The sequence below is a fragment of the Bacillus sp. EB106-04-04-XG123 genome (assembly GCF_058791855.1).
Map to the genome: position 1 here is coordinate 341,840 of NZ_JBYTDZ010000003.1, position 54,550 is coordinate 396,389.

General features: G+C 41.1%; 68 protein-coding genes, 1 tRNA gene and 2 riboswitches (1 of these 71 only partly in view). Of the genes, 18 read left to right on the forward strand and 51 right to left on the reverse strand.

The features are described 5' to 3' along the window. Positions 1-68: 68 nt before the first annotated feature. The 4 genes from efp to AC3WTB_RS12275 form a co-directional block, all read right to left on the reverse strand. The gene (gene efp / locus AC3WTB_RS12260) at positions 69-626 is read right to left on the reverse strand and encodes an elongation factor P (RefSeq protein ID WP_492333771.1); all 558 of its coding nucleotides are present in this window, start codon (positions 624-626) and stop codon (positions 69-71) included. A 25-nt stretch (positions 627-651) separates the two neighbouring features. After that, positions 652-1,713 (reverse strand): M24 family metallopeptidase, encoded by a 1,062-nt coding sequence (locus AC3WTB_RS12265; protein ID WP_039179897.1) that lies wholly within the window; start codon positions 1,711-1,713, stop codon positions 652-654. After that, a complete protein-coding gene (gene aroQ / locus AC3WTB_RS12270; RefSeq protein WP_034280247.1) occupies positions 1,710-2,153 on the reverse strand; it encodes a type II 3-dehydroquinate dehydratase in 444 nt (147 codons plus the stop codon). The genes AC3WTB_RS12265 and aroQ overlap by 4 nt, the downstream gene beginning before the upstream one ends. 108 nt (positions 2,154-2,261) lie before the next feature. After that, positions 2,262-2,789, reverse strand: a complete 528-nt coding sequence (locus tag AC3WTB_RS12275; RefSeq protein ID WP_047202279.1) for a YqhR family membrane protein — start codon at positions 2,787-2,789, stop codon at positions 2,262-2,264. A 223-nt stretch (positions 2,790-3,012) separates the two neighbouring features. Between AC3WTB_RS12275 and AC3WTB_RS12280 the strand changes: the two genes are divergently transcribed. Together AC3WTB_RS12280 and AC3WTB_RS12285 are read left to right on the forward strand one after the other, a co-directional pair. Beyond that, on the forward strand, positions 3,013-3,969 hold the full coding sequence (locus AC3WTB_RS12280; RefSeq protein ID WP_039179902.1) for a DUF1385 domain-containing protein: 957 nt from the start codon (positions 3,013-3,015) through the stop codon (positions 3,967-3,969). 38 nt (positions 3,970-4,007) lie between these two features. Then, positions 4,008-4,403 carry an SA1362 family protein gene (locus tag AC3WTB_RS12285; protein WP_039179905.1) on the forward strand — a complete coding sequence of 132 codons (396 nt, stop codon included), beginning with the start codon at positions 4,008-4,010 and terminating at the stop codon, positions 4,401-4,403. Here AC3WTB_RS12285 and AC3WTB_RS12290 read toward each other — a convergent pair. The 3 genes from AC3WTB_RS12290 to AC3WTB_RS12300 all read right to left on the reverse strand — a co-directional run bounded on the left by AC3WTB_RS12290 (position 4,400) and on the right by AC3WTB_RS12300 (position 6,736). Beyond that, the gene (locus AC3WTB_RS12290) at positions 4,400-5,275 is read right to left on the reverse strand and encodes a patatin-like phospholipase family protein (RefSeq protein WP_047202281.1); all 876 of its coding nucleotides are present in this window, start codon (positions 5,273-5,275) and stop codon (positions 4,400-4,402) included. The two genes, AC3WTB_RS12285 and AC3WTB_RS12290, sit on opposite strands and share 4 nt — an antisense overlap. 104 nt (positions 5,276-5,379) lie before the next feature. Next, positions 5,380-5,814, reverse strand: a complete 435-nt coding sequence (gene mntR / locus AC3WTB_RS12295) for a transcriptional regulator MntR (protein ID WP_003215946.1) — start codon at positions 5,812-5,814, stop codon at positions 5,380-5,382. An 85-nt stretch (positions 5,815-5,899) separates the two neighbouring features. Further along, positions 5,900-6,736: a lipoate--protein ligase family protein gene (locus tag AC3WTB_RS12300; protein WP_144490306.1), complete on the reverse strand. Its 837-nt coding sequence runs from the start codon at positions 6,734-6,736 to the stop codon at positions 5,900-5,902. Positions 6,737-6,955: 219 nt separating this feature from the next. Here AC3WTB_RS12300 and AC3WTB_RS12305 point away from each other — a divergent pair, with 219 nt between their 5' ends. Next, positions 6,956-7,336, forward strand: a complete 381-nt coding sequence (locus tag AC3WTB_RS12305; protein WP_039183198.1) for a rhodanese-like domain-containing protein — start codon at positions 6,956-6,958, stop codon at positions 7,334-7,336. A gap of 44 nt (positions 7,337-7,380) precedes the next feature. Here the strand turns inward: AC3WTB_RS12305 and gcvPB are convergent, their stop codons facing one another. From gcvPB to gcvT, 3 genes are read right to left on the reverse strand one after another with little or no spacing between them, the layout of a single operon-like run. Then, on the reverse strand, positions 7,381-8,841 hold the full coding sequence (gene gcvPB / locus AC3WTB_RS12310) for an aminomethyl-transferring glycine dehydrogenase subunit GcvPB (protein ID WP_039179914.1): 1,461 nt from the start codon (positions 8,839-8,841) through the stop codon (positions 7,381-7,383). Continuing rightward, entirely contained in the window at positions 8,834-10,180 is a 1,347-nt protein-coding gene (gene gcvPA / locus AC3WTB_RS12315; RefSeq protein WP_041086157.1) for an aminomethyl-transferring glycine dehydrogenase subunit GcvPA, read from the reverse strand. Before gcvPA ends, gcvPB begins: the two co-directional genes overlap by 8 nt. A gap of 16 nt (positions 10,181-10,196) precedes the next feature. Continuing rightward, positions 10,197-11,294, reverse strand: coding sequence for a glycine cleavage system aminomethyltransferase GcvT (gene gcvT, locus AC3WTB_RS12320; RefSeq protein WP_338591686.1), 1,098 nt, complete (start codon positions 11,292-11,294; stop codon positions 10,197-10,199). 99 nt (positions 11,295-11,393) lie between these two features. Continuing rightward, positions 11,394-11,487, reverse strand: a riboswitch (glycine riboswitch). Between the two features lie 3 nt (positions 11,488-11,490). Next, positions 11,491-11,597: riboswitch (glycine riboswitch) on the reverse strand. Between the two features lie 248 nt (positions 11,598-11,845). Between gcvT and AC3WTB_RS12325 the strand changes: the two genes are divergently transcribed. The 4 genes from AC3WTB_RS12325 to sinR all read left to right on the forward strand — a co-directional run bounded on the left by AC3WTB_RS12325 (position 11,846) and on the right by sinR (position 15,044). Beyond that, a complete protein-coding gene (locus tag AC3WTB_RS12325) occupies positions 11,846-13,516 on the forward strand; it encodes a DEAD/DEAH box helicase (RefSeq protein WP_058839090.1) in 1,671 nt (556 codons plus the stop codon). A gap of 14 nt (positions 13,517-13,530) precedes the next feature. Beyond that, positions 13,531-14,328, forward strand: coding sequence for a YqhG family protein (locus tag AC3WTB_RS12330; protein ID WP_039179926.1), 798 nt, complete (start codon positions 13,531-13,533; stop codon positions 14,326-14,328). Between the two features lie 182 nt (positions 14,329-14,510). After that, complete coding sequence (locus AC3WTB_RS12335) at positions 14,511-14,675, forward strand: anti-repressor SinI family protein (protein ID WP_073206269.1); 165 nt, start codon at positions 14,511-14,513, stop codon at positions 14,673-14,675. 33 nt (positions 14,676-14,708) lie between these two features. Then, positions 14,709-15,044: a transcriptional regulator SinR gene (gene sinR / locus AC3WTB_RS12340; RefSeq protein WP_024422969.1), complete on the forward strand. Its 336-nt coding sequence runs from the start codon at positions 14,709-14,711 to the stop codon at positions 15,042-15,044. Positions 15,045-15,111: 67 nt separating this feature from the next. On the opposite strand, the gene tasA is transcribed toward sinR, so the two are convergent. The 3 genes from tasA to tapA are packed head-to-tail and all read right to left on the reverse strand — an operon-like array spanning position 15,112 to position 17,121. After that, entirely contained in the window at positions 15,112-15,912 is an 801-nt protein-coding gene (tasA, locus tag AC3WTB_RS12345; RefSeq protein WP_039179929.1) for a biofilm matrix protein TasA, read from the reverse strand. 57 nt (positions 15,913-15,969) lie between these two features. Further along, the gene (sipW, locus tag AC3WTB_RS12350; protein WP_047202287.1) at positions 15,970-16,542 is read right to left on the reverse strand and encodes a signal peptidase I SipW; all 573 of its coding nucleotides are present in this window, start codon (positions 16,540-16,542) and stop codon (positions 15,970-15,972) included. Between the two features lie 51 nt (positions 16,543-16,593). After that, complete coding sequence (tapA, locus tag AC3WTB_RS12355; RefSeq protein ID WP_151284417.1) at positions 16,594-17,121, reverse strand: amyloid fiber anchoring/assembly protein TapA; 528 nt, start codon at positions 17,119-17,121, stop codon at positions 16,594-16,596. Between the two features lie 299 nt (positions 17,122-17,420). Here tapA and AC3WTB_RS12360 point away from each other — a divergent pair, with 299 nt between their 5' ends. Continuing rightward, a complete protein-coding gene (locus AC3WTB_RS12360; RefSeq protein ID WP_064497648.1) occupies positions 17,421-17,699 on the forward strand; it encodes a DUF3889 domain-containing protein in 279 nt (92 codons plus the stop codon). 33 nt (positions 17,700-17,732) lie between these two features. Here AC3WTB_RS12360 and AC3WTB_RS12365 read toward each other — a convergent pair whose 3' ends face one another. From AC3WTB_RS12365 to AC3WTB_RS12405, 9 genes are all read right to left on the reverse strand, one after another. Next, complete coding sequence (locus tag AC3WTB_RS12365; protein ID WP_330545301.1) at positions 17,733-17,927, reverse strand: YqzE family protein; 195 nt, start codon at positions 17,925-17,927, stop codon at positions 17,733-17,735. A gap of 59 nt (positions 17,928-17,986) precedes the next feature. Beyond that, positions 17,987-18,370 (reverse strand): hypothetical protein, encoded by a 384-nt coding sequence (locus AC3WTB_RS12370; protein WP_492333772.1) that lies wholly within the window; start codon positions 18,368-18,370, stop codon positions 17,987-17,989. Then, the gene (gene comGF / locus AC3WTB_RS12375; protein ID WP_492333773.1) at positions 18,367-18,819 is read right to left on the reverse strand and encodes a competence type IV pilus minor pilin ComGF; all 453 of its coding nucleotides are present in this window, start codon (positions 18,817-18,819) and stop codon (positions 18,367-18,369) included. The genes AC3WTB_RS12370 and comGF overlap by 4 nt, the downstream gene beginning before the upstream one ends. Next, entirely contained in the window at positions 18,806-19,114 is a 309-nt protein-coding gene (gene comGE / locus AC3WTB_RS12380; RefSeq protein WP_126681598.1) for a competence type IV pilus minor pilin ComGE, read from the reverse strand. Before comGE ends, comGF begins: the two co-directional genes overlap by 14 nt. Continuing rightward, positions 19,098-19,544, reverse strand: a complete 447-nt coding sequence (gene comGD / locus AC3WTB_RS12385; RefSeq protein ID WP_126681597.1) for a competence type IV pilus minor pilin ComGD — start codon at positions 19,542-19,544, stop codon at positions 19,098-19,100. The genes comGE and comGD overlap by 17 nt, the downstream gene beginning before the upstream one ends. Then, positions 19,537-19,830, reverse strand: a complete 294-nt coding sequence (gene comGC, locus AC3WTB_RS12390) for a competence type IV pilus major pilin ComGC (protein ID WP_024422977.1) — start codon at positions 19,828-19,830, stop codon at positions 19,537-19,539. Before comGC ends, comGD begins: the two co-directional genes overlap by 8 nt. A 16-nt stretch (positions 19,831-19,846) precedes the next feature. After that, positions 19,847-20,887, reverse strand: a complete 1,041-nt coding sequence (gene comGB, locus AC3WTB_RS12395; RefSeq protein WP_492333774.1) for a competence type IV pilus assembly protein ComGB — start codon at positions 20,885-20,887, stop codon at positions 19,847-19,849. Next, on the reverse strand, positions 20,868-21,938 hold the full coding sequence (gene comGA, locus AC3WTB_RS12400) for a competence type IV pilus ATPase ComGA (protein ID WP_492333775.1): 1,071 nt from the start codon (positions 21,936-21,938) through the stop codon (positions 20,868-20,870). The genes comGB and comGA overlap by 20 nt, the downstream gene beginning before the upstream one ends. A 177-nt stretch (positions 21,939-22,115) precedes the next feature. After that, a complete protein-coding gene (locus tag AC3WTB_RS12405; protein ID WP_492333776.1) occupies positions 22,116-22,991 on the reverse strand; it encodes an STAS domain-containing protein in 876 nt (291 codons plus the stop codon). Between the two features lie 98 nt (positions 22,992-23,089). Here AC3WTB_RS12405 and AC3WTB_RS12410 point away from each other — a divergent pair. Further along, positions 23,090-23,160, forward strand: a tRNA-Gln gene (locus AC3WTB_RS12410). Between the two features lie 55 nt (positions 23,161-23,215). On the opposite strand, the gene AC3WTB_RS12415 is transcribed toward AC3WTB_RS12410, so the two are convergent. Continuing rightward, positions 23,216-23,596 (reverse strand): Spx/MgsR family RNA polymerase-binding regulatory protein, encoded by a 381-nt coding sequence (locus AC3WTB_RS12415; RefSeq protein ID WP_007501232.1) that lies wholly within the window; start codon positions 23,594-23,596, stop codon positions 23,216-23,218. Positions 23,597-23,809: 213 nt separating this feature from the next. Here AC3WTB_RS12415 and AC3WTB_RS12420 point away from each other — a divergent pair, with 213 nt between their 5' ends. Then, entirely contained in the window at positions 23,810-24,052 is a 243-nt protein-coding gene (locus AC3WTB_RS12420) for a DUF2626 domain-containing protein (protein WP_003217440.1), read from the forward strand. A 47-nt stretch (positions 24,053-24,099) separates the two neighbouring features. Here AC3WTB_RS12420 and AC3WTB_RS12425 read toward each other — a convergent pair whose 3' ends face one another. Next, positions 24,100-24,738, reverse strand: a complete 639-nt coding sequence (locus AC3WTB_RS12425; RefSeq protein WP_492333777.1) for an MBL fold metallo-hydrolase — start codon at positions 24,736-24,738, stop codon at positions 24,100-24,102. A gap of 157 nt (positions 24,739-24,895) precedes the next feature. On the opposite strand from AC3WTB_RS12425, the gene AC3WTB_RS12430 reads away from it, so the two are divergent. Further along, the gene (locus tag AC3WTB_RS12430; protein ID WP_003217333.1) at positions 24,896-25,069 is read left to right on the forward strand and encodes a DUF2759 domain-containing protein; all 174 of its coding nucleotides are present in this window, start codon (positions 24,896-24,898) and stop codon (positions 25,067-25,069) included. A gap of 220 nt (positions 25,070-25,289) precedes the next feature. Here AC3WTB_RS12430 and AC3WTB_RS12435 read toward each other — a convergent pair whose 3' ends face one another. The 11 genes from AC3WTB_RS12435 to rpmG all read right to left on the reverse strand — a co-directional run bounded on the left by AC3WTB_RS12435 (position 25,290) and on the right by rpmG (position 34,912). Next, entirely contained in the window at positions 25,290-25,604 is a 315-nt protein-coding gene (locus AC3WTB_RS12435) for an MTH1187 family thiamine-binding protein (protein ID WP_034319597.1), read from the reverse strand. A gap of 76 nt (positions 25,605-25,680) precedes the next feature. Beyond that, on the reverse strand, positions 25,681-26,934 hold the full coding sequence (locus AC3WTB_RS12440; RefSeq protein ID WP_047202298.1) for an MFS transporter: 1,254 nt from the start codon (positions 26,932-26,934) through the stop codon (positions 25,681-25,683). Between the two features lie 155 nt (positions 26,935-27,089). Continuing rightward, positions 27,090-28,214: a M14 family metallopeptidase gene (locus tag AC3WTB_RS12445; RefSeq protein WP_268474006.1), complete on the reverse strand. Its 1,125-nt coding sequence runs from the start codon at positions 28,212-28,214 to the stop codon at positions 27,090-27,092. An 86-nt stretch (positions 28,215-28,300) separates the two neighbouring features. Next, positions 28,301-30,220 (reverse strand): LTA synthase family protein, encoded by a 1,920-nt coding sequence (locus AC3WTB_RS12450; protein WP_492333778.1) that lies wholly within the window; start codon positions 30,218-30,220, stop codon positions 28,301-28,303. Positions 30,221-30,433: 213 nt separating this feature from the next. After that, positions 30,434-31,387: an ROK family glucokinase gene (locus AC3WTB_RS12455; protein ID WP_492333779.1), complete on the reverse strand. Its 954-nt coding sequence runs from the start codon at positions 31,385-31,387 to the stop codon at positions 30,434-30,436. A gap of 13 nt (positions 31,388-31,400) precedes the next feature. After that, entirely contained in the window at positions 31,401-31,604 is a 204-nt protein-coding gene (locus AC3WTB_RS12460; protein ID WP_008342322.1) for a YqgQ family protein, read from the reverse strand. Positions 31,605-31,674: 70 nt separating this feature from the next. After that, positions 31,675-33,213: a rhomboid family intramembrane serine protease gene (locus tag AC3WTB_RS12465; RefSeq protein ID WP_492333780.1), complete on the reverse strand. Its 1,539-nt coding sequence runs from the start codon at positions 33,211-33,213 to the stop codon at positions 31,675-31,677. An 86-nt stretch (positions 33,214-33,299) separates the two neighbouring features. Continuing rightward, positions 33,300-33,473, reverse strand: coding sequence for a protein YqgO (yqgO, locus tag AC3WTB_RS12470; RefSeq protein ID WP_162473402.1), 174 nt, complete (start codon positions 33,471-33,473; stop codon positions 33,300-33,302). Positions 33,474-33,558: 85 nt separating this feature from the next. Continuing rightward, positions 33,559-34,023 carry a hypothetical protein gene (locus AC3WTB_RS12475; RefSeq protein WP_047202302.1) on the reverse strand — a complete coding sequence of 155 codons (465 nt, stop codon included), beginning with the start codon at positions 34,021-34,023 and terminating at the stop codon, positions 33,559-33,561. Positions 34,024-34,153: 130 nt separating this feature from the next. Beyond that, positions 34,154-34,714 carry a 5-formyltetrahydrofolate cyclo-ligase gene (locus tag AC3WTB_RS12480; protein WP_492333781.1) on the reverse strand — a complete coding sequence of 187 codons (561 nt, stop codon included), beginning with the start codon at positions 34,712-34,714 and terminating at the stop codon, positions 34,154-34,156. A gap of 48 nt (positions 34,715-34,762) precedes the next feature. Continuing rightward, positions 34,763-34,912, reverse strand: a complete 150-nt coding sequence (gene rpmG, locus AC3WTB_RS12485; RefSeq protein WP_008360061.1) for a 50S ribosomal protein L33 — start codon at positions 34,910-34,912, stop codon at positions 34,763-34,765. Positions 34,913-35,325: 413 nt separating this feature from the next. Between rpmG and AC3WTB_RS12490 the strand changes: the two genes are divergently transcribed. After that, entirely contained in the window at positions 35,326-35,673 is a 348-nt protein-coding gene (locus AC3WTB_RS12490) for a hypothetical protein (protein WP_024422989.1), read from the forward strand. Beyond that, complete coding sequence (locus AC3WTB_RS12495) at positions 35,670-36,170, forward strand: endolytic transglycosylase MltG (protein WP_064497607.1); 501 nt, start codon at positions 35,670-35,672, stop codon at positions 36,168-36,170. Before AC3WTB_RS12490 ends, AC3WTB_RS12495 begins: the two co-directional genes overlap by 4 nt. A 43-nt stretch (positions 36,171-36,213) precedes the next feature. On the opposite strand, the gene pstB (AC3WTB_RS12500) is transcribed toward AC3WTB_RS12495, so the two are convergent. From pstB (AC3WTB_RS12500) to AC3WTB_RS12540, 9 genes are all read right to left on the reverse strand, one after another. Then, positions 36,214-36,996, reverse strand: coding sequence for a phosphate ABC transporter ATP-binding protein PstB (pstB, locus tag AC3WTB_RS12500; RefSeq protein WP_039179987.1), 783 nt, complete (start codon positions 36,994-36,996; stop codon positions 36,214-36,216). Between the two features lie 15 nt (positions 36,997-37,011). Continuing rightward, a complete protein-coding gene (pstB, locus tag AC3WTB_RS12505; RefSeq protein ID WP_024422992.1) occupies positions 37,012-37,824 on the reverse strand; it encodes a phosphate ABC transporter ATP-binding protein PstB in 813 nt (270 codons plus the stop codon). A gap of 23 nt (positions 37,825-37,847) precedes the next feature. Next, positions 37,848-38,732 carry a phosphate ABC transporter permease PstA gene (gene pstA, locus AC3WTB_RS12510; protein WP_039179988.1) on the reverse strand — a complete coding sequence of 295 codons (885 nt, stop codon included), beginning with the start codon at positions 38,730-38,732 and terminating at the stop codon, positions 37,848-37,850. Continuing rightward, positions 38,732-39,658 carry a phosphate ABC transporter permease subunit PstC gene (gene pstC / locus AC3WTB_RS12515; RefSeq protein ID WP_492333782.1) on the reverse strand — a complete coding sequence of 309 codons (927 nt, stop codon included), beginning with the start codon at positions 39,656-39,658 and terminating at the stop codon, positions 38,732-38,734. Before pstC ends, pstA begins: the two co-directional genes overlap by 1 nt. 79 nt (positions 39,659-39,737) lie before the next feature. Next, the gene (locus AC3WTB_RS12520) at positions 39,738-40,655 is read right to left on the reverse strand and encodes a phosphate ABC transporter substrate-binding protein (protein ID WP_075623509.1); all 918 of its coding nucleotides are present in this window, start codon (positions 40,653-40,655) and stop codon (positions 39,738-39,740) included. A 214-nt stretch (positions 40,656-40,869) separates the two neighbouring features. After that, positions 40,870-43,005 carry a peptidoglycan D,D-transpeptidase FtsI family protein gene (locus AC3WTB_RS12525; protein ID WP_058839077.1) on the reverse strand — a complete coding sequence of 712 codons (2,136 nt, stop codon included), beginning with the start codon at positions 43,003-43,005 and terminating at the stop codon, positions 40,870-40,872. Between the two features lie 122 nt (positions 43,006-43,127). After that, positions 43,128-44,414, reverse strand: a complete 1,287-nt coding sequence (locus tag AC3WTB_RS12530) for an MFS transporter (protein ID WP_039179998.1) — start codon at positions 44,412-44,414, stop codon at positions 43,128-43,130. Positions 44,415-44,536: 122 nt separating this feature from the next. Beyond that, entirely contained in the window at positions 44,537-45,145 is a 609-nt protein-coding gene (sodA, locus tag AC3WTB_RS12535; protein ID WP_007501264.1) for a superoxide dismutase SodA, read from the reverse strand. Between the two features lie 182 nt (positions 45,146-45,327). Next, positions 45,328-45,813 carry a DUF456 domain-containing protein gene (locus AC3WTB_RS12540; RefSeq protein WP_039180001.1) on the reverse strand — a complete coding sequence of 162 codons (486 nt, stop codon included), beginning with the start codon at positions 45,811-45,813 and terminating at the stop codon, positions 45,328-45,330. 145 nt (positions 45,814-45,958) lie between these two features. Here AC3WTB_RS12540 and AC3WTB_RS12545 point away from each other — a divergent pair, with 145 nt between their 5' ends. Beyond that, positions 45,959-46,717 (forward strand): DUF1189 domain-containing protein, encoded by a 759-nt coding sequence (locus AC3WTB_RS12545; protein ID WP_492333783.1) that lies wholly within the window; start codon positions 45,959-45,961, stop codon positions 46,715-46,717. 74 nt (positions 46,718-46,791) lie between these two features. On the opposite strand, the gene AC3WTB_RS12550 is transcribed toward AC3WTB_RS12545, so the two are convergent. Continuing rightward, positions 46,792-47,337 carry a GNAT family N-acetyltransferase gene (locus AC3WTB_RS12550; protein WP_492333784.1) on the reverse strand — a complete coding sequence of 182 codons (546 nt, stop codon included), beginning with the start codon at positions 47,335-47,337 and terminating at the stop codon, positions 46,792-46,794. Positions 47,338-47,535: 198 nt separating this feature from the next. On the opposite strand from AC3WTB_RS12550, the gene AC3WTB_RS12555 reads away from it, so the two are divergent. Continuing rightward, the gene (locus AC3WTB_RS12555; RefSeq protein ID WP_492333785.1) at positions 47,536-47,838 is read left to right on the forward strand and encodes a hypothetical protein; all 303 of its coding nucleotides are present in this window, start codon (positions 47,536-47,538) and stop codon (positions 47,836-47,838) included. Between the two features lie 105 nt (positions 47,839-47,943). Next, a complete protein-coding gene (gene ispG, locus AC3WTB_RS12560) occupies positions 47,944-49,059 on the forward strand; it encodes a flavodoxin-dependent (E)-4-hydroxy-3-methylbut-2-enyl-diphosphate synthase (protein WP_024423001.1) in 1,116 nt (371 codons plus the stop codon). Positions 49,060-49,102: 43 nt separating this feature from the next. Here the strand turns inward: ispG and AC3WTB_RS12565 are convergent, their stop codons facing one another. Beyond that, positions 49,103-49,465: a DUF308 domain-containing protein gene (locus AC3WTB_RS12565; protein ID WP_024423002.1), complete on the reverse strand. Its 363-nt coding sequence runs from the start codon at positions 49,463-49,465 to the stop codon at positions 49,103-49,105. Positions 49,466-49,604: 139 nt separating this feature from the next. Here AC3WTB_RS12565 and AC3WTB_RS12570 point away from each other — a divergent pair, with 139 nt between their 5' ends. After that, entirely contained in the window at positions 49,605-50,183 is a 579-nt protein-coding gene (locus AC3WTB_RS12570; RefSeq protein WP_247544517.1) for a 5' nucleotidase, NT5C type, read from the forward strand. A gap of 19 nt (positions 50,184-50,202) precedes the next feature. Here the strand turns inward: AC3WTB_RS12570 and AC3WTB_RS12575 are convergent, their stop codons facing one another. The 5 genes from AC3WTB_RS12575 to AC3WTB_RS12595 all read right to left on the reverse strand — a co-directional run bounded on the left by AC3WTB_RS12575 (position 50,203) and on the right by AC3WTB_RS12595 (position 54,318). Beyond that, the gene (locus AC3WTB_RS12575) at positions 50,203-51,120 is read right to left on the reverse strand and encodes an ROK family protein (protein ID WP_492333786.1); all 918 of its coding nucleotides are present in this window, start codon (positions 51,118-51,120) and stop codon (positions 50,203-50,205) included. Positions 51,121-51,258: 138 nt separating this feature from the next. After that, positions 51,259-51,687: a zinc uptake transcriptional repressor Zur gene (gene zur, locus AC3WTB_RS12580; protein WP_003217433.1), complete on the reverse strand. Its 429-nt coding sequence runs from the start codon at positions 51,685-51,687 to the stop codon at positions 51,259-51,261. After that, positions 51,665-52,525 carry a metal ABC transporter permease gene (locus tag AC3WTB_RS12585; protein WP_024423005.1) on the reverse strand — a complete coding sequence of 287 codons (861 nt, stop codon included), beginning with the start codon at positions 52,523-52,525 and terminating at the stop codon, positions 51,665-51,667. The genes zur and AC3WTB_RS12585 overlap by 23 nt, the downstream gene beginning before the upstream one ends. Next, entirely contained in the window at positions 52,525-53,301 is a 777-nt protein-coding gene (locus AC3WTB_RS12590) for a metal ABC transporter ATP-binding protein (protein ID WP_024423006.1), read from the reverse strand. The genes AC3WTB_RS12585 and AC3WTB_RS12590 overlap by 1 nt, the downstream gene beginning before the upstream one ends. A 135-nt stretch (positions 53,302-53,436) precedes the next feature. Continuing rightward, positions 53,437-54,318, reverse strand: a complete 882-nt coding sequence (locus AC3WTB_RS12595; protein WP_039180016.1) for a YitT family protein — start codon at positions 54,316-54,318, stop codon at positions 53,437-53,439. A gap of 140 nt (positions 54,319-54,458) precedes the next feature. Here AC3WTB_RS12595 and AC3WTB_RS12600 point away from each other — a divergent pair, with 140 nt between their 5' ends. Then, positions 54,459-54,550, forward strand: partial view of a DUF2624 domain-containing protein gene (locus tag AC3WTB_RS12600; protein ID WP_024423008.1) — the 5' end (the start) only. The gene runs 163 nt beyond the window's last position; only the first 92 of its 255 coding nucleotides appear in the window; the start codon lies at positions 54,459-54,461; its stop codon lies beyond the right edge, outside the window.

The window sequence follows — 54,550 nt, forward strand, 5'->3', positions numbered from 1 at the left end:
AGGTTTTCTATCACACTGAAAAGAAGACAAAGGCTGTAAACACGAGGTTTACAGCCTTTTTTCGTTCATTACGCTCTTGAAACGTATGAGCCGTCTGATGTATTAATCACTAGTTTATCTCCTTGGTTCACAAAGAAAGGAACGTTGACGATTAAACCAGTTTCAGTTTTTGCAGGTTTTGAACCGCCTGATGTTGTGTCACCTTTAATACCAGGCTCTGTTTCTATTACTTCTAGTTCTACTGTGTTTGGAAGTTCTACTCCAAGTGTTTCAGCACCGTACATCACGATTTGAACAGACATATTTTCAAGCAAATATTTCAGCTCATCTTTAATTTGTGCTTCACTTAGTTCAAGCTGCTCATAAGAACTTGTATCCATGAAGACATGCTGATCGCCATTAGCATACAAGTATTGCATTGTTTTTGTTTCGATTTGAGCTTTCGCTACTTTTTCGCCTGCGCGGAATGTTTTTTCTTGAATGGCACCAGTACGCAGGTTACGCAGTTTCGAACGAACAAACGCTGCGCCTTTCCCTGGTTTTACGTGCTGGAAATCCACTACTCGCCAAATACCGCCGTCCACTTCAATTGTCAGGCCAGTACGAAAATCGTTTACTGAAATCATTTTGTCATCCTCCTACATTTCACCATCATAATATGATAAGTTCTTTCGGTGAGTGGGTCAATCGTTTATTGCCGTCAGCTGTCAGGACAATATCATCCTCAATTCTCACGCCGCCGACATCTGGCAAGTAAATCCCCGGCTCAACTGTGACGACCATTCCCTCTTCTAAAACGACCTCTGATCGTGAGGAAAGGCCTGGCGCTTCATGTACTTCCATACCTAGGCCGTGCCCGGTTGAATGCCCGAAGTATTGACCATAGCCGTACTTTTCAATGATGTCTCGTGTGATGCGATCAGCTTCTTTTCCTGTTAAGCCTGGCTTGATTCTATCCACACCAGCGTTTTCTGCTTCTAATACGATATGATAAATTTCCTTTAGCTTGTCGCTTGGTGTTCCGACAGCAATCGTTCTTGTCATATCAGAACAATAGCCTTTATAGTAAGCACCGAAATCGAGTGTCACTAAATCACCAGATTCAATTACCTTTTCACTCGCTCTTCCGTGCGGCAGGCTTGAACGAACACCAGAAGCAACAATCATATCGAATGAAGATCCTTCAGCACCTTCTTTTCTCATGAAAAATTCAAGCTCGTTCATGACAGCAATTTCCGTCAGGCCCGGCTTGATGTAAGTGAGAATATGATCAAAGGCGTGATCTGCAATCTTCGCAGCTTCCTCTAATATCTTAATCTCTTCACTAGACTTAATCAAGCGCAACTTTTCAACTGATTCAGAGACTGGAACAAGCTCTATCTCACCTGCTTTGGCTGCGTACTGCTGATACGTGGCAAATGTCATATGGTTTTGTTCAAACCCAAGGCGTTTTACTCCAAATTCCTTCGCCGTTTGGGCAGCCGTTTCCACAATGTTTCCTTTGTGTTCAATGATGTCATAACCTTTGACTTGGTCCTTCGCTTGCTCTGTATAGCGGAAGTCCGTGATAAAAGCTGCCCGGTCCTTTGAAACAACTGCAAGGCCGGCAGATCCGGTAAAGCTGGTCATGTACTGTAAATTAAAGCTGCTCGTAATGACAAGGCCATCGATCTCTAATTCACTTAAAAGTGTTCTTAGTTTTTCAAGTTTCATGATACTGCTCCCCCTTCACTGACTAAATAACGAATCGCCAATTTGTACCCTTCTAAGCCAAGTCCAACGATTTGCCCTTGGCATACTGGAGCAAGTACAGAATGATGGCGGAATTCCTCTCTCTTATGAACATTTGAGATATGTACTTCAATGACAGATAAAGAAATACTTGCAATGGCATCTCTCAGCGCATAGCTGTAGTGGGTAAATGCACCCGGGTTAAACACGACTCCATCGTACTGATCTTCTGCTTCGTGGAGCGCATCAATCAAATCTCCTTCGTGATTCGATTGAAAGAACGTTAATTGAATGTTTGCTCGTTCTGCAAACTGGAACAAATCTGTCTCTAAATCTGTCAGCGTCTTACTTCCATAAACAGCAGGCTCTCTTTTGCCAAGCCTATTTAAATTGGGTCCATTCAGTACAAGAAAATGAGGCATATGACCACTCCTTCACCCTAATTCAATCTATATTGAGATCTGTTTCTTTTTCCTTAGAAACCTTTCGTTTCCAAAAATATTTTATCATATGAATAGGTGATTTACACTTTATTCTGTCTTTTTCCCGAGTGCCCTCGCAAGCTTTTGACTCGTCAATTCATTATATTCAAAAGAAATGCTGTACCCAACAAACATGCCATATAAAATATATAGGCAAAATGTCGTAACAATGGTGCTTTGCTGCAAGTCTTGTACTTGCTTTACATCTGGGAAAATGGGATTAAATACGTAAAAAACGAGCAGCCATAAAAGCCCGCCATAAACCAGACCCATCCAAAAGCCTTTGATCCTTTTTAAAAGCCCATAATAAATAAAGGCGGCTCCAATCGATAAAATTCCTAACAGCATAATACTTATAAAAGTACCAAGTCCTCCCTTTTTCCACTCTCCAAGCACAAATGGCTGAAGCAGCATGTTAGGACTCACCTCTGAAAAATGGAACACATGGGTCAGAAACCCGATAAAGCCCCAAAAAACACCGCCTACAAAGCCTGTAGCAGCTGCTCTTGCCACAAGTGATGTCGTTTGCACGGACTGATTTTTTTCTTCTTGGTTTTTCTTTTCATCACGTTTCATTTGTGAACACCTCCAGCAAGTAGTATGTCCAAAATGTCATGAAAAAAAAGGATTTCCATGCGTGAGTGTAAAATTTTTAAAACAGGGTATACTGGCTAAAAAGAGGTAGATAGAATTCTAGTAGATAATCGACCTGTGCGCTAGTGATTTCCCCTCAAATCCTGTACAATAAAGGTATAAGGAAATGCATGTAAATTACAGGAAACAGGCAGGTTGATGAAATATGTCCAATCAAACAAAACCTCCAGCTTATGGAGGGCAGGCAGTTGTCGAAGGTGTCATGTTCGGAGGTAAGAAGAACTATGTGACAGCGATTCGGCGAAAGGACCAGTCCATTGAGTTTTTGAAGCTTCCCCGGACCTCCAATAAACGAACCGCCTTTCTCAAGAAAATCCCCTTTGTCAGGGGTGTTGCTGCACTTGTTGAAGCAAGCGCAAACGGCAGTAAGCACTTAAACTTCTCCAGTGAGCGATATGACTTAGATCCTTCTGAAGATCATACTCTTGAAAAAGAACAAAAAGGCTCAAAATTATCCATGATTTTCGGCATTGCTGTGATCGGAGTTCTCTCTCTTCTCTTTAGTAAATTTGTCTTTACCCTGGTACCTGTCTTTTTAGCAGAGCTTGTGCGTCCCATCTTTTCAGGGAATTTCGCACAAATCGCAGTGGAAACATTCTTTAAATTGGTCCTTTTATTAGGCTATATTTACTTTATTTCCATGACCCCTTTAATTAAAAGAGTATTTCAATATCATGGGGCAGAACATAAAGTCATAAACTGCTATGAACAGAACCTTGACATCACAGTGGAAAATGTCCAAAAGCAATCCCGTCTGCATTATCGATGCGGCAGCAGCTTTATTTTATTCACTGTCATTGTTGGAATGTTCGTCTATTTACTCGTACCGACAGATCCTTTATGGGTGAGAGTTCTGAACCGCTTGGCGCTCATTCCGGTTGTTCTGGGCATTTCATTTGAAGTGCTTCAGCTCACGAACAAACTCCGAGAAGTGCCTGTACTTAAAGTGCTTGGCTATCCTGGCCTTTGGCTGCAATTGCTTACAACAAAAGAACCTTCTGACGATCAAGTCGAGGTAGCCATTGCAAGTTTTAATGAACTTCTTCGTTTAGAGGAAGCATCTCTAAAACAAGCGTCAGATTCTGCTCATCAAGTGATCTAACTTATAAATCCGGTAAATTCCTTCGGAGGTGGACAGTTATGAATCGCCGAGTACATCCTGCTTTTACCATTATTTTCGCTTTAGGTGTTTTGGGATTTGTGTACTTACTCACAACGAACCCAGGCAGACTTTTTACAATGCTGCTGTCTGTTGTGATCATTGGAGCGGCCCTATTTTTCCTATTTAGATGGCTGATGAATCGAAGAACTGGAACAGAAGGCAATCTTTATCGCAAAGCAGTAAAACAATCAAAACGTCGCTACCAGCAGCCTAAACCAAAAACGAAAAGCCAGATGAAAAACCGGGTCACTCATTTGCGAAGCGTGCCGACTGACCACAAGTCTAAGCCCGTCCTTCTCAAAAAGAAAAGCCAAACACATTTGACTGTGATTGAAGGCAAGAAAAACAAAAAGAAGAATCGCGCCTTATTTTAAAATGTCCAGCTTTTTAAAAATTGCTCGGCCTTCTGTCTACCTAGATCGACGAGCGCCTTTTTCTTTTCTGTCATGAGTTGAAAATCAGTGGCAATGACGTGTTCTACAGGAATAAAAATAATATGACGTTCGTGTTTTGTGGCGATATGTCTTTCGTCATGAGCACCACGCATCGTTTCAAAAAGAGCGCCAAACAGTTCAAACGCATTGCGGATGGAGTGTTGTGGGCGTTCTTTTTCGTTTGGCGTTAATGTGACACCGACGAACGGTCTTTTTTTCTCTTCAGCAAACAGCCAAATTGGAAAATTGCTAAGCACTCCTCCATCTACAATGGTACAAATGCCTTTTGAAGACTTCAGTTTGACAGGTTCGAAAAAATACGGCAGGCTGCAGCTCATTCGAATGGCCCTCGCCACGGAAAACCGCTCTGGATTCAAGCCATATGAAGGAAGGTCGTCTGGCAGTACGAGGATTTTTCCATTCGTTAAATCGGACGCAACAATTTTCAGCGAATCTTTTTTGAGGTCTCCAAACACGGTGACCCCTTTTCGTTTTAGCACATCAGTCAGCCATTTTTCCAGCCGGTCTCCTTTATAAAGACCAAGACGCCAGTAAATGGATACCCACCTAAGCATTTTGAACGGGATGAATTGACATCTTCTATCAAGCAATTGATGCTCATCCATTTCATCTAAAAGCTCCCGAATTTCCTGGCTTGTAAAACCTGCTGCGATGAGTGAAGCAATGATTGCTCCAGCACTTGTACCAGCAAGACGGACAAATTGAAATCCTCTCGCTTCAAGCGCTTCATAGGCACCAGCAAGCGCTGCCCCCTTAATGCCTCCACCTGAGAACACACCATCTATCTTCATCAAGGAGCCCCCTTTGATTTCACGCTAATAATAGTGTAGGAGCATTTGCTTTCAATTAGAACTTTAATCAAAAAGGACACCCATGCTAAGGGTGTCCTTTTTGATTAAGATTCTTGATTTGTTTGTTCGTTTTTCTTTTGAATCGCTTTCAGCTGAACAGATCGCTCATCGTTTTCTTCAAAAAATTGAACGAGATCGCCGATGCGGTCAATGCTGTTCCAGCTGAGATGATGTTCAATGCCTTCTACATCATCATAAATTTTCTCTTCATCTACACCAATGATTCTTAAAAATTGCTCCAGCAGTTCATGTCTGTATACGAGACGTTTTCCAATTTTTTTGCCTTTCGGGGTTAAAATTAGACCACGATACTTCTCATAAATGAGGTATTCATCTTTATCTAGCTTCTGAACCATTTTTGTTACAGAGGAGGGATGGACAGCGAGTGCTTCTGCAATATCAGAGACTCTGGCATATCCTTTTTCTTCTATCAGCATATAAATTTGTTCAATGTAATCTTCCATACTAGGTGTAGTCATAAAACCCCTCCATAATGCACCTTTACTTAATAATCAACCCAATTCTACACCATCGTTCATTAAAAAACAAGGAGTGTCCATCGTCTTAACGCTTGTAATTCCAATCATCTGAGGCATATTTCGTTTTGGCGAGATGATGGACAAACGCTAATTCTTCATCTGTCAGCTCATAAGATTCAAGCTCAATATTTAATCCTTTTTCAAATCCTCTTTTAAACGCAACACGCGCATCGTCTATCGTACAAGTTCGGTCTGAGATTTCATTGATGGCAACCGCTTTGTTTTTAAAGCTTCGCTGCATCCGCTCTCTTACCCGGTCGTTAGGATAAAGGAACAAATCGAATAATTTATCCTCATCAAGGTCAATTAAAATAGATCCATGCTGGAGGATGACACCTTTTTGTCTCGTCTGAGCACTGCCCGCTACCTTTCTGCCTTCTACAACAAGCTCGTACCAAGAAGGGGCATCAAAGCATACAGAAGATCTTGGATTCTTTAAGCTTTCCTTTTCTTTATCTGTACGAGGAATGGCAAAATACGCATCGAGTCCCAGCTCTTTAAATCCTTCTAAAATGCCTTCTGAAATGACGCGGTACGCCTCTGTCACCGTTGCTGGCATTTCTGGATGTTCCTCTGACACAATCACGCTGTAGGTCAGCTCCTGGTCATGTAGTACTCCTCGTCCTCCGGTTGGTCTGCGGACAAATCCAAGACCATAGCGCTTGACAGCTTCTAGGTTGATTTCTTTTTCAACGTTCTGAAAATACCCAACAGATAATGTCGCCGGATCCCATCCATAAAAGCGGATAACAGGCGGAATGAGCTTCTCACTATGCCAATAAAGCAAGGCTTCGTCCATTGCCATGTTAAAGGCAGGGTCTTGGTTTCCTGAATCAATGAAACACCATTTCTCTTTTTGCATATAAAATCCCTTCTCTTTTACGTAGTCAATGTTAGATGATGGTGGTGACCACCGGTTTTCTCTCTTCATCAGTCTATCAAATAGGAACGGAATTGAAAATAATTCTTACCATTTATGATGACAAGTTTCTTATGCTTTACTATAATAGTATTTGTCTAAAACGTACCATCAGACAGGCTACTGTGCTGATGCTCAAGAAGGAGTCGAGTTGTATTGTCAATGTTCAACTATATCGTCCTCTCACTTTGTGGACTTTTTGTTCTTTATTCCATCGGCAGCTACATTTATCAGCAGCGCATTATGAAAACGCTGACGGAAGCAGAATTTATTAAAGGTTACCGCAAAGCCCAGCTCATTGATGTGAGAGAGCCAAATGAGTTTGAAGGCGGACATATTTTAGGGGCAAGAAATATCCCTCTTTCCCAACTAAAGCAGCGCAAAAATGAAATACGTCCTGACAAGCCTGTTTACCTCTATTGCCAAAATAACTTTAGAAGCGGAAAAGCAGCCCAAACTTTACGTAAAAATGGCTGCCGTGAGATTTATAATTTAAAAGGCGGCTTTAAAAAATGGGGCGGCCGCATTAAAACGAAGAACTAACAAAAAAGACTCTGGGAGCATGATTCCCCCTGAGTCTTTTTTCTTTATTTTCTTTCAAAAACGAGAACGGGATTCCGAGCGGCCTTTGTTTCGTCCATACGTTTCACGACGGTTGTATGCGGCGCTTCCTGCACCACTTCAGGATTCTCTTCTGCTTCTTTCGCAATTTGAATCATTGCTTCGATGAATGCATCAAGTGTTTCTTTTGATTCTGTTTCGGTCGGTTCAATCATGATACATTCCTCTACATTGAGCGGGAAGTAGATCGTTGGCGGATGGTAGCCGAAATCAAGTAATCGTTTGGCAATATCCAGTGTCCGCACACCTAATTTTTTCTGACGTTTACCTGAAAGGACAAATTCATGCTTACAGTGACGATCAAACGGCAAATCATAATGAGCACTTAAGCGGCGCATCATATAGTTCGCATTTAACACGGCATTATCGGTTACAGCCTTTAAGCCGTCTGGCCCCATAGAGCGGATGTACGCATAGGCTCTGACGTTAATGCCAAAGTTGCCATAGAATGGCTTCACGCGCCCGATTGATTCCGGACGGTCATATTCAAAGTAAAAACGACCTTCCTTCTTTACAAGCACCGGCTTTGGCAAATACGGAATTAAATCTTTTTTAACGCCAACTGGACCTGAACCAGGACCTCCGCCTCCGTGTGGGCCTGTAAAGGTTTTATGAAGATTTAAGTGGACAACATCAAATCCCATATCTCCTGGTCTTGCTCTACTTAAAACCGCATTCAAGTTGGCTCCGTCATAATAAAGTTTACCGCCAGCTCCATGAACGATTTCAGCCATTTCTAAAATGTTTTCTTCAAAGAGGCCAAGTGTATTCGGGTTTGTAAGCATTAAAGCAGCTGTTTCTTCATTAACAACGCGGCGTAAATCTTCTAAATCAACAAGCCCGTTTTCATCAGATGCGACAGTAATGGTTTCAAATCCAGCGACTGTCGCAGATGCCGGGTTCGTTCCATGAGCAGAATCAGGCACAATGACTTTTGTACGCTGATGATCTCCTCTTGCTTCATGGTACGCACGGATCATCATGAGTCCCGTCCACTCGCCATGTGCTCCTGCCGCAGGCTGTAATGTCACAGCGTCCATCCCCGTAATTTCTTCAAGATGTTCACCTAGATCGTATAGTAATTCCAATGCACCTTGTACAGTGTCTGCCTCTTGTAGTGGATGGACCTGCGAGAAACCTGCAAGGCGTGCAACCTTTTCATTAATCTTTGGATTATATTTCATCGTACAAGAGCCAAGAGGATAAAATCCAGAATCGACCCCATGATTGCGTCTTGATAATGCTGTATAATGACGCATAATATCAAGCTCAGATACTTCAGGAAGCTCAGCATCCTCATCACGGATGTACGTCTTATCAAATAAAGACGGGATCTCCTGTTCAGGTACATCTAAATCAGGCAGGCTGTACCCAATTCTTCCTTCTTTAGATAATTCAAAAATAAGCGGCTGATCTTGTTTATTCATGGCGATCCCCCAATTCCTTGATAAACGTATCAATTTCTTCTTTTGTTCTCAGCTCTGTCACGGCTACAAGCATGTGCTGCTCAAGCTCTGGGTAGTCTAGCCCTAAGTCGTAGCCGCCGATGATTCCTTTTTCAAGCAATCGTTTATTGGCTTCTTTCACAGGCTCCTGTAACTTGATCACAAATTCATTAAAATGAGCCCCTTCTACATCCGCCTGCAGTCCATATTTTTCTGCCTGCGTCTTGGCATAATGGGCTTTTTGCACGTTTTGATAGGCGATGTCTTTTATGCCTGTTTTCCCTAGTGCCGTCATGGCAACAGAAGCAGCTAGCGCATTTAATGCTTGGTTCGAGCAAATATTTGACGTCGCTTTATCTCTTCGAATGTGCTGCTCACGCGCTTGAAGAGTCAGGACAAATCCACGAACACCATTTTCATCTTCTGTCTGCCCGACTAAACGACCTGGCACTTTTCTCATCAACTTTTTCGTCACAGCAAAATATCCGCAGTGAGGTCCGCCAAATGCCGCCGGGATACCGAACGGCTGCGCATCACCAACGACAATGTCTGCCCCAAGTTTACCAGGCGGCGTCAATAGCCCGAGTGCGAGGGGATTGCTAGAGACAATGAACAGGCTTTTTCCTTTATGTGCAATGGGTTCAATGTCTTTTAACGGCTCGACGACACCAAAAAAGTTTGGATATTGCACGAGAACTGCTGCTGTATCATCGCAGACGGCCTTTTCCAGTGCAGCTAAATCTGTCTGCCCTTTTTTCGCAGGCACTTCAACAACTTCAATGTTTTGTCCTTTGGCGTATGTTTTCAGCACCGCTCTTGATTCAGGGTGAACCGTTTCAGAAACCACCACTTTTTTCTTCTTTGTGTGTCCCGCAGCAAGCATTGCCGCTTCTGCTAGTGCCGTCCCGCCATCATACATTGAGGAATTGGCTAGATCCATACCAGTCAGCTCAGCAATCATTGTTTGAAATTCAAAGATCGCTTGCAATTCACCTTGCGAAATCTCCGGCTGATAAGGTGTATACGCTGTATAAAATTCAGAGCGTGAGATAACATGATCGACAATGACAGGCTGGTAATGATCATATACACCAGCACCAAGAAACGATGCATAGGAAACTGTATCCTTATTCTTTGCAGCTAGCCGGGATAATTCCCTGACAAGCGCTGTTTCAGATGCGGCTTCTTTGATGTTGTATGCTCCTTTGAATCTCACCTTCTCTGGGATATCTGAAAAAAGCTCATCAATCGACTGAACGCCGATGACATCCAGCATTTCTTTCTGATCTTGCTCTGTTTGCGGCAAATATCTGTGCTTCATCCTCTATTCCCCCTCGTTATTTGGTTCTTTTATAAAATGGTGTTGTGACGATTTTGGCTTTTAGACGTTTTTTGCGAACTTGTACTTCCACCTCTGCCCCAAGCTCCGCTTCTGAGGTTTCGATCAAAGCAAGCCCGACATTTTTCTTTAATGTTGGGGATTGAGTGCCCGTTGTGACAAACCCAACCTGCTTTTCTCCTGAAAAGACTGGATAATCTGTACGCGGAATCCCTTTTTCAATCATTTCAATGCCGACAAGCTTTCGCTTCAGTCCCTCTTCTTTTTGTTTTTTAAGTGCTGCTTTTCCGATAAAATCAGCTTCTTTATCCGTTTTGACAGCAAAACCAATTCCGCCTTCTAATGGAGAAATATCCTTTGTCAGCTCCTGGCCATAAAGCGGAAGCCTTGCTTCAAATCTCAAGGTATCACGTGCACCGAGTCCGCACGGTATTAATCCTTTTGGCTGCCCCGCTTCTAATAAAGCGGACCAAAGGTCGACCGCATCTTCTGACTGGCAGTAGATTTCAAAGCCATCTTCCCCTGTGTAACCTGTTCTAGAAACGAGCACTTCTTTATTTGCGACCTCAGCTTTTGATAAAAACGTAAAAGGTTTAAGCGATGTCACCTCTTCATCCGCCACCTCTTTGATGATGTCAGCAGCAAGAGGTCCTTGAAGCGCTAGCAAGGCGGTTTGATCAGATATATTTTTGATCAATACGTCATCCTTCTCTTGGTGCTTCAAAAGCCAATCCACGTCTTTATCGATATTTGATGCGTTGATGACAAGTAAATAGTGGTTCTTTTCTTTTTGGTAGACGAGCAGGTCATCTACCGTTCCGCCATCTTCATAACACATGGCTGTATATAGTGCCTTACCGTCTGTCAGCTTAGACACATCATTGGTTAATAACCTTTGTAAAAAAGGAAGGGCATCTTGACCTTTGACGTCCACCTCACCCATGTGAGACACATCAAAAAGCCCTGCTTTTGTTCGAACAGCTTCATGTTCTTCTTTAATGGAAGAAAATTGGACAGGTAATTCCCAGCCCCCGAAGTCAATGGTTTTTGCGCCAAACGTTTCATACGCATGAAAAAGCGGTGTTCGTTTCAACATCAATCGTTTCCCCCTTTTTTTAGTGCAAATGCAAGCTGAATTTTCAGAAAAAAATCACAGCAAAAAAGGACAGAGCGCTCCCTTTTATCAAAAAGAGGTCTCTGTCCTTGCACCTGAAAGTTTACAGCACAACATCATTGTGCGTTTTCCCCTTTGGTGGTTTGCTAAAACGATCAGCAAACACTCTCCAGAGTTGCGTCCGGTAAGAGTACTTTTGCCTGAGAGATTCACTGAATCATTCAGCTTGCTCCTTCGGCGCCTGCCAGTGCAAAATAACCGCCAAGTCTCTCCCCATACCATCATCCGCTCATATTTTTCACATTTATTGGACATACTATCAAAATGGGTGGCTTATTTTCTAGATCACTTATCAACATCCTACCATTAGAAATGGATGGAGAGCAACAGAAAAATCATTAACATTTTTAAAATAACCTTTCGATATCGTTCGCTTTTATTCATATATCTAGTCTTTTAGAGACCTCTTAAAAAATGAAGCGTTTAAAAACAGAACAATTTATCAGACCCTACTAGAAAGGCAGGCGACCACATTGAATATTCAAACGATTTTTGATCAGGAATGGGCAAATGAATTTCAGCAGCGGCTTTCATCAGACGGCCCCTGGGCGAACTGGGATATGTATCGATTAGCGACGCAGGTTCAAAAAGTCACAGCCATTGATTCATTCGAGGGGCTGCAAGCTCCTGCGCACCTGCCTGCATTCACACCTTTACAGCACCAGCTCGAAGTAGCCAGAAGAGTCGTAGAAGAAATGAATGGGAAAGCCATTCTAGCAGATGAAGTGGGACTGGGAAAAACCGTGGAAGCAGGACTCATTATCAAAGAATACATGATTCGTGGACTTGCCAAAAAAATTCTTATTCTCGTCCCCGCCTCCCTTGTATCTCAGTGGGTACAGGAGCTGCGGACGAAATTTTATATTGATGCTGTTGAACAAAAAAAGAGCTATGTGTGGGAGCAGTGCGACGTAGTCGTTTCTTCCATTGACACAGCCAAAAGACAGCCGCATCGAGACACGATTTTATCGATTGCCTACGATATGGTCATTATCGATGAAGCACACAAACTGAAAAACAATAAAACGAAAAACTATGAATTTGTGAGAAACCTGAATAAGAAGTTCTGTCTGCTGCTGACAGCGACACCTATTCAAAACCGGATCGGAGAAATATTTAATCTCGTTTCCCTTCTGAAGCCGGGCCACCTAGGAAATGAACATCAATTTAAAGATATCTTTGCCAAAAAGGACTTGCAGCTTGAAGACCATGACCGATTAAAACAGCTCGTCAATAAAGTGATGATTCGAAACCGAAGACAAGACACAGGCATCGAGTGGACAAAACGGCATGTCAAAACGATTTCCATTGATTTTTCTCCGACAGAACAAGCATTGTATGATGAAATCTGCAAGCTGAAAGAGAATCCGTCTTATACAAAGCATATGTTTTCCATTATGACCTTGGAACGAGAATGCTGTTCAAGCCGTGAGGCAGTTTATATGACGATTAAAAAAATGCAGGAAGAAGAAAAGCATATTCTCGGCTCTTCTGCTATAGCGCAAATCATGGAGAAAATCAATCAAGTGGAGCAAAACTCAAAGGCGCTTGAAGTGGTCAAACTCATTCAACAGTTAAATGAAAAAGTCATTATTTTCACCGAATACCGCGCAACACAAATTTATTTACAATGGTTTCTACAGCAAAATGGCATTAGCTCCGTGCCATTTCGTGGCGGCTTTAAGCGGGGTAAAAAAGATTGGATGAAAGATTTATTTAGAGAACGGGCGCAAGTGTTAATTGCTACAGAAGCTGGCGGCGAAGGGATCAACCTTCAGTTTTGTAATCAAATCATTAACTACGACCTCCCGTGGAACCCGATGCGTTTAGAACAGAGAATCGGACGTATCCACCGCCTTGGCCAAGAACGAGATGTCCACATTTACAATATGGCAACAAACGGAACAGTTGAAGAGCATATTTTAAAGCTTTTATATGAAAAAATTCAGCTGTTCGAAAACGTCATAGGCGATTTAGATGATATTTTAACGAGAATTGATATTGAAGAAGTCGAAACAGAGTTGCATCAAATTCTCTTCCAGCATGAATCTGATGGAGACATGAAAAAGAAATTAACCCAATTTGCTTCTTATTTAACTGAAGCACAAACACCACTTTTAGAAAAGAGACAGCAGGGCTCATAAAGGAGAGTTGATCAATGGAGCAGCATGACATTCACACCTTTCTTCTCCGTTTTTTCAAGGCGAATCAATGCAGCATATTAGAAGAAAGTGCAGGACATATGACCGTACAGCTGACAATCGAAATGGATAAATTGATTATGAACCGTCCTTTTTATTGGCACTGGCTTGAAAAAACTGGCGGTGTACCTGAACCGCGGCAATTGACTTTCATCACAGATCAAAAAAAAGCGGGTGATACGGTCAGTGGTGAATTCATCCATTTCGGCTCCCCCCGGTTATTTCAAATATTTGAGGCGGTCAAACAACAGGGCCGTTTTATCCGGCTTTATGAACGAGTCAGCCCGCTCACGAACAATCAGATCGCACTTGAGCCATGGCTTGGTCTCAATGTAAAAATTTCTTACCTTGCAGACCGGAAGAAGGATAAGCTTTTATCATTAGGACTCCATCTTATACGCGGAGAAGTCATTGAACAATTTCAAGAAAAGCTGGAAGCTCGCGAGCTGTCATCTCAAATTCCCGATTATTGTTTTACGATGAGTACAATGATTAAGCCAGAAAGCGGAATCAAACGGCTCTACAGCCTTATGGAACGTTATGCCCATGAGGAGCCCGACGACTGGGCAGTGCGAGCCGTTCAAAAATGGAAAGAAGACTCCGAACTTTTAAACCAATTTTATGAAGGGACTTCAGACACATCTGTAGAATATGAAATAGAAAGGCAAGCACTCAAAACTTTATACGAACCAAAAATCAGTCTTACGATTGAAAATGGCGGACTTTTTTACTTACAGCAAAAAAGAGGAGGTTGACCCATAGTCCCCTCCCCTTTTATGTGACTTACAATTTTCGATCAGTCTAAAGCTAAGTTTGTCTGTTTGTATTGGGCGGAAACATGACGCAAGCAAACTATGAGGTCTTACCACCTATGTCTTTCCATTTCATGCGTTAAGTGCCTGAAATACATGATTCAGTATTTTAGGAGGGTATTTGTATGGAAAAGAAAACGAACAAATTAGACAGTGAATGGGTTCAATTATTACGTGAAGCTCGCAAGGCAGGACTAACAGTTGAAGAAGTCCGTCATTTCCTCAAATCAAATGAAAAGTCCTCTGAGTCTCCCCCTCTGGTAAGAAGTCATTCTATCAAACCTTTCTGAATGTGCTATAATATCGAAAGGAAGGTGATGACATTGATTGGCCAGCGTATTAAACAATACCGCAATGAAAAAGGCTACTCACTATCAGAACTGGCCGAAAAGGCTGGGGTAGCGAAGTCTTATTTAAGCTCAATAGAAAGAAACTTGCAAACAAACCCCTCCATTCAATTTCTTGAAAAAGTCTCCGCTGTTCTGGACGTCTCGGTTCATACACTTTTAAACGAAAAAGATGAAACCGAATACGATGGTCAATTAGATAGTGAATGGGAAAAACTAGTTCGAGATGCAATGACATCAGGGGTTTCGAAAAAGCAATTTCGTGAATTTTTAGATTATCAAATCTGGAGAAAAAAGCAAGAAGAGGAGTAAAGCGCACGTTTTAGCGCATACTCCTCCAATTGCTATGCAGATCTTGATATCAGCCTAAAGACTGGCTTTATTTTTTATCTTCGCTGTGTGCTTTTTCGTTTTCTTTCACGTAGCCTTTTTCATCCGTATGCTTTTTTGGATTGATCGTTAAACCATTCCACTGAGTCGCTTCGAAGGAAAGATCAATTTGAATCGCATCGCCTTGGTATTTATTTTGGATATAGTGACCAGCTTTATCCTTCGTCTGGTCATTGATAAATTCAATGGTCATTTCCACTTTATCGTAATCAAACGGATTCTTTGGAATGCCGTCATACTCTGGAGCCACTGTTCCATCAACAGTTGCTACATTAATTTTCCCACTTTCATGTAAAAACTTCTCATCGACGGCATGACGAAGCTTTTCAAATGCGGTCTGATCCTGTTTTGACGTTAATTGATGCAAGTCAAGCAGGTTTGCATGGTCTAAAATAATGTTTTTCGGATAACCATTTCCACCTTCGGCTCCAACCGTCAGAACACTCACCTGAAACTGACTGAGAAATTCTTCAGCTGTATTCTTACCGCCATTCTTCGCGGAAGATCCATCTGTAAACTGGCTATAATCAAGACTCATCAGCACTTGGTTTATCGCTAGTGATCCCTTATTATCAAAATGAAATTCTTTCTTGATCCGATCACCAGGTTTTAAGTTCGAAAGGTTGATGGCGCCGGAGTTCTCTTTAGCAGATAAATCCAGCTCTCCTGTCGAGTAGACCGCATTTGCCTTTTCAAAATCATTAAACGCCGCCCATGTTCCCCCGCCGATTAATGCAAGACCTAAAGCCCCTGATAATACACCTAAACGAATTGATTTCTTCATTGCCATGAATAATAAACCCCCTAATATTTTGTTTTATTGAAACCTGATTAGGTTACAAACGATTTAAGCTTGTTCCTCTGACATATGTACATCAGCCGTGTGTCTACGGTGTTTCGCTGCGCCCACAAAATGAATGGTTGAATAAACAAGCAGCATGACACCCGGTATAATAAGGAGCAAAGCAGTTCCAGCTGATGTCCCTGCATACGAAAGAAGCTTTCCTGCATAAGGAATGTTCACTCCCATATACTGCGCAGTCACCTGATCCGCTTTTACCAGCGTGCCGTCCTGATACATATTATTGTCACCCTTCGTCTCAAACGCTTTATTTGCATCCTTTCCCTTCACCCCAACAATTCGGTGGGTCACAAAGGACTGATCCTGCTTTGTTTGGAACGTAATAATATCTCCTTTTTTGAGCGTCTCAGGTGAGGCGACCTGCTTTACAACAATCAGTGACCCAGCTGAAAATTCTGGTTCCATCGAACCTGATAATACTTGCTTCAATTGATAACCGAAAATCTGAGGTTCTCCTCCTGTTGTTCTTGATGACAACACGACAATAATTGAGGCTATCATCACCGTGAACACCACCACATAAAGAATACTCCCAGACATCTTCATCCATTTTTTCATGATCCCTTCTCCCCTTCGCCTATCATTTCTCGATTTAAAAGACAGCTCCATTTAGGACGCCTTTTCTTGACACTTTGAGAGCACCATCTGTTTAGACCAAAAGTACGCCTGATCAGATGCGCCAAATCCTTTAGGATAAAAGATTTTAAATGCATAGATTCCATTTGTTTTTGCTTTATCTGTCGTGACAGTCGCTGTTTCTTGCGACAATAGGGACTTTATGGAGCCCTTTTCAAGAATATGACCATCTTGTAATGGCTCCTGACCATTTCCCACTTTATGTAATTCCCACTTCCATTCAGAGTACGCAATAGGCTGTCCACTATTTTTTAGTGTCATGCTCAGCCTTTGAGGTGCGCAGACTGTTCCTTCGATCATCGTTTGATCCACAAGCTCCAATTGACTTTGATCCCATTTTTTAGGCTGACAATGCTGATCTGTCTGTTCAAAGTTTTCACATGTTTTCATAACAAAATTTTTGTGCTCGACATCGTTAAAAGAGGCATTCGTTGGTGTCATGAGGAAAGATGTCAACATCAAACAAATGGCACAAAAAAGGACAAAGAGCGACTGTTTCATTAATCCCTTCAACTCCTTGAACGGTTGTTCTTTAAAAAGAACGATTATATACAGTATAAGGAAATACCTATAAAACCCAAAACGTCAAATTAGTTCATTTTGTTCTTAAACAAGAACAATTGCGAGAAAATTCTTCCATTTTCTCATTCTTTCGCCATATTCAATATTTTTTTGTGTGACATTTGTACTTCTTAAAACTTACATAAAAATGTAGGATTTGGTCAGGATATGAAGAGGTGAGGTGATGTTAAGTGAAATATGGAAAAATCATAATCATGCTCAGTTTACTGCTGAGTCCTATGATGCTAGACGTCAAACCTGTGGATGCGAGAGGTTTGACTGCCGCCACAGACCAATGGGAAATGCGAGCAGTCAAAGAAGCTAAAAAAAGATACCCGCTAACGCAAGTCTTATTTAAACAAAAAGTATGGGACCGCCACCGCGATAAGGAATCTGTAAAACAGTATCATATTACGTTAAAAGACCATACAAAGGAATTTGGGGTGTTTGTCACCATTTCCTATAATCCTTACTCAAATAAGGTGAATAAAGTGATTGTTGTGGAGGAATACAACTAAAATGGCATAAAAAAACCGCCTGCTGGCGGCTTTTTACTTTCGTCGTTGTCGCTGACGTTTTTTAAGCATCATGGAGAAGCCAAACGGCAGAACCCCAAATAATCGCTGTGAAAACGGCGGTTTTGTTTCCATTTTTTCTTGTTTGTGTTCCTTCCGTTCGTCTCGTGGTGTATTCATATATTTAATGATTTCCTGCGTCATATATTTTACATAGTCATTTGTTTTCAAGCAAATTCACCTCTTCTTCCTTCAAGTGTTACCAGAAAGAGGATGATTTTATACACTGGCTAATCAGGGTTTGCCCATCTCATGATTTCACCGGTCTTCCAATCCAGCATCAGCTCCCGCTCATCGGATAAGCCATCCTTTGTTTTCACCCTCACCAAAGCGAGGACACGTTTTTTCTGTTGATCGCATTTCATCTGCTTCAGTGTCACATGCCCTTCTTCTGTATCAATATAGATCTTCTGCTTTTCACAAATGCGTTTTACTGAGCTGGCAGCTTCACTCACACCCACCCTAAAAAGCTGCTGTTTTTTATAAAAAGAAATCGTGAGCTCTGCACTTCTCAGCTCTTTTTGAAAGCCCATCGTTATCGCTCCTAGGATCAAGAGAAAAAATAGGATCACAGCAAGCACATGCGGATAGATAAACCCTTCCTCTCTTTTCACGATTTAAGAACCACCCCTTTATATGTGAAAAAAACGGCTTCATGAACCTTACCAGATCCATCTGTGACTTTCAGGATGGCTCTATGCTGACTCGTTCTCACCTGAAATTGTTTCACCTTGTGCAATAAAGGAAGATGTCCAGCTTGATCCGTACGTTTTCGAAGCATCTCTTGATATGGCTCAATCGTTACCACTCGCCCTTGATCAGATACATACTCTAACGCATTACCTCCTTGCACCGATCGAACTGCCGTTGCACGGCTTAATTCCTCATCTAATTGCAGGACAGTTTGTTTCCACTCCATTTGTGAAAATCGGTTAATCTCTTCAAAAGGAAGGGCTTTCTCAGCTGTTGAAAAGATCAGTACACAGCCAAAAGAGAGGAACAAAAATAGCTGCAATTGCCACAAAGCCTGGACAAGGGTAAAACCTTGTTCACCGTTCCGCAAAGCATATCGTCTGCTTTTTTTGCAATTTGTATGATACACATCCCTTCTCTTTACTCCAATTGAATACATATGTGTTGTCGCCTCGCTTCTTTTTGACAGAAGATTTTTTACCTTCTATGAACGCTTCATTCATCTGTTCATGCAAGATTTGGTAAGCATCGAGTTTGGCTCTTACTTCCTTTTTCCCCATCATGATTTTTTCATAGGCCGGCATAATCACAACGGATGCAAATAGGAAGATATGACAAGCAAACAGCGTTTCAATCGTACTAAACCCTCTATTGCTTTTGAACATGGATTCGCCCGCTTCCTAAATAAATCGTGAGTTTATACGTTTGACTGCCAAATTCGACAATGAGAGATCCACCGCTGCTTGGATGTCCGTTTTCATTAAAATAGATACCTTGCGAGAATGTAGAAGTCTTGATGCTGCCCTTTTTATGCTGATAAGAAGCAATGACTTCGTTACTCTTTTGATCTATTACCTGATAAGATACATGCGGCGGTTGGATCTCAACATGCACACGTGTTTTTTTGATAAATGCAGTATATGATGCCAATTGAAGATCTTGTTTCATGAGGTTTACTTGTCTTTTGGCTTCAGCGCTTACTATTAAATTTGGGATTTTCATTCCTATGATCGACAATAGAATCGATAGAACTAGTAAGATCATTAGCTGCTCTATGAGGGTAAAACCCTTCTCATGTAAAAGTAATTTATTCATGCTTCACGTTGCCGTTTTGAATGACAATCGCCTTTCCATTAGGACAGGTTAATCCCTTTTTAACATAACCTTCTTTTTCTAACTCAGCTAAAGATGGCGTCTTCCCATCATGCTCCAATTCATACGCCATCACTTGTGTGCTGACCATTGATTTGAGCCCTTCACAGCCCTTTGCTTGAATTGCTTGGTGATGACGTGTGATATTCGGTATGGTAATGAGTAAAAGAATGGATATCACGAGCATGACAATTAACATTTCTAACAGGGTAAACCCTTTATCATTCATGTCTTTGTCCTCCTTCTTACACTTGCTCCATTAGTTGATACATTGGTAAAAGAATAGATAAATATACGATGAGTATAAGAAGTGCCGTCACACCATAGATCACCGGCTGCAGCCAAGACATCCATTTTTCAATTTTCAGCTCTGCATTCTCTAATAGAAATTGGCTGTACGTGTACATTTCTCTTGCTAGCATCCCGCTTGCTTCACCATGTTTGATGATGGCTGCAAAATGTTTTTCGAAAAAAGGACTCTCACTTACTTGATGTGCCATGCTTTCTCCTTTTCTTAACTCATCCATCATTTGTTCACCTATTTCTTGAAGAAAAGGTAAGTAGCTTTGCTGTTTAAAAGCTTGCAAACCCTCGTACATCGATAATCCAGCCTGAAGCAGTCCGCTTAGCTGAAGAGAAAAAAGGTATGTATGCATCAGCTGCATCCCTTTATATAAAAAAGGCAGCTTACTCATCACCCTCAATTTCTCAAGCGTCGACTTTTTCCTAAAAAACAAAGCATAATAGCCGGTAAGACAAATACACAGACAACTGGTGATGAGCAGAAAAGCATGAAGGAATTGAAACATTCCAAACATTCCTTGAATCAGCCAAGACATGCGGGTATCCATCGATGAGTACAAAACAGAAAATTGAGGAATGATCATATTCTGAACGAGTATCAGCACGACCAAAACCGTGAAGATGAGGAAGAGCGGGTAACGCAACATGCGTTTAAACGTGTCTAACTGCTTGACTTTTTTCTCTAAAAAACGGGCGCTTTGTTCTAAAGCACGGGCTAGACTGCCATGCTTCTCAGAAAAACATAGTATGGCGATGACTTCCCGCTGAAAATGGAGTCGCTCGAGCACCACATAAAAAGGCTCGCCTTCGTGCAGCCACTGAATACCTAGTTTTAATTGCTGCCGCTGTTGTTTTGATAACTGGATATTCACCATCACTAATGCCTCAATCAATGTATATCCAGCCTGAATTAATTGAGACAGTTTTGATAGGCATTCAGCTTGGTCCTTTTTAGACCATACTTTAGAGGCTCGCTTCTTCATAAACCCAGCGATGGTAAGTGTTTTTTGATAAATAGCCGAGTGCCACTCCTTTACGAATTAATCTTTGCAGTGTTTCATATGACGAGTGAGCATATTCTCCTTTAGCCTCCTTGATACACTCACCAAGCTCTTTTCCGAATAGCAGTTCAAATACATTTGTTCGTCTGATCGGTCGATTTAATTTACAGTAAAGCTGACATGTTTCTCCGCAAAAAGGACAGGTGAGCTCGATTAATCGCTGGGCAGCAATCGCAACCATCGTTTGCTCAAGTTCATTCATCGTGACACCAAATTCAAGCATACGATAAAGGGCTCCTTTTGCATTTTTTGCATGGAGCGTACTCAATACTAAATGGCCTGTCAGTGCTGCTCTAATCGCCGTTCTGGCCGTTTCAGCATCTCTTATTTCTCCTAGCACAATCATATCTGGATCATGTCTTAAAATAGCGCGTAATCCTGCGGCATATGTGATGCCGGCTTTTTCATTTACTTGAACCTGTAACACTTCTTCATTTCTTGTTTCCACAGGATCTTCAAGCGTAATAATATTTCGGTTGAAATTCTTTTTTGCAAACTGGATCAGTGAATAGAGGGTTGTTGTTTTCCCCGAATTGGTTGGACCGGTAAATAAAATAAGCCCATGCGAATGCTTCAAAAATGACAATAACCTGGCTGAAGCTTTCGGAAATAGTGACAGGTGTTTTATTTTCGGAACATGATCCTGCGGCAATATTCTAATCACTAAACTCTCATCATTTACAGTTGGTAAGGTAGACATTCGAATAAACACCTGGCCGCTTCTTAGCACCACAGCTAATGACCCATTTTGCGGTCTCCTTTTTTCCCCGATATCCATAGAAGATAAAAATTTAAAATGAGCAATGAGCCGCTCACCGGTTTTTTTATCAATGGTTCGCTGCTGGATTAAATCTGAGTCTACGCGGAAAGATACCATCGCTTCCTTTTCTTTTGGGACAATGTGCAGATCAGATGCTCTCATGCGGCATGCTTCTTCTAGCAGCTCTTGCCTTAAATATTCAATCCCATACAAGTGGATCACTCCTTTCATTGATCACATTCTAGAATGGAGGAACCTGAATGACAAAAGAGCATTTTATGATTTTCATGACTAATAAAGCATGAAAACCCTCAACTCAAGATGCATCACATCATTTTTTAGAAAAGAGCATATAAAAAAACCTGACTTTTACAAGTGCAGGTTTCTTCGTCATGATGTGGCTTCTTGCTGCTGCTCTTCAAAAATGCGAAATCCTCTTTTTTCTAAAGCTTTTGCAAGGCTGTGTTCTGTATTTACTTTTGAGAAATCAATGCCGAGTTTCACTACAGTTTGAGCGATCTCTGGGCGAATGCCTGATATAATCGTCTCAATTCCTAATAGCTTCGCACTATCGACCACTTTAAACAGCTGATAAGCAACCATCGTATCAACAACAGGAACGCCAGATATATCAATAAATAAGTGCGTTAGACGCAGTCTTGAAGCCTGTTCTAGCACGGATTCCAAAATGATTTTAGCCCGGTACGTATCGATTTCTCCGATCAATGGCAAAATCCCGATTTCCTTTGATACTGGAATAACAGGGGCACTCAGTTCTTGAATCATCTCTCTTTGTGCATTGAGCTGACTGAGTGTGACGCGGTCATATTCTTCTGATAAACGCTCAATCATATCATCAAATGTGGCGTGAAAATGCTGATTCCACTGACACACGTCTTGCAGCGTCACTTCAAGCTCTGTTTCTTGGGTGAATGTCTCAATTCTCGAACAGAAAATGTGGCGGAAGATCTTAAATTGTCCAATGATTTCATATAACGGCACCTCGTGCACTGCTCGATCACGAGCAATATCAACAGACCACTTTTTCAAATGGTTTTCTACTTTGTCTGACAGTGTCACCAGTGTTGCTGCAATGGTTTGAATAAACGCTGTGTTCTGTTCCTTCAGCTTCTTTTCCGTTTCCTCTGAAGCATGTGTAGAATATAATGAGCCTTCTTCTGTTCTTGTCTTTAGCCATTCTTCGGTCATGACAGGGGCTTCTTTTAGGATAAATTCGTATAATTGCTTTGATTTTTCATTTCTCATTTACTTCTTTCGCTCCTTTTGCACTTAAAACTCGTGACATACAATTTTTATGTATAAATGACCGTAGATGGTGAACAATATCATTACACGTTTGATATTGGGCTATAGCCAAGTGGTAAGGCAATGGACTTTGACTCCGTGATCGTTGGTTCGAACCCAGCTAGCCCAGTTCAGCACAAAAACGAAGACGGCTGAAGCATGTTTCAGCTGATCTTCGTTTTTTATTAGGAAACTGATTGATGAATCGCTTTCTTTTTTGATATTTTCATGAGTTCTCCTGGATTATAACCAACTACTAATTTATTTCCATCAATGATGATTGGTCTTCGGAGCAGTTTTGGTTTTTCAATGAGAAGCTGCAAAACCTCGTTTACTTTTAAGTCATTAATATTTAAATTTAAGCTTTTAAAAGCTTGACTTCGTGTGGCTAAAATTTCATCCATTCCTTCTGTTGTTAAAGAAAGAATCTTTTTTAATTCATCTAGAGTTGGCGTTTCTCTGAAAAGGTGACGCTCTTTAAAATCAATTTGATTCGCCTTTAACCAATGTTTTGTTTTGCGGCAAGACGTGCAGCTCGGGTATGAATAAAAAGTAATGTCACTCATTAGTCTTCCTCCTTAGGTCGTTAACCTTTTCTCTTATGGAGTAAGTACCCTCATGTTTTTCGACATAAACACTTTTTCATCATTTTTTCAAAAAAATTTTTTCTACATTCAAAATAAATTGTTCACACGTTGTCAAAAATGTAAATGTTTACATAACAAGTGGTGATCAGCTATAATATGAATCAAAGGGGTTTTTTAAGGGGAGGGAAAGAAATGAATCGCATGTTCCGCGTGCTTGGCTTTTGGACGGGTATTTTTGCTGTCATGTTCTATTTAGGACATATGAAAGATGCATCGCTGCTGTTCTTCGGTCAAACCGTTCTTTTTGTATTTTTATCCTACTTGAATTTATCCGAAAGAATGTATATTTACATTTTCGGAGCGTACTTGACGATTTTCTTTGCCGGATTTACATATTATTCGATTTTCATCATGGTTCCCGGTACCGGACATTAATTGAAAAAAGCATCTCTTCTAAAGAGATGCTTTTTTCATGCCTGCAATTAAAGAGAAAAACCATTAATAAACGGATTTTGCTCCTGCTCTGTCAGCACAGTGGTTTCCCCGCCATGCCCGCTTAAAACAAGAGTTGATTCTGGCAATGACAATAATTTATGATGGATTGATTGAAGCAGCACTTCCTGACTGCCGCCTATTAAATCTGTTCTCCCAATGCCGCCTTCAAATAGCGTGTCACCAGAAATAACAAAGCCCTCTTCCGCCGAATAGTAAGACACACTGCCAGGTGAATGCCCGGGTGTATGGAACATTTCTAATGTAAACGACCCAATTTGAAGCGTTCCTTCTGTCGTAATCAATTTTTCAGCTTCATTGACCGTAATTCCATTTCCAATCAATCGAGCTGAACCGTTTAATTCAGCGTTCGTGAGCCATTCTTTTTCATTTTCGTGTACATACAGCGGCACTCCCCACTCTTCGCGTACCTCATCTGCCGCACCAATATGATCAAAATGAGCATGTGTCAATAAGACAGCAAGCGGTTTGAGCTGTTTTTCTTTTACATAGGAAATCAGCTTTTGCGCTTCGCCGCCTGGATCAAAAATTAAGCATTCTCCCTGCTCGTTTTTCCAAATATATGCGTTCGCTTGTACATAGCCTAGTGGCATTCTTCTCCAATTCATTTTCATCACCTACTTTAATCATTCTTTTTTATTATGAAGGCTTTTCAATAAAAATTCAAACAATCGTCAACTGGAATCTACTCGACAAGCTTTATGAAAACGGTTAAAATGAAAAGAAAGGAAATCAAGGGGATTGATGACAAAGGGGGACTTTCACATGATGCTCGTCATTATTTTTGGTCTAGTCACGATTTTAGCTGCGCTCGGTATCTATCGCTCACTAAAAAAAGTGAACGTACTTGCCATCGCTTTTGCTGGCGCTACATTTTTGGTTTTTGGATGGTTCACTGTCATGACCATCATCTATAGCGGTTATCCAACTGCACATTAAAAGCCTGCATATAGCAGGCTTCAGATTGTTGACAAAGGGCTAAAATGATCTTGATTTTAGCCCTTTGTCTTCTTTTCAGCGTGATAGAAAACCTTTGCAGTCTAGGAAGGACGAGCACCGGAGCGGAGCGAATTTGACATTCGTGAGCACCGGAGCGCAGACCTGACACCGAATGCGAGGGTTTGTCTACACGCTGAAAGCCTGCTTATAGCAGGCTTTTTTATTGATTTAAATGCTTATTCACGCTTTCTAATTTGCTTGTAAGCGTTGTGGTTTGATCCCGCCTGTCATCGATGCGAATATTGGTCGCTACTCGGTGCAATCCCTTTTCAAAAGGGGCTTCATGAATGCGCTGAATGACCTCAAATAAAATGGATAATTCGCCTTCAATTAACGTATTCATCGGTGTTAATTGATATTTGATTTTCCCTTCTTGTTGAAAGCCTTCTAAAATTCTTTGTACATCTGCTACGTAAGCACTGACACTTGGTGTTTCAGTACCTATCGGAATGATGGTGACGTCTGCTATAGCCATCGTTTTTCCCCTTTCAATCAAATTCTCATGTTTTCTCGTCCTCATTGTAACCTATCTTCAATCAATCATGCCATGCTCACGTTGCGTTTACGGCAGGTTTGTCTCGTTCTATCGTCAAATCCGCCCTCTCTACCTTTCCGATCTTTGTAAACAAAAGCAGGCATATACCTGAAACAGCTTCAATGATGCCGCCAGCCGCAATGACATACCCAGACCCAAACAGTGTTGCCATATAACCGCCAATGAGGGCGCCTAAAGGAATCATCAAGAAGGAAATCATGTTGATAATCGCGTACACTTGCGGCTGATCCTCTGCCTTTACTGACAATTGAATCATCGTATGTTCGGGTACGTTAACTGCACTAATGGCTGCTCCTAAAGCAAAAGCTGATATAAACACAAGTGGTAACAATGCGTTCATACCTGTGATGAAGAAGGCGATTCCATCAACAATCCCAGCACCTATAAAGAGCAATCCATACCGATTCACTTTTATCTTTGTCAAAACAAACCCCATCAAAAAGGCGCCTAGTGCGGTTGTGACTTTGATGAATGAATAGACGACCGGTCCACTATGTAAGTCTTCAGTTAAATAAATAACAGACAATGCTTCCCATGGTGCCGCAGCAAAGTTTGAGCAGACACAAAAAATGGCTAACGGAAACAAAATATGATGGCTTCTAACAAGTGAAAAACCTCGAATTAATCTTTTGCCATAAGATAATCCTTTTTTGGCTTTATCGATGATGGCTTCTGTTTGATATGAAATCATGAACACCAATAAAGCGGACAAAAGATAAAGAGGAATGATCACAAGCATTGTATAGCCTACGCCTACAAATGCAATCATGACACCACAAATCGTTACCGTCACAAGTCTTACGACATGACTTGCTGATTGGATGGTTGCATTCGCTTTTTGTATGAGATCCTCATGGACAAGCTTTGGAATAATCGATACAGATGCCGGTTCGTAGGAGCCTCCTGTCGCCGAATGAAGCAGCATGCAGCCAATGATGAGGACTAATGGTGTGAAACCATAAAAGTAACTAACCACGATCACAAGGATAATCGCTCCTCGTGTTAAATCAGCAAAGCACATCCAAAATTTCAATTGATGCGGCTTCATCATGGGCGTAATAAATGGTCCAACAATCGCTTGAGGGACAAAGCTGACCGCAATAAAAAAAGCTGTCCCTATTGCTCCTTTCCCTCCTAGTACCAAAAGCCATAAGATGGTGTTGAAAGATAAACTATCAGCTGTAATTTTGCACATTTTAGAAACAAATAGATAAGTAAAATTTCTTTTCCACAGGCTTTGAGCACTCAATAGTCGACATCTCCCTAAATCATATCCTTTTTTTTACATCCATATCTTTCACAATAGCTTACAAGAAAGCCTTCGTCAATTACTTCAACATTGTTTTTATTGACCATAAGCAATTTATTGTTGCTCCAATATGAAAAAGCACCAGACAGGTGCTTTTAACACTTACACGCTTCCCACAAAAGCCGCTTTGTTTTTTCATAAATCGAATCAAATTGATCCATGGAAAGAGGATTTTTCCCTAGACCAAGCTCAACTGTATAGCCCTCATTATGAAATTGATAAATAAACCAATCGCGATAGCCTGCATAGCTGTCGAGATATTGGATCGGTTTGTAGCCGCTCACTTGTTCGAATCGTTTGACCATTTCTTTTGAGATGGCTGGCTCATGGCCAAGAAAACCCCAATAAATCTCTTCTCCTTGTGTATGAAGGGCAATCAGCCGGTCAAATCGTTTTCGCAGCGCAAGATTTGCCATCGCTTTCGCTTCTGGTTCTGTTAATGGCTCGCGCCCAGGATAATCCCGGTAGGACGGTGCCTTCGACTGATGACGATAGTACTCGATCTCCCAATAAGCAGGGAATTGATTGTTTAAATCCACCCCTCGAATATTTGCTTTCCATTCCCGGTAATCGGAATATCCACCATTTAGCAGTGTGAATTCTTCACGATGAAGACCTAGTGACTCCGGTCCATTACGAACCAAATTCACTCCATCTGGATTGACCATTGGCACGATGGATAAAGCGGTGGTCTGCAGAATATGAACCGCTTCATAATGTCTTGCCTGCACAGGGTCAGACGCTGCTAAGCAAAGCGATTTCAACCATTTTAATAAAACAGACGTCGTGATCCATTCATTTGCATGAAATGAGGCATTGAGATGAATAGAATGTAAATGCTGAACAGGCTCTGTTCGGATTTCATAAATAGGTGTATCAAGCACTGAATGGCCAATGACGCTGATATGAAGAAAAGGAAATACGGCTTTCAAGCGGCTCAGCTCTTCTTCTAATTGAGCGCTATCATATTCAAATATTCCATTGATCCAATCATCGGATTTCTGCAGTCTGTAAGGCGCAATAAATCTCTGCACATCACCGATGGAATCAAATACATGGACTCCTTCTGGAAGTCTATATCCCGGTAAAAGAAGGTCATCAGTGCTTGTTTGATTAGATAAATGAAAAGCAGCTTTGCCAATACCAAGCTGCTTTGCCACAGCATCCCTCTCCGCTTCATCCAGCTGCCATTCAATTTTTCCAAACGACGTTGTCTTCATTTACATCCCTCCTCTCATACTATATGAACCGTCAGGCAAAAAAAGAAAACCTCTGCTTCTAAAAATAGCAGAGGTTTTTTCATCTATTAGGATGCCTTTTTCAGCTCCGTTTCACCTTCTTTTTTGGATGGTGAATGGTCCGGGCTGTTTCGATCATAAAATCTAAGGAGATCTCCGTAGATGATTTGATCAGAGAATTGAAGCTCCTGCTTCGCCTTCTCTTCATAAGACTGACACACATTTTTATCTTCTGATGGCTCGCCTGTCTCTTTATTGTAGCAAACACCATCTGTAAAAATGCTGTCCTTCGTAATAAAGCTTCCATCACGGAGTACTGTAAAGTCATTCGTATCTTTCGATAAAAGGTCATGACCAAATTGAATTTGTTTACTTGTATCAATGCCTAGAAGATTGAGTACAGTTGGACGGATATCGACCTGACCGCCTACCGTATCAATTTCTTTTGGATGTTGATCCGTTACCCCTGGAATGTGTACAACAAACGGGACTTTTTGAAGCTGTACTTCTTCAAATGGCGTAATCTCTTTATTTAAAAATTGTCCCATGGCTTCGTTATGGTTTTCAGAAATTCCGTAGTGATCCCCATATAAAACGAAAATGGAGTTATCGTATAACCCAGCTTCCTTCATCTTTTTAAAGAAAAGCTTAAGGGCTTCATCTTGATAACGCACTGTAGGGAAGTACTTGTTCAGCGTTTTGCTCTTTGAATCATATTCATCAATGAGCTTATCTTCTTCATCTAAATCAAAAGGGAAATGGTTCGTTAATGTAATCAATCTCGTATAGAAAGGCTGCGGGATCGATTTCATTAATTCAGCGGACTGCTCAAAAAACGGACCATCTTTCAGTCCCCAGCCAACTGAGTTTTCTTCATTCACATCAAATGATTTAATATCAAAGAACTTATCGTAGCCAAAGCTATCGTAGATAAGGTCACGGTTCCAGAAGCTTTTGTTATTCGCATGAATAACAGAAGAGTGGTAGCCTTCATCCTTTAACAGCTCAGGTGTCGCTGTAAACTCATTACTTGGATTTGTGAAGAACACAGCCCCTCTTCCAAGTGGATAAAGAGAATTATCTACAATAAACTCTGAGTCAGATGTTTTCCCTTGACCTGTTTGGTGATAAAAATTAGTAAAGTTATAGCTCTTCTTGATCAATTTGTTTAAAAACGGAGTAATTTCTTTCCCGTTTAATTTTTCATTGATCACGAAACTTTGTGTAGACTCAAGTGATACAAGAATGACATTTCGTCCTTTTGCTTGACCAAATGTCTTTTCATTACGGTCCGTTTGATTTGCGCTTACATAGTTTTCAATTTCAGTTAAGCTATTACTGTCAGCAAGAGCTCGTTGAGCAGACTGCTTCGATTGCAATACCCCATCATAAATATGGAAGTTATATAAGCTGATATTTTTCACCAGCATCTCACGGTCAAATGAGCGAGTAAGCAGTTCTGGTCTTTCTGTTTCAGCTAAACCAAGGTTAAAGAAAAATGTAGCTGCCACAAATAAGTAATATGCTGCTCGTTCTTTTCGTGAAACTGTGACATCTGTTCTAAAGGAAGGCTGTTTTTTATAGAGCCAAATTAAAATGATGATATCAACGAACATCAGTAAATCGACTGGTTCAATTAAAGAGGTAATACTTGACCCGAGGTCACCCATATTGTTTGTTTGAAATAGGACGGGGATGGTTAGAAAGTCACTATAGAATCGATAAAACACAATGTTGGCTAACAAAATGAATGTCAGGATAAAGCTTGTCACGATGATATATCGATTTCGATTTTTCTCTTTGAAAAATAAACCGATACCAAAGATAAACAAGAGAAAGCTAAGCGGATTAATAAACAGGATAAACTCCTGCATGAAATTTTCAATTTTAATATTGAAGCTAGATTTATAGATAACATAGGTTTTGACCCACATCAGCAATGTCGCAATCAGTAAAAATGAAATCGCCTTTAATCTTTTCTTTCGCATTGTAACCTCCTTATGCTAAACGCGCACCTAGGCTCAGGATATACCCTAATTATTGGTGCTTCTAGAAAAATAACTAAAGTATATCTTATCCTGTATATGATGGAAAATCAATGTCTTTTTCCTCATGACAAACTTATGAATATGCTAAACATCCAATTTCATGCCAATCTATCGCTTTTTTTAATAAAAATGACATCATTATGACTTTTTAGTTCAAGACAGCCATTTGGTTTTTGCCATCCATGCACCGCCGATGACACCCGCATCGTTTCCGAGAGATGCAATCACCACTTCGACATCGTCTGCGCAAGGCGGGAACGCATGTTGTTTCACAACGCGTTCTACTTTACTGCGAAGAAGCTCACCTGCTTTTGAAACACCGCCGCCAATCACAATTTTCGTTGGGTTTAAAGCACTAGCAAGATTCGCAAGGACAAGTCCAAGATGTGACGTCACTTCTTCTACGACACGCATTGCAAGATCATCTCCGTTTTCTGCCGCTTCAAATACATTCTTTGCTGATAGCGAAGCGAGCTTGCCAAGTGAAGATGTATGCTGCTCGGTTTCTAATTTACCCTTTGCAATCCGGACGATGCCAGTCGCAGATGCGATCGTTTCAATACAGCCTGTTCTTCCGCAGTTACACGGTGCTCCTTGAAATGGAACGGCACAAATATGACCAATTTCTCCGCCAGCACCTGTCTCCCCTTGAACAACTTCACCGTTAACGATGATGCCGCCGCCAACCCCTGTTCCAAGTGTGACCATCAGAATATTTTTTGCGCCATCTCCTGCACCCTTCCACATTTCACCGAGTGCAGCAATATTCGCATCATTTTCAATGACAGATGGAAGTCCTGTCTCTGCCTCTAGGTGATCTTTCAACGGATAGTTTGTCCAGCCCAGATTCGTTGTTTTATAGACGATGCCAGATACTTTATCTACAGGTCCAGGTGCACCCATTCCGATCCCAATAAGTGCTGATTTTGGCATACTGATCTCAACCAGTTTATGGTCAATTGATTTGGCAATATCGACTGTGATCGTCTGCCCGGATTTATCCGTAGGAATCTCCCACTTATGCTGAATTTCACCATATAGATTAATGAACGCAAGCTTAATTGTCGTACCGCCAAGATCAATACCTACAAACCAATCCCCTGTCATATGTCCTCCACCTTCACATTGTTTTTCGATTTAGTTTGGCTAACTCCATTTGAAGAATCGTCATTGCGTTTGACCATTCAGTCCGGTCAATGATGCCCGATGTATACATTTCCTTCAATTCGTCTGCCATAAATTCTAATTCTACTTCACGATCTCCGAAATACACATAATTTCCAAATCTCATAAGCAGCTGTTGTACATCATATAACGTTTTCATTGTTTCCACCATTTCTTCTCATCAACAGATAGGATAAGCGTATTCATAAATGCGCTTTCAGTCAAGTCATTCAACGTGTTTGACTATTTTCGATATATTGTTTCAGCTTTAAAAATTGATCATTTTGAGGATCCTGTTTTAATGCTTTCTCTAATAGTTCTTCTGCTTTCGTTGTCTCTCCTTTTTCTACGAATAACAACGATAAATGATACAGTTTATTTGGTTCATCTGGATCTTTTTCGAGCGACTTTTGTAAAAATTGAATGGCCTTATCAAGGTGGCCCTGCTGCGCTTCCGATAGTGCATAAATATGAAGTGCCTCAGCTGATGCATCTTTTTCGTGTACATATTCCTCTAGTCGTTCACTTGCTTCGCTATACTTTTTCTCATCAAATAAACTCGCTGCCTCACTTGTTGCCGCTGCTTCCTTTTGATTATCTGAATGAAACCCTGTATACAATCCAAGACCGCCAATCAAGAGCAAAACAGCAGTTGCAAGAAGCATTTTGACAGGCTGCGTCTGTTTAGGCAGACGGACAGCTAATGCCGTGAAAAAGCCGCCAACCAAGCCGCCAAGATGCCCTGCATTATCAATACCTGATACAGTGAAGCCTATTCCTAAGTTAATGAGAATAATGACAATAATATTTGTCCCCATCGTCCGAAAGAAAAGCTTTCGGTTTGAGATAGCTAAATATAACAGTGCCCCTAAACAGCCAAAAATCGCGCCTGATGCACCGGCTGCAATTGCCGTATTAAACACAAAGCTCGCTATGGAGCCAAAAATGCCGGAAATCAAATAGATGAGCAAAAATCTTCCTGATCCATAAATTCTCTCAACAGCCGCTCCAACGGACCAAAGAGCAAAAGTATTAAAGAGTAAGTGCGTCAAGCCAATATGTAAAAACATTGGTGTTATCAGGCGCCACCATTCACCCTCTAAAATCAGCACATTATTTTTAGCACCAAATGCAGTTAAAGTTGCCGTATTGGTACTTCCACCAGAGAGCTCAAGTAAAAGAAACATCACCACTTGGACAGCGATCAGCAAGTAGGTAAAAATGGGTCTGCCATTTTGAAACACGGCCCGTTCTCGTTCACGCTGTTTTTCCTGATCATCAAATGCCTGGAGCACGTTCCTTTTAAGCTGCATTGCATCCTCAGCTGTGTCTCTCTTCGCTTCTTCTACATCAACTGCAAGAGATGTATTCAGCCATTTTTGCAGTTCGTTTACATCGTTTTGAAGCGTGTCTGCATTGAGTAACACAGGAGTAACTGTCACCTTATTCTCTTTTTGCGGCTCACCGTTTAGGTCTTCCCAATCATCTACTGGAACATCAGTTGTAAATTGCAGCTGCAAGAGATGAAGCGATCGTTTACGCATAGCTTCTCTCAGCTGATTGATCCGATATGTTTGCTCCTCGATATCTCGAACGATCTCCTGTCTGAAATTCACATCTTTTCTATATAGACGGATGAGATCATAGCCTGAGTTTCGTGGCGCTTCAAAAAATATTTCATCTTCTGGATACGGACTTTGAATCATCTCATATCCTTTTTGTCTTAGTTCATCAACAACTCGCCAAAATAGACTATCTATGACATTCATACATTCGCGCTCCATTTTTTACATTATTATAGCAAGAATCGTTCTGATCCGCATTTCAAAACAAAAAAATCCCGGCATTTGCGGGATTAGAATGCTTGGCGAATAAATTTCGTCCGAAAATATGGGATTTTCATCAGCCATTTAATCAAAAAGTGACGTACTTGATTTTGGCCTAAAATCAAATTCATGAGCCGATAACGATTTTGCACGAGAACGAATGCAAACAGTGTGAACACAATGCTCCAAATCATTTTATTCATCATATTCCCTCCTATGTTCGTATCGTGGCTTAAATAGGATTTGTTTATGCATGAACCAACATTTTTATCGCCTAAAAGCAGGTCTTCACAATCTAATCCCTTGTTCTTTTGATTGAATATAATAAACCTCTCCGCACTCTGATTGATCATAAGAAACGTCAAATTGATGAAGGTCGATTAAATCCTTGAAAGTATGAGGCAGCTTACAATTCCGCTCTAACCCCTCCACCTTGTGCGGGAAGTAACTGTCGTATGGATTTGGTGTATGAACATATACAGCGTCTAAACCAGGGTCATGTTCGTGAATACATATCCAAGTTTGGTATGGCTTTTCAAAGCCTTCAAGCTGTTTTAGCAGCCTATGATATAAAGCGATATGAGCTTTAATATGCTCTCTTCTTATTTTTAAGCTATTTTCCCCGACTCCAAAAAAATCAAGGTGCGTATGCGAAAAAGAGAACCACGAATCGTGGTCGAGCGTTAATTGATGAGTATTCACTTCCTCCCACATATTACGGAAGTATCTTTTCTTTCCACGAAATTTTTTCAAAACATATCCCCCCGTCAGCTAAAATGCTTTTTAATGAAGAATGTTGATCGCTATCGTTCATGTGACTTTTGATCACAAACAAGCCTTCGCTCAACACAAAAAGCCCCTTCATACGTATAAGCAGCGGACTTTATTTTGGATATATGGTACCTTTCTCACTGACCATGATGGAGACCGGGATGTCGTGCGTTTCAGCCGGAATCTGCTCGGTTTGCTGAACAGTCAAACAAAGGGCAAGGGTTTCACCGTGATAATCAGCTAAGTAGCGGTCATAATAGCCGCCCCCATATCCGATACGGTAGCCTTGTCGATCAAAGCACACCCCAGGCACAATGATCAAATCGATTGATTTTTTAGATGCAGCGGCCGACGCCATAGGGTCGGGCTCCAATAGCCCAAAGTAGCGGGATATCATCTTCGTTTCCGGTGTATATTCATAAAACGTCATCTCTTTTGTTTCCGGAAAACAGGTGGGTACACATACTGTTTTCCCCTCCTGCCATGCTTTTTCAATGAGAGGCATTGTCGGTATCTCTTTTCCTCTAGACATGGTGAGTGCAATCGTATTTGCTTCTTTCCATGCTGGCAGCTGAAACAAGTGCTCATGAAGTAAAGCGGTGCTTCGCTCGAATTCCTCAGCACTCATCTGATCCAGCTTGGCTAATGTTTGAAGGCGGAGTTCCTTTTTCACACAGATCATCTCCCATCATAAAAAAACAGCAGGAAAATTCCCTGCTGCTTACTTTGTTTCACGATGTAAAGTTTGTTTTTTATCACGTGAGCAATACTTTTTGAATTCAACGCGATCTGGATTGTTTCGCTTATTCTTTTTAGTAATATAGTTACGCTCACCGCATTCAGTGCAAGCTAGAGTAATATTTACGCGCATGTTTTTCCCTCCAAACTAAAATCAATTCACATTCAGACCTAACTATAATACCACTTCTAGCTTAGGAATGCTAGAATGTTTTTTCACCAATTTCAATTTCAGTGCAATCCGTCTGCGTTCTGATTTATATCGCACGGTCATTTCATGAAAAATGGCATGCTCCCCTATAAAACGTCAATCTTTGTCGTACTGTATACATGAGAAACCCTCTTTTATTTTGACAGCGAGCAAAATTTTCATACTCGTTTTTCATATAAAAAGAAAAAAGATGAAAAAAAGGTGATTTTTTCAGCAATTCCTTTTGAAACTAGCTTTTTTATGGTATAAAAAAGAAGGGTCAAAAACTGTCTGAAACAATCATGAAAGCCTTTTATGGCTTTCAGCATTAAAATATGAATAAAAGGTGATGAAACATGGAAATTGCAATTATCGGATTGCTTGTTGTCAGTATCGTACTGATCGCATTCTCATATTTTCAAAGAGAACCGATTAAAGAAGTCGAGCAGGAACTTGAAACACTTCAACTATCTGCAATGCAAGAAATCTATAAACTGAAAAAGAAAATGAAGGTTCTTGAAGAAGAATTGCTTGAAACAAACATCGTCGTCCGCAAACATTCAGAAATTGATCCATCTATCGCAAGACAAATCATTTCAAAGCATCAAAATGGCATGTCTCCTGAGGCCATTGCGCGCGCTGAGCATGTATCTGTAGATGAAGTCAACATGATCATTAAAGACAACGAGAAGGTGCTTGTATGACGAAAAAAAGCATCCAAACGTTTGCGGCAGGTATGATTCTTGCAACTGGTGTTCTGGCAATCGTTTTTTTCCTCACTGGAAAAGATGAAGCGACGGCTGATACCACCACAAAAGAAACGCTCGCAGCGAAAGTAACAGACACTGACGTGAAAAACTATTTAGACTCTAAAAAAGAAGTCTCCGTCAGCCGTGAAACATATCAGCAGCTTCTTGATTATAAAGAAAAAGCACTGAAAGCAAATGAAGACGGCGATTCTAAAAATGATAAAGAAACATCAGACAAGCCTAAAGGCAAATCGGTCAAATTCGTTATTAAAAACGGGATGAGCACAAGTGATGTTTCAGACATGCTTGAAAAGGACGGAATCATCAACTCGTCTAAAGATTTTAATGATTACGTGATTGACGCCGGCTATCATAAAGAAATTCGTGCAGGCAAGTTCAATTTAAAAACAGGGATGACGTTCAAACAAATCGTCAAAGCCTTAACAAAATAACAACAAAAACCCCTGGCGGCGCGCTGACCTCCAGGGGTTTTTATTATCCAAATCGACCAGATATATAATCATTTGTTCTTTGATCATTTGGCTCCGAGAACATCACATTCGTATCATTGATCTCAACAAGCTCCCCCATTAAGAAGAAGGCTGTTCTATCTGATACCCTGGCCGCTTGCTGCATGTTATGCGTCACAATGGCAATCGTGTATTTCTCTTTTAATTTCATAATCAGTTCTTCAATCTTTAATGTTGAGACAGGATCAAGCGCTGATGTTGGTTCATCCATTAATAAGATGTCTGGGCTTGTGGCAATAGCTCTTGCGATACAAAGACGCTGCTGCTGACCGCCGGAAAGACCTAATGCAGGCGCACTTAATCGATCCTTCACTTCATCCCAAAGGGCAACATCACGAAGCGCTTTTTCAGCGATTTCTTTCAATTGCTGCTTGCTCTTCACCCCGTGAATTCTTGGCCCGTAGACGACATTATCAAAGATAGATTGAGGGAATGGGTTCCCTTTTTGAAAGACCATCCCGACGTTTTTACGCAGTTCCACTAGATCGACACGGCCTTTTAAAATATTGTCACCGTTATACATCATATCCCCGGTGATTTTCACACCTGGCACTGTTTTGACCATGAGATTTAAGGTCTTGATAAACGTTGACTTTCCGCAGCCGGAAGGACCGATAATTGCTGTGACTTCATGCTCTCTTATGTCTAAATCAATATGCTTGAGTGCGTGATGCTGTCCGTACCAAAGGTTCATATCATTCACACGAAACACTTCTTTTTTGGCTGTTTCAGTTGCTACTGCATTCATCAAAATCCACCCGCCTTATCCAAATCGACCATTGATATAGTCTTCTGTTTTTTGCTGCGCAGGACGTGTAAAGATACGTTCAGTGGCATCATATTCTACTAGATCACCGTTTAGGAAAAAGGCCGTATGATCAGATACACGTAACGCTTGCTGCATGTTGTGAGTCACAATGACGATCGAATAATCATTTTTCAAATCTGATAATAACTCTTCAATTTTTGCATTTGAGATCGGGTCTAGGGCAGAAGCAGGTTCATCTAATAAAAGAACGCTAGGCTTCATCGCAAGAGTACGGGCAATACAAAGGCGCTGCTGCTGACCGCCGGATAATGACAAAGCTGAGCGGTGCAGACGATCTTTGACCTCATCCCAAAGCGCCGCTTTTGTTAAGCTTTCCTCTACCGCATCATCAAGCACTGATTTTCTTTTTTCTCCCGCATACTTTAATGCATGGGTAATGTTATTGTAGATCGATTTAGGAAATGGGTTTGGTTTTTGGAAAACCATGCCGATTTCTCTTCGTAAATTCACCACATTAATGCGGTCATCCAAAATATTGAGCCCTTCGTACATGATCGCCCCTTCACTTCTCGCACCTGGGATCAAGTCGTTCATACGGTTAATGCTGCGTAAAAAGGTTGATTTCCCGCAGCCAGATGGGCCGATTAATGCGGTAATTGCGTTCTTCTCAATTTCAAATGAAATGTGATTGACCGCTCTTTTTTCCCCATAATAAATGCTTAAATCCTGTACCTGTAAAATCTGTTCTGCTTGAAGTGGAGCCTTTTTTGCTGCAATCTCTTTTTTTTCTGCTAGCATTTGAACCATATCCCCTTCACACCTTTCTCACATTATTTTGACGTAAGCTTCTTATGAATAAATGAACCAAGCCATCTAGCTGCTAAGTTGAATACTAAAACTGAAAGCACAAGTACGGCTGATGCACCATTTGCAATGGCCTCTGCATCTGGAATGATTCCTTGTGTATTGACGTTCCATATATGAACGGCTAATGTTTCTGCCGGTCTAAAAATATTCAGCGGTGACGTATCAGAAAATGGACTCCAGTTTGTAAAATCAAGACGCGGTGTGGTGAGGCCTGCTGTGAAAAGAAGCGCTGCTGCCTCCCCGAAAACTCTTCCTGATGCTAAAATCGCACCGGTAATAATAGAAGGAATCGCACCTGGAATCAGGACCGTCTTCACTGTATGCCATTTCGTTACACCGAGCGCTAGTGATGCTTCCTTTTGATCCTTCGGTACAGAGCGAAGCGCGTCTTCTGTCACCCTGACCATCACTGGCAGGTTAAACACCGTGAGCGCAAGAGCTCCTCCGATGATTGTATAGCCCCAGCCTGTTAAATTGACAAACATAAGTAAACCAAACATACCAATGACAATGGAAGGAAGTGAAGACAGCACTTCAATACATGTACGAATAAAATCAGTGACTTTGTTTTGAGGCGCATATTCAGCCATGTACACTCCGCCGCCGACACCAAGTGGTACTGTGATCAGCATTGTAATAAACAAAATGTAAAACGAGTTAAACAGCTGATCCCTGATGCCGCCGCCAGAGCCAATTGCACTTGAGCGGGTTGTCAAAAAGTCAAAGTTTAATTCTTTTGCACCGTTGAAAATGATATAAGAAAACAAACCAACTAGGATCGCCGTAATAATGGCGGCACATAATCCAAAAACAATCGTGGCAAAACGATCGGTCATTTTGCTATTCATTAAATCTTCCTCCTAGACGACAAGTATCTGATAATGAGTATGAACATAAACGATACAACTAGAAGGACAAGCCCCATTGACCAAAGTGTATTGTTTTCAACACTTCCATACGTTGTGTGACCCATGTTTAACGTAATAATGGTTGTTAATGTACCAGCTGTATCCATAATGCTCTCTGGTAAATTACGTGTGTTTCCAATGACCATTTGAACGGCAAGGGCTTCTCCAAATGCTCTCGCCATCCCAAGAACGACCGCTGTCATTAATGTTGGAAGAGCTGCTGGTACAAGCACACGTCTAATCGTTTGCCACCTTGTTGCGCCAAGTGCATACGATCCCTCACGCAAGCTTTTTGGAAGGGAAGCCATTGCATCAGTTGCAATAGATGTAACGGTTGGCAGAATCATAATAGACAGGACAATCGTTCCTGCTAACACGCTATGCCCTGAGCCGCTTGACTTGAAATGTCCGATAAACGGCACCAATACTGTAAGACCTATGAATCCGTAAACAACGGATGGAATCCCTACAAGCAATTCAATGACTGGCTGGAGAATTTTCCGGCCCCATGCAGGTGCAATTTCTGTCATAAAGATCGCTCCTGCGATGCCTAGCGGCGCTGCAATGAGTGCCGATAGAAGTGTGACGGCGATCGATCCAAAGATAAAAGGAAATGCGCCGTACTCCGGGTTTTCTGCTGTGGGGTTCCAATTGATACTGGTTAAGAACTCAATTGGGCTTACACCATTTACGATGAAAGATTGTAAACCCTTAATGCCAAGGAAGATGGTGATGGCGATGGATACTGCAATCATTAAGAATGCGCAGAATCTCACCAAAATACTTCCTCTTACTTCATCCATTTGCCTATTTTTCTTCGAGCTGATCAGCCGATCGATCGCTTCTGTATGTTCTATCTGCTTCATCTTTTTCTACACTCCTATGAATGTCATAAAAGGAAAAGTGAAATGCTCCACTTTTCCTTCATCAGCAATTCAAGACCTCTTACTTATCTGATTGTTTGCCTGTTGCGTCTCTTTCTACTTTCATATTAGAGACTGAGATGTAGCCTTGGTCTTTAACGATTTCTTTTTGTACTTCGTCACTCATAAGGTAATCTAAGAATTGTTTTGCTAGACCTTCCGGCTCACCTTTTGTATAAGAGTGCTCGTATGCCCAAATTGTATATTTACCGCTTTCTACATTGCTTTCTTCTGGTTTCACACCATCAATGCTAAGCGGTGTAATTTTGTCATCTGTTAAATAAGAGAATGCTAGGTATCCAATCGCACCTGGTGTTTCTGCAATCAGTTTTTTCACTGTGTTTGAAGAATCTTCTGTGATTCCTTCTGCAGGTGTTGCACCATCAAGTGCATATTTCACAAATGTTGCACGAGTTCCTGAAGAATCAGGTCTGTTTACAAGTGTGATTTTTTGGTCTTTCCCGCCAAGCTCTTTCCAGTTTTTGATTTTACCAGTGAAGATTTTTTTCAATTCGTCCTTTGTGATGTCTTTGACACCCACTTCAGGGTTTACAGCTGCGGCCATTCCAACAACTGCTACTTTGTGGTCTTTTAAAGCTTTTGCGTCGATTCCGTCTTTCTCTTCAGCGAATACATCTGAGTTACCAATTTGTACAGATCCTTCTGAAACTTGAGAAAGTCCTGTTCCTGAACCGCCGGCTTGTACTTGAATATCGGCTTTTGGATGTTTATCCATGAATTTTTCTGCTGCCGCAAGAACTAAAGGCTGCATCGCAGATGATCCTGAGATGGTAATGGAACCTGATGCCTCATCTTTGTTTGAAGCATTTCCTTTACTGTCTTTTGAATCTCCGCTTGAGCTGCTGTTTCCGCATGCTGTGACGAATGCTAACAATGCGATAGTAAGGAAAGTAAGCAGCCATAATTTGTTCTTTTTCATTTCAAGAATACCCCCTGAATAATTTGTCCTACGAGTAATACATTAAAGGTTCTTTATTAATTTCGTTTAAATGGAATGTTAAGGTTTTGTAAATGTCGAAGTTTTGTAGAGAAATTGCGGCGTTTTTTATGAATTTTGTCAATTTATATCGGGATTTTTGAAGAAAACGTAAAAAAACGCCCACAAAAAGTGAGCGTTTTTACCTATGAAAGGTCTAGTTATTTGTTTCTGCTTCATTTTCAATTTTGTTTTTGTTTTTCGCCTGTGTATCATTGCTTTCCTGTTTTGATTTCAGTTCAAAGTACTTGTCTAATACTTGTTCACCAATATCATTTGTAATTGGATAGCGCTGGTTGTAGTCTTGATACACCCACGGGACGACAACGGAAATAGCCACTTCTGGATTATCAGCAGGCGCGTATGCTACAAGAGTTGTGTTATACGTCGGTGTACCGCGCTTGCTTTTAATTGGACCGTCATAAAATGATTGAGCGGTTCCTGTTTTGCCAGCTGGATTATACTTTTTGTTGCCAAAGTTTGAATAGGCTGTCCCTCTTGGGTTCTGCATCACAAGCTTGAAGCCTTGCTGGACACGCTTGATTTCATCACTTGTCATGTCTAGCTTATTCAATACATCCGGTTTGACGGATTCTGTCACAGCTCCAATGCCGCGCTGCGGATCTGGCTCTCTCACTTCTTTGACAAGCTGCGGACGTAAACGATACCCGCCATTTGCAATGGTTGAAACGTATTGCGCCATTTGCAGCGGTGTAAACGTATCATACTGTCCAATCGCATAGTCAAGTAAGAGACCCGATTGTGTAGACGTTCCTCTGTAGCCCGTTGCCTCGTTTGGCAGGTCAATACCAGTTTTGACGCCAAGGCCAAATTTACTGAAATTGTAGCGGAACGTATCAAATGCTTTCGGATCAATTGGGAGCGGCTGATTCTTACGATATTCGCTTTTCCCAATGGCGATCGCTGTTTTGAACATATACACGTTAGATGAACGCTCTAGTGCTGTTAAATCATTAATGAGTCCCATATTTTGATAGGATTTCTTTGGCGGTGACTGAGCGATATAGAGAGGTTCATCATACTGGGTACTTCCAATATGAATAGCGCCTGTTTTATATCCGGTCAGTACCGTTGCCCCTTTTACAGCTGATCCCATCGCATATGAGGATGTCATCGTTCCTAATGAGTAGTCATCGAACTTGTATTTTCCGTTTTTGTTTGAAATCTGCTTACCCGCAACAGAGAGAACCTCTCCATTTCTCGGGTCCATCATGACAACAAATGCGCGATCAAGAAGCTCAGTTCCCCCTCTTTGTTTCGCACTTCTCAAGTTCTTTTCAATAATTTTTTCAACCGCTTTTTGCAGCTGAATGTCAATTGTCAGCACAAGGTCTTTCCCGCTTTTACCTTCTGTTAACACTTTAGAGCTTGTGACATTGCCCTGTTTATCAGTTGTACTCTGTTCTTTTTCCTTTTGGCCCTGCAGGACATCTTCATATTGATATTCAAGATAGCTTTTTCCTACACGGTCATTTCGGCTGTAGCCGAGTGATAGATAATGCTCAAGAAGTGACTGCGGAAGACCTTCATCACTCGAAGACACACTGCCAAGCATACTGCGGAGCAGTCCTTTATACGGATAGCTACGTGACCAGTCTGTCGTCACATCAACACCTGGCAGCTCGTCCAAATGCTCAGAGACGTAAGCAATTTCACTTGGCTTTACATCTTCATTTTTAATAAATTGAGGCGTCAGTGCATAGCCTGCATCCATCTGCCTTTTAATAGCAAGCACTTGTAAATCTTTTTTCGTCAGTTGATTTAATTCCTTGTCTGTGATGCGTTTTAGCTGAAGCTCATATAGTTTATCATCAGAGACCTTATCGTCATCCTTTAATTCTGATTCCTTTTGAACAAGCTTTTTCGCTTCATTCGGATGCGTTAAGATCCAGAAATCTTTTTTGTCACGATCTGTGATTTTTTTCGTACTCACATGAATCATATCCGCTAATTTTGATGCCACTTTGAGCCGCTCTTCTTGTGAAGTCGTCGAGGTTCTCGTATATGTAATGGCATTTAGCGCTTTATTGCTGACAATCGTATTGTAGTTTCGATCGTAAATTTTTCCCCGCGGAGCAGATGAGCTGACATTCACATCTTCTTGTTTCTCTGCCTGCTTTTTATAATCTTCTCCATTGACAATTTGCACAAACCCGAGTCTAACGACAACGCCGGTAAAAATAATAAACGCAGCTAAAAATAATAAATTCAGCCGGATCGGAAGTGTTTTGCGCCCTTCCTTCGCGTCTTTTTTGTTTTTCTTGTTTCTCATCACATCACCTTTTCTATCAAGAAAGAAATGGCACCCCTTTTTGTGTTTAAAAGGTGCCATCATCATTTTAGCGGTTTTTTTATCATTTATCTAGAAATTTGATGTTCCATTGGTAAGAAATTTTACCTTTCTCCCTTAATAAGGTTCGTGTGAGAAACTGGCTTTTGACCGTCCGCCTCTTTCATATCAGCTGTTTTTTCTTTTAAATGAATATCTTTTACAAAATAATAAATGAGGGTATGTCCCGCCCCGAGCACAACAAGAGATGCTGGGATTCCGAGCTCATCACCTAGTAAGGTGACAGACAACAGGAACAAAATAATCGAACTAATACGGCCGGCATTTAAAAATAGCTCTCTGACCACAATATATTCAATTCTGGCCTTTCTGGCATACCTTGCATGGCCGATGACATCATATGTTAAGGATACATAAGGAACAAGCAGGAGCGGATATCCTATCGCAATGGCTACCGCATACATCAGAAGTGAAACATAGGACAAGTGGAAAACGATTAAAAACAGGGCGCCGTATAAAATCAGCCCGCCAAGCATAATCGCCTTCTTCCGCCACTTTTTCTTAATCAAACGCGTAGCGAAGAAATAAGCAAAAAACGCAACACCTGAATTCACTAAACCAAACGTCCCGAGAGCAAGCTCACTGTTTGTTGCAATAAACACGAAGACACTGATTAAGAAGACAAAGACCCCTTCACGAAGCCCTTGAAAAAAGTGAGCTGATGTAATCCTACGCCAATTCTCGTCTGCATGGCGTTCTTTCCAAATTTGTTTGATGATAAATTTGCCTTTTGACTGCCTTCTTTTGAGGAAAAAGCTCATCACAACCGCTAATGAAAACAAAAAAAGCGATAACGTGAAAATGACTGTGTAGCCTGTATCATCCGTTAACTGAGAAATGACAATCCCCGCAATGAGAGGACCAATCATGCCGGCAGTTGAGGAAAGCACCCCGAGAAACCCATTAAAGAAGTCTCTTGTTTCAGGCTCGGTGATCTCAAAGGTGAGTACGTTAAAAGCAAGCCAGTAAAAACCATAGCCGATCCCAAGGACACTTCCCAATAAAACAAGCCGTGCGGCCGCTTGTTCTCCTGCCATTAAAACAATCAAATAAAAAGCGGCTAAAAAGATGACACCGAACCGAAGGACAAACGCCCGGTCTATTTTTTTAGCGAGCCGGCCAGCGAATAAAAACGTAATGGGCTGAAGCACCACAATGGCCAAGTTATAAATCGCAAGATCCGTGAATTTCCCAGACTGTTTCCATAAGTACACATTTACAAACGTATTTGAAAGCGCAATGGCAAGTGCGTATAACCCGCCAATCGTGAGGAGGAGCAATAAATCTCTTGTAACATCCATGTCCCCGAACATTTTCTTTAATCTGCTCATACCATTCATTCTCCTTTTCTACACAATAGTCTGTCTCATCAAAAGGCAGATATGTAAAAAAAGGAGGGAAAATATAAAAAGACCTGCTTCTCTTGAAAGCAGGTCTTTTAGAATCAAATCATTTATTTTGCTTCGCTGTAAAGGCGAGCTACTTCATCCCAGTTCACAACATTCCAGAATGCTGAAATGTAATCAGGACGACGGTTTTGGTAGTTTAGGTAGTAAGCATGCTCCCAAACGTCTAGTCCTAGAATTGGCGTTTTTCCTTCAGTTAAAGGAGAATCTTGGTTTGGCGTGCTTGTGATTTCAAGTTTTCCGTTGTTCACAACAAGCCATGCCCAACCAGAACCAAAGCGTCCTGCAGCTGCTGCAGCGAAATCAGATTTGAATTTTTCAAATCCGCCTAATTCTTTTTCGATTGCATCTGCAAGTTCACCAGTTGGTGCGCCGCCACCGTTTGGTGAAAGAAGCGTCCAGAATAATGAGTGGTTCGCATGTCCTCCGCCATTGTTACGTACAGCTGTACGAATGTTTTCAGGCACTGAGTTTAAGTTAGCCACTAGCTCTTCAATTGATTGATCTTCAAGAGCTGATACACCTTCGATTGCTTTGTTTAAGTTAGTTACATATGTGTTGTGGTGTTTTGTGTGGTGAATCGTCATTGTTTCCTTGTCGATATGTGGTTCTAATGCATCGTAAGCATATGGTAATTCTGGAAGTTTAAAAGCCATGGTTAATTTCCTCCTTAAAATGTATGTACTGAAATGCTTCCTTTGTAAGTCAGCAATTCACCCTACTCAAAGAGTATCAAAAGAAACAGCTTGTTTCAACGTTATTGCTCATGTTCTGAAACATTTCAGTGTTTATTTTGTATTTAGCCCTTTAGAAAAAGTTTTAAACACCCTTTTTCAACTTAGCGAAGGACATAAAATAAAAAGATGCCTAGCATCAGCGCTTGAATCAATCCTTTTGCAAAAACACCTGATACAAATCCAATTAATGAGCCTAATCCGACTTTCACACTCGTTTTCAAATCTTTTTGATGAACAAGGAGCTCTGCAATGACACTCCCGAGAAATGGACCAATAATAATTCCTGCAATGGGGATCACAAAAGGACCAGCTAATAACCCAATGGTGCTTCCCCATATAGCTGCCTTGCTGCCGCCAAAGCGCTTGACCCCAATAAGGTTTGAGACATAATCGGCCGCAAATAATACCGCGGTAAACATCGCTTGAATGAGCCAGAACGTCAGTGTAAGCGGCTCGAAGCTAAAGAAGAAACCATATAGAATAAATCCGAGTACCATAAAGACCACACTCGGAATAATTGGATAAACCAGTCCAACAAACGCAATGATAAATGCACAGCCAATCAGTATCCAATAAAGCACGTCCAAGACCCTGCCGCCTCCTTTTTATATGCTGTATACATTATGCCTCATTCCTTCTATCTTAACCAGTGATGAGGGCCATACTTGTGCTTGATGGATAGACATTGATACAATATGAGAAATAGAAAAGAATGTAGGAAGTGAATGGGTATTGAACGTATTTAATCTATTGTTAAAAGGAATTTATTCACCAAAAGATATTGCCAAAGCAAGATTTACAGGAATCGGTAAAGCGATTTTATTCATTTTTATCCTCTCAATTATCGCAGCAGTTCCTCAGGGATATCATATGAGCCAAGAGATCTCGAATGCGATGTCAGGATTTCAGCACGTGATCAAAAAAGATTTACCCGAATTTTCAATTGAAAAAGGAAAGCTTCAAGCGGATCAAAGTGCACCAATAGAAAAAGAAGAAAACGGCATTACGATCATCTTTGATCCTGCTGAAAAAATAAAAGCAAGTGAGCTTGAATCAAAGCAAACAGCCATCGCTATATTAAAGGAAAAAGCAGTGATTGCGATTGATGGGCAAATGACAGATATTCCATACCAGCTCCTTGGCGGAACGCTGACAAAAGACGAACTTGCTCGCGTCACAAATCAGAACCAAGCGATTATTATCCCTGTCATCTGTGTACTGCTATATTTATCAACTGCGGCGCTCATGTTTATTAGCGCAACATTCCTTGCAATGCTTGGTACATTTATTAAACGAATGCAGCAAAAAGAGCTGTCTTTCCAAATGCTTTGGAAGCTCTCCGCTTATTCACTCACATTAACAACGGTCTTTTTCGCGATCATGAGTGCATTAAACACGCCTGTAGCAAACTCATTTTTATTAAATTGGGTCATTAACTTTATCTTTTTATATCTTGTGGTAAAAGAAATACCGGCAAAAAAAAGCAATTGATCCATCCAACAAGGATTTGTCTACACAATGAAAGCTCCCCCGTCTCGGAGGAGCTTTTTATGTATGTTCATGCGCTAGGACTCATCTGGATGGATGATCGCAAATAAATAATGATCCTCCCACACTCCATTAATCTTTACTTTTTTACGATTTAGTCCCTCATTTTCAAAACCTGTCTTTTCAAGTACACGAATAGAACCCTTGTTACTCGGCTTTACTCCAGCCTCAATCCGGTGGAGATTTAACTCATAAAAGGCATAGTCAATGATTAAACGAATGGCTTCTGTCATATATCCTTTTCCGCCCTGTCTTTGATCGAGTACATACCCGAGCCAAGCTCCTTCTATCGGACCTCTTACGACAGAACTTAAAGAGATCGTCCCAATTAAGGCACCTGTTTCATTTAAGAAGATACCATGCATGTATGATTCATCTTGTTCTCTTCTTTGCCTACTCCGCTGAATTCGTTCAATTTGACGAGGTAACGTGAAGAAATCATCCTTGATCAAAGGTGTAAATTCCTGAAAATATGAGCGATTTTCAAGCTCTAATGTTAACAGTGATTCTGCATCATTTTCTGTTAGTGTTCTCACATATATATGCTGACTAACTTTCTTCATAAAATCTCCCCCCTTTCTTATTTTATCATAATCGTCATATGAGATTGCTCTCCTATTTACACCAACGACCCAAGCAGTTTTATTACAAGACATACTAGAACTAACTAGAACCATCCTTTCCAGCTTTTCTCCTCTTTTTGGTTCTATCATTTCAGGACATGCATAGACTGAAGTAAACTCTTAAAAGCGGTGAGTAAAATGCGGCGAATTCTTTTTTTACTAATCAGTTTGTTTGTCCTCTTTATTATCTTTTTTGATTTAAAAAATGGAACCATTCCTGTTGAGGAAAACCCAGCCGTTCCAGCAAGTACCCTTCAAACAGCTGAGAAAAAGACATATAAGAACGTCACGGTAAAACAAGGTGAAACGGTCCTCTCCATCGTACATACAAGCAAGCCTCTTGATGATATCATTAAAGATTTCGAGGAGCTGAATCAAGGTGTGAAAGCGAACGAAATCAGAGCAGGCAGCACATATAAGTTTCCTGTCTATAAGAGATAAAACGTTAATTCCTTGTCATTCATACGAAGAGACTGTTACAATATGAACTGTAAAACACGACGTACACGGCAAAGAATTGCTTGTACACTAAGGAGCGATTGACAAGTGAGTGAAGTCACACATCGTACTAAAACGCGTCCCGTCAAAGTGGGACCTTTAACTATAGGTGGAAATAATGAAGTTGTCATTCAAAGTATGGCAACAACCAAAACACATGATGTCGAAGCGACAGTCGCTGAAATTAAACGTTTAGAAGAGGCAGGCTGTCAAATCGTGCGTGTCGCATGTCCAGATGAGCGTGCAGCAAATGCAATTGCGGACATTAAAAAACAAATTAACATCCCGCTTGTTGTGGATATTCATTTTGACTACAAGCTTGCACTGAAAGCGATTGAAGCAGGCGCAGACAAAATCCGAATCAATCCAGGAAACATCGGAAGAAGAGAAAAAGTCGAAGCTGTTGTCAAAGCAGCAAAAGAAAAAGGCATTCCAATTCGTATTGGGGTAAACGCTGGTTCATTAGAGAAAAAGATTCTTGATAAATACGGCTACCCAACTGCAGATGGTATGGTCGAAAGTGCACTGCATCACATTAAAATTCTAGAAGACCTAGACTTTCATGACATCATCGTCAGTATGAAAGCATCTGATGTAAACCTTGCAATTGAGGCATACGAAAAAGCGGCTAAAGCCTTTGATTATCCTCTTCATCTTGGGATTACAGAATCAGGTACGTTATTTGCAGGTACAGTCAAAAGTGCAGCTGGACTTGGCGCTATTTTGAATATGGGGATTGGGAACACACTCCGTATCTCATTAAGTGCTGACCCAGTTGAAGAAGTAAAAGTAGCACGTGAATTGTTGAAATCATTTGGTCTTGCATCAAATGCAGCAACTCTGATCTCCTGCCCAACTTGTGGACGAATTGAAATTGACCTTATCAGCATTGCAAATGAAGTCGAAGAATATATTTCTAAAATCAAAGCTCCGATTAAAGTAGCAGTCCTCGGCTGCGCTGTAAATGGTCCAGGTGAAGCGCGTGAAGCAGATATCGGCATCGCAGGTGCTAGAGGCGAAGGATTATTGTTCCGTAAAGGTGAAATTGTTCGTAAAGTACCTGAAGAAACAATGGTCGAAGAACTGAAAAAAGAAATCGATAAAATCGCTGAAGAACATTATGCGAAAATGGAAGCTGAAAAAGAAAAACAAGCGAATGCATAACAAAAAACGCCTGACGTCATTGTCAGGCGTTTTTCTGTTCTTGTTAAAAGAACGGGGTGATAAATATGCCTAGGATGACGGAAACAATTCCGATCCCGATTGACCACGCGCCAAGCGCATGTGCTCCTTTTCTTCTTGCAATATAACCAACGACGATTGCCGCTACCCCTAATAGCACCGGCAAGACAAATAATGAGATAATCGCAATCGCGAGTGCTGTATAGCCTATCCCTTTACTGCCTGAATCGTCACCTGCTTGGTCACGTCCTCGTCTATCTTCTCGATCTCTTGAAGCTTGATATGGCTCTGCAATTTCAGCAGCTGTTTCCTCTAAATAGCCATCATCATTACTAAAGTGTGTGTCGATTTCACGATCATTTCTTCTGAAATCCTCGTCTCTTTCCATGATCAATTCCCCCTTTTGGTTAATAGAAAGGAGCTTTTTTAGTATGAGCAAAAATGTCTGTTTCATGTTTGCTAAAACTTGCTGGAATTGTGAAATGATTATGTTACACTTTAAGAGTATAAAAATGAGGAGTGTGGGCATGTTACGTTTAGGAATTGATATTGATGGTACAGTGACGGCACAGGACACCTTTGTTCCCTATTTAAACGAGTCGTTCCAATGTGCCATGACACTAGATGATATGACAGAATATGATTTGACGAAGCTTTTAAAGATTTCTCAAGAAGAATTTTGGGGCTGGATGAATGAGCATGAGCCTCTTATTTATAAACAGGCAAAGCCTGCTGAGGGTGCTAAAGAAATCCTCGACCAAATGAAGCAGCAGCACAAATTGATTTATATTACAGCAAGAAGGCAGCAGCATTCAGATATCACCTACAAGTGGTTTCAAGAACATGACGTGCATTATGATGACATTGAGCTGGTTGGCGGTCATCATAAGCTGGAAGCCGTTCAAAAGCACAAGATTGATGTATTTTTTGAAGACCATCACGGCAATGCCACAATGATTGCAAAAGAGGCAGACATCCCGGTTATACTTTTTAACTCTCCTTATAACCAGATGCCAATTGACGACAGAATTATTCGCGTAAACAACTGGCAGGAAGCGTCTCAATGGATCAAACAATATGAACAGCGTCTGCAAGCTGCTTATTAAGGTAGAAAAGCCGATACATTTAATGTATCGGCTTTTTCGATGGAGCAAGCTGCCCTTCTTTCATGAGGAAATGGTACAGCGCTCCCTTCATGCCTGCCTGATTCAAGTAATAACACGTTTCCAGCTTCACCTGAATGTTCTTCCACGCAGGCAGTGTATGTAGGTGTTTCTCAATACTTGATAGTAAATCTGGTCTTGCGCTCACGCCGCCGCCAATGAGAATTTTCTCTGGATTGAGGACGGTTGCTACATTGTAAATGCCAATGGCGATTCGCTTGTACCACTGATCCACCAGTTTTTCAATGGACGGATCGTGCTTCGCCTTTTCAAAAATGTCTTGTCCGTCTATTTGTGTACTTTGCGGAATTCCTTGCTTTTCTTTATAGCTGCGAATGAGTCCAGCCGTTGAAGCGCTGCTGTTGAGTGTTGTAAATTGTCCATTGTCTGTTTCTGTCAGCATCATGCCAAATTCACCGCCGCGAAAGGAAGCCCCGCGCACAAGCTGACCACCAGCGAAAATACCACCACCAACACCTGTGCCAAGCGTCATACAAATAAAGCTGTCACACTCTTTCGCATGGCCGCTATATTTTTCTGCGAGAGCTGCACAGTTCGCATCATTTTCCACTTCTACACGAAGAGATGTTTTCTCTTCTAAAAGTGTTTTTACATTTTGACCATTTAAGGCGATGATGGCGCCTGCAAATTCTGTATAACCTGATTCACTGTCCACAAAGCCCGGAAGACTGATGGCGATACCCCTGACATCCTGCATCCTTTGATATTCCCTGACCACATTCGCCATTACTTCTAAAAACGGTTCGAGCTGCCGGCAGTTCGTCTGATAGTCACCGCTAGTGATTAGCTTTCCATCCTGATCCATTAATCCATGTTTCGTTCTCGTCCCGCCTACATCAAACACGACGTAATATGCCACTTTTGACCCCTCCCTTTACTCCAAAAGACTCAAATTGCACGTTGTATTACCTTGATCTCATTTTAATGAAACAGCCACCCATTGTAAAACGTTTTCAAAAGACAAAACAAAAAAGCCAGCTCCATGGCTGGCTTTTTTTCACGAGTGAACTTCCTTCGGTTCGCAGGAAGGACACGTTCCGTATATTTCAAATTTATGTCCGCTAATATGATAATCCTCTAAATCGGCGTCAAGCTTGTCCATAGGACAGGCATCGATTTCTTTTGTTTTCCCGCATGTAAGACAAATAAAGTGATGGTGATGATGGGAAAATGAACATTTGAAACGGAATAGTTTCTCCCCTGACAATTCCGTTGTTTCCAATATTCCAAGGTCTTCATATAGTGACAAGTTTCGATATATTGTATCAAAGCTAAGACCCGGGTAATCTTCACTTAGTGCCGTCAGCACATTTTTAGCGGTCAAGTATTTATCAGAATCAGAAAACAATTGAAGCATATCTTCACGTTTGCTTGTATATTTGTAGCCTTTTTCCTTTAATAAATCAAGCGCTTCTTGTACGTTCATGTTGATTCCCCCTTCTGAATTTCCCAATACTAATACACCCGATTAAAATCAAAATAGACAGCATTACAATGGTTCCGCCTGGCGCTAAATCAAGATAATAGCTTAAAATCAATCCGGCTAATACCGACAATTCACCAAACAAGATCGAAAGGAAAATCGCCTGTTTAAATCCTTTGGCAATGCGGATACTTGCCGCAACAGGAAGCGTCATGAGCGCCGACACAAGCAGGGTACCAACGATACGCATCGATGCCGCAATGACAAGTGCAACGACTAAGATAAAAATAAAATGAATCCATTTTGCTGAAATACCAGAAGCCTTTGCATGCTCTTCATCAAAAGAAAGCAAAAATAATTCTTTATATAAAAGCACAACAACTAACACAACAACGAGTGAGATCCCTACAATAATCCAAAGATCGAGTCTTGACACAGCACTGACACTTCCGAATAAATAACTAAACAAATCTGTATTAAAGCCATTCGCTAGTGAAATGAAGATGACGGAGATCCCAATTCCCCCTGATAAAATAATGGGAATGGCAAGTTCCTGATAATGTTTATACACGGAGCGCAGGCGTTCAATAAACAATGAACCAGCAACAGAAAAAGCCATCCCTAAGTACAGCGGGCTTACCCCTGTCAAAAGGCCAAACTTTTTATCAAGAAATAGACTTGCGGCAATACCGGCAAGTGATACGTGACTGAGGGCATCTGCAATAAGCGAGAGCCTTCTGACGACAATAAATACACCAAGTAAGGGCGCAATAAAACCAATCAGTAACCCTGCGATAAACGCATTTTGTAAAAATTCATAATGAAAAAATGGAAATAGCATTATTCATGTCCCCCATGATGGTGATGGTCGTGATGAATCACTTGAATGTCATGCCCGTAAAATTGGGATAGCGCCTGATCATCCATTGAATCAAATGCTTCTGCATCCCCGTGGAAATGCAGTGTCTGATTTAAACAAGCCACATGGGTGACTTTATCAGAAACGGTGCCAACGTCGTGTGTGACGAGAATTAAAGACATTCCTTTTTCTTTGTTCAATGTTTCGAGCAGCTGATAAAAGCCTTCTACTGTCCGCTGGTCTACCCCAACTGTGGGCTCATCCAAAATGAGCAGCTTTGGCTGACTGACAAGCGCACGGGCAATAAATGCGCGCTGCTGCTGACCGCCAGATAGCTCCCCGATGTTTTGATGCTTTAAATCTTGTATACCAACTGAGCGAATGGCATCTTCCACTTGCCATTTATCCTGCTTGCTCATTCGTTTAAACAAACCAATTTTCGCGGTCAATCCGCTTGCGACAACCTCATATACAGAAGCAGGGAAACCCGTATTGAAGCTATTCGCCTTTTGAGAAACAAATCCAATTTGATCCCAGTCTCTAAATTTTGAAACAGGCGTGCCAAATAGCTTTAATTCACCTTGCTGCGGTTTAATAAGTCCGAGCAGGCATTTTAATAAGGTTGTTTTACCAGAACCATTCGGTCCAACAAGTGCTAGAAAGTTTCCTTCCTCTACTGTTAAATGAATGTGATCAATGACATTTCGCTGTCCATATGAGTACGAAATGTCCTTCATTTCAATAATTGGCTTTGCCATGAATCTTTCCACCTTTAATCAATATAAAAAGAATGATTACGATTTATACAACAAAAAGAAAATGGCTTTTGCCATTTTCTCTGTCCATACATACATTTCATTATATAAAAGAAAGATAAAAAAGTAAAATAAAAGCTAATGAATGGCTGTTTTGAACTTACCGCCTTTTGTTTCATGCGTATCCATAATCGTGATAAATGCTTGGTCATCAATTTCAAATACGATGGATTTCAGCTTTGTAATTTCAAGCCTTGTGACAACGGCGTAGATGACATCTTTTTCTTCATCTGTATAGCCGCCTTTTCCTCTCAGCTTTGTCGTTCCCCTGCCGAGTCGATGCAGAATTGCATCTGAAATTTCATCATAATGATCTGATACGATAATGACAGCTTTTGTTTCATCAAGCCCTTGAATGACAGCATCAATTGTTTTCATTGCCAAATAATATGTCATGACAGAATACATAGCCTGCTCTGGTCCGAAAACAAAGCCCGCCCATATAAAAATGAACACATTGACGATCATAACAAACTCACCGACGGAGAAAGGGATTTTTTTCGTCAAAAGAATTCCTAAAATCTCTGTTCCATCCATTGAGCCTCCATTACGGATGACAAGTCCAACACCAAATCCAAGTAATAGCCCGCCAAATACAGTGGCTAAGATCGGCTGTGTTGTAAATGCCTCCACATGATGAAGTGAAGATTCAATCACGGCTAAGCTGACAATCCCAATCACAGTGGAAACCAGAAAGGTTTTTCCAATATGCTTGTATCCTGATATCATAAATGGAATATTTAAAATGACAACAATCGTCGCAAAATTAATAAACGGGTTATCTGTAAAGAGATAATCCAAAATAAGCGAAATGCCGATGATGCCCCCATCAATAATATTGTTTGGCACTAAAAATAATTCAATGCTGACTGCTGCACATGCAGCCCCTACTAGAATCAGGAAAATTCTCAAAATAAAATGAGGCACTGATTCCTTTCTATGCTGTTTACTATTTGCCATACGTTCTCCCTTCTACACATGTTAAATTTTCAATGAACATTTTATTCACTTTACTATTTTATCATTTCACAGAATAAAATAAAATTTTTTGCACATTTTCCGTTTTCGCCCATACATTGTTACAGAGGGGAGGAATGGAATTGATTTTAATCCAAAAAATTGTCCTGCAGCGGCTCAATCAGATCACAGCAAATGATCTGTTAAGGTATGCGAAACAGTATGGCGTCAGTTT

Excerpts from the sequence above, each read along its gene's own strand:
- mntR (WP_003215946.1), bottom strand. The coding sequence starts at position 5,814 with ATGACTACACCTAGTATGGAAGATTACATTGAACAAATTTATATGCTG.
- AC3WTB_RS12280 (WP_039179902.1), top strand. The coding sequence starts at position 3,013 with ATGTCCAATCAAACAAAACCTCCAGCTTATGGAGGGCAGGCAGTTGTC.
- AC3WTB_RS12335 (WP_073206269.1), top strand. The coding sequence starts at position 14,511 with ATGGAAAAGAAAACGAACAAATTAGACAGTGAATGGGTTCAATTATTA.
- AC3WTB_RS12360 (WP_064497648.1), top strand. The coding sequence starts at position 17,421 with ATGATGCTAGACGTCAAACCTGTGGATGCGAGAGGTTTGACTGCCGCC.
- AC3WTB_RS12460 (WP_008342322.1), bottom strand. The coding sequence starts at position 31,604 with ATGAAAACGTTATATGATGTACAACAGCTGCTTATGAGATTTGGAAAT.
- AC3WTB_RS12300 (WP_144490306.1), bottom strand. The coding sequence starts at position 6,736 with ATGCAAAAAGAGAAATGGTGTTTCATTGATTCAGGAAACCAAGACCCT.
- pstA (WP_039179988.1), bottom strand. The coding sequence starts at position 38,732 with ATGAATAGCAAAATGACCGATCGTTTTGCCACGATTGTTTTTGGATTA.
- AC3WTB_RS12425 (WP_492333777.1), bottom strand. The coding sequence starts at position 24,738 with ATGAATTGGAGAAGAATGCCACTAGGCTATGTACAAGCGAACGCATAT.
- AC3WTB_RS12530 (WP_039179998.1), bottom strand. The coding sequence starts at position 44,414 with ATGAGCAGATTAAAGAAAATGTTCGGGGACATGGATGTTACAAGAGAT.
- comGB (WP_492333774.1), bottom strand. The coding sequence starts at position 20,887 with ATGAAGAAGCGAGCCTCTAAAGTATGGTCTAAAAAGGACCAAGCTGAA.
- AC3WTB_RS12285 (WP_039179905.1), top strand. The coding sequence starts at position 4,008 with ATGAATCGCCGAGTACATCCTGCTTTTACCATTATTTTCGCTTTAGGT.
- zur (WP_003217433.1), bottom strand. The coding sequence starts at position 51,687 with ATGAACGTACAAGAAGCGCTTGATTTATTAAAGGAAAAAGGCTACAAA.
- AC3WTB_RS12305 (WP_039183198.1), top strand. The coding sequence starts at position 6,956 with ATGTTCAACTATATCGTCCTCTCACTTTGTGGACTTTTTGTTCTTTAT.
- sipW (WP_047202287.1), bottom strand. The coding sequence starts at position 16,542 with ATGAAAAAATGGATGAAGATGTCTGGGAGTATTCTTTATGTGGTGGTG.
- pstB (WP_039179987.1), bottom strand. The coding sequence starts at position 36,996 with ATGAATGCAGTAGCAACTGAAACAGCCAAAAAAGAAGTGTTTCGTGTG.
- gcvPA (WP_041086157.1), bottom strand. The coding sequence starts at position 10,180 with ATGAAGCACAGATATTTGCCGCAAACAGAGCAAGATCAGAAAGAAATG.
- pstB (WP_024422992.1), bottom strand. The coding sequence starts at position 37,824 with ATGGTTCAAATGCTAGCAGAAAAAAAAGAGATTGCAGCAAAAAAGGCT.
- gcvT (WP_338591686.1), bottom strand. The coding sequence starts at position 11,294 with ATGTTGAAACGAACACCGCTTTTTCATGCGTATGAAACGTTTGGCGCA.
- AC3WTB_RS12565 (WP_024423002.1), bottom strand. The coding sequence starts at position 49,465 with ATGGAAAGAGACGAGGATTTCAGAAGAAATGATCGTGAAATCGACACA.
- tapA (WP_151284417.1), bottom strand. The coding sequence starts at position 17,121 with ATGAAACAGTCGCTCTTTGTCCTTTTTTGTGCCATTTGTTTGATGTTG.
- gcvPB (WP_039179914.1), bottom strand. The coding sequence starts at position 8,841 with ATGAATAAACAAGATCAGCCGCTTATTTTTGAATTATCTAAAGAAGGA.
- pstC (WP_492333782.1), bottom strand. The coding sequence starts at position 39,658 with ATGAAGCAGATAGAACATACAGAAGCGATCGATCGGCTGATCAGCTCG.
- AC3WTB_RS12455 (WP_492333779.1), bottom strand. The coding sequence starts at position 31,387 with ATGACAGGGGATTGGTTTGTAGGTATTGATCTTGGCGGTACGACAATT.
- aroQ (WP_034280247.1), bottom strand. The coding sequence starts at position 2,153 with ATGCCTCATTTTCTTGTACTGAATGGACCCAATTTAAATAGGCTTGGC.
- AC3WTB_RS12450 (WP_492333778.1), bottom strand. The coding sequence starts at position 30,220 with ATGCGAAAGAAAAGATTAAAGGCGATTTCATTTTTACTGATTGCGACA.
- AC3WTB_RS12595 (WP_039180016.1), bottom strand. The coding sequence starts at position 54,318 with ATGGCAAATAGTAAACAGCATAGAAAGGAATCAGTGCCTCATTTTATT.
- comGE (WP_126681598.1), bottom strand. The coding sequence starts at position 19,114 with ATGTTCAAAAGCAATAGAGGGTTTAGTACGATTGAAACGCTGTTTGCT.
- rpmG (WP_008360061.1), bottom strand. The coding sequence starts at position 34,912 with ATGCGCGTAAATATTACTCTAGCTTGCACTGAATGCGGTGAGCGTAAC.
- AC3WTB_RS12430 (WP_003217333.1), top strand. The coding sequence starts at position 24,896 with ATGATGCTCGTCATTATTTTTGGTCTAGTCACGATTTTAGCTGCGCTC.
- AC3WTB_RS12415 (WP_007501232.1), bottom strand. The coding sequence starts at position 23,596 with ATGAGTGACATTACTTTTTATTCATACCCGAGCTGCACGTCTTGCCGC.
- AC3WTB_RS12275 (WP_047202279.1), bottom strand. The coding sequence starts at position 2,789 with ATGAAACGTGATGAAAAGAAAAACCAAGAAGAAAAAAATCAGTCCGTG.
- AC3WTB_RS12405 (WP_492333776.1), bottom strand. The coding sequence starts at position 22,991 with ATGAGAAATGAAAAATCAAAGCAATTATACGAATTTATCCTAAAAGAA.
- tasA (WP_039179929.1), bottom strand. The coding sequence starts at position 15,912 with ATGGCAATGAAGAAATCAATTCGTTTAGGTGTATTATCAGGGGCTTTA.
- AC3WTB_RS12330 (WP_039179926.1), top strand. The coding sequence starts at position 13,531 with ATGGAGCAGCATGACATTCACACCTTTCTTCTCCGTTTTTTCAAGGCG.
- AC3WTB_RS12265 (WP_039179897.1), bottom strand. The coding sequence starts at position 1,713 with ATGAAACTTGAAAAACTAAGAACACTTTTAAGTGAATTAGAGATCGAT.
- comGC (WP_024422977.1), bottom strand. The coding sequence starts at position 19,830 with ATGAATGATAAAGGGTTTACCCTGTTAGAAATGTTAATTGTCATGCTC.
- AC3WTB_RS12465 (WP_492333780.1), bottom strand. The coding sequence starts at position 33,213 with ATGAATGTCATAGATAGTCTATTTTGGCGAGTTGTTGATGAACTAAGA.
- AC3WTB_RS12445 (WP_268474006.1), bottom strand. The coding sequence starts at position 28,214 with ATGAAGACAACGTCGTTTGGAAAAATTGAATGGCAGCTGGATGAAGCG.
- sodA (WP_007501264.1), bottom strand. The coding sequence starts at position 45,145 with ATGGCTTTTAAACTTCCAGAATTACCATATGCTTACGATGCATTAGAA.
- yqgO (WP_162473402.1), bottom strand. The coding sequence starts at position 33,473 with ATGAATAAAATGATTTGGAGCATTGTGTTCACACTGTTTGCATTCGTT.
- AC3WTB_RS12555 (WP_492333785.1), top strand. The coding sequence starts at position 47,536 with ATGCGGCGAATTCTTTTTTTACTAATCAGTTTGTTTGTCCTCTTTATT.
- AC3WTB_RS12495 (WP_064497607.1), top strand. The coding sequence starts at position 35,670 with ATGACGAAAAAAAGCATCCAAACGTTTGCGGCAGGTATGATTCTTGCA.
- AC3WTB_RS12550 (WP_492333784.1), bottom strand. The coding sequence starts at position 47,337 with ATGAAGAAAGTTAGTCAGCATATATATGTGAGAACACTAACAGAAAAT.
- efp (WP_492333771.1), bottom strand. The coding sequence starts at position 626 with ATGATTTCAGTAAACGATTTTCGTACTGGCCTGACAATTGAAGTGGAC.
- AC3WTB_RS12490 (WP_024422989.1), top strand. The coding sequence starts at position 35,326 with ATGGAAATTGCAATTATCGGATTGCTTGTTGTCAGTATCGTACTGATC.
- AC3WTB_RS12290 (WP_047202281.1), bottom strand. The coding sequence starts at position 5,275 with ATGAAGATAGATGGTGTGTTCTCAGGTGGAGGCATTAAGGGGGCAGCG.
- AC3WTB_RS12420 (WP_003217440.1), top strand. The coding sequence starts at position 23,810 with ATGAATCGCATGTTCCGCGTGCTTGGCTTTTGGACGGGTATTTTTGCT.
- AC3WTB_RS12590 (WP_024423006.1), bottom strand. The coding sequence starts at position 53,301 with ATGGCAAAGCCAATTATTGAAATGAAGGACATTTCGTACTCATATGGA.
- AC3WTB_RS12585 (WP_024423005.1), bottom strand. The coding sequence starts at position 52,525 with ATGCTATTTCCATTTTTTCATTATGAATTTTTACAAAATGCGTTTATC.
- comGD (WP_126681597.1), bottom strand. The coding sequence starts at position 19,544 with ATGAATAAATTACTTTTACATGAGAAGGGTTTTACCCTCATAGAGCAG.
- AC3WTB_RS12435 (WP_034319597.1), bottom strand. The coding sequence starts at position 25,604 with ATGGCTATAGCAGACGTCACCATCATTCCGATAGGTACTGAAACACCA.
- AC3WTB_RS12570 (WP_247544517.1), top strand. The coding sequence starts at position 49,605 with ATGTTACGTTTAGGAATTGATATTGATGGTACAGTGACGGCACAGGAC.
- AC3WTB_RS12525 (WP_058839077.1), bottom strand. The coding sequence starts at position 43,005 with ATGAGAAACAAGAAAAACAAAAAAGACGCGAAGGAAGGGCGCAAAACA.
- AC3WTB_RS12520 (WP_075623509.1), bottom strand. The coding sequence starts at position 40,655 with ATGAAAAAGAACAAATTATGGCTGCTTACTTTCCTTACTATCGCATTG.